The following is a 56,080-nucleotide window of genomic DNA, read 5'->3' on the forward strand; positions in this document are numbered from 1 at the left end:
CGGGACCAGGTCCCGATCGCGGGCCGGTGTTCCAGGAGTTTGCGCTGTTTCCCTGGAAAACCGTGCTGGGCAATGTGATGTACGGGCCGCGTCAGCAGGGCGTGCGGGCCACTGAGGCTGAAGCGCAGAGCCGGGCGCTGATCGAGATGGTCGGCCTCAAAGGCTATGAGAACTTCTATCCCAAGGAGCTGTCGGGCGGCATGAAGCAGCGCGTGGCGCTGGCCCGAACGCTCGCCTATCGTCCCGAAGTCCTGTTGATGGACGAACCGTTCGGCGCGCTCGACGCTCACACCCGGACACGTTTGCAGAACGATCTCCTGAACATCTGGGAGCGCGACCGCAAGACGGTGCTGTTCGTCACCCATTCGGTGGATGAAGCCGTCTTCCTGTCGGACAAGGTCGTGATGATGTCGAAATCGCCCGGCCGCATCCGGCAGGTGATCGATATCGATCTGCCGCGGCCGCGCCGCCGCAACGAGCTGTTGCTCGATCCGCGCTACCAGAAATACGTCGTCGAAATCGAGCGCATGTTCGACGAGGTCGACGAGACCGGATCGCCGTCATGACGTTGCTGGCTACCTCCGCCAGACGTGCTGCCCCGGTGTTCGCCTGCATCGGGCTGCTGTCGATATGGCAGGTCGCGTCGCTCGCGCTGAAGAATGACAGTTTTCCGACGGCGATCGAGGCGATCCGGGCGATTCCGGATATTCTCGGCGACAAGGAGTCGCTGATCAACATCCTGGCCTCGCTCCGCCGCATGGCAATTGGATTCAGCGTCGCGGTGCTTGTTTCGATTCCTCTCGGCCTGCTGATGGGACGCAGCCGCGCGGTTGCGGCCTTCTTCAATCCGCTTCTGATGGTGATCTACCCGGTGCCGAAGGCGGCCTTGATGCCGATCATCATGCTGTGGCTTGGGGTCGGTGACATCACCAAGACGCTGGTGATCTTTCTCGGCGTCAGCCTTCCCGTGATCTATCACAGCTTCGAAGGCGCCAAGGCTGTCGAAGAGAAGATGCTATGGTCGGGTGCTGCAATGGGGCTCTCGCCGTTGCAACGTTTGGTCCGGATCGTGCTGCCGGCCGCGCTCCCGGAGATTCTGACAGGGTGCCGCACGGGGCTCGTGCTGGCGCTGATTACGATGATCACCAGCGAGATGATCGCCCGCCAATCCGGCGCCGGCAACATCCTGTTCAATGCGCTCGATATGGGGCAATATGACACCGTCTTCGCCATGATCATCATCGTGGGAGCTATGGGAATCTGCCTCGACGCGATCTTCGAGCGGGTCCGCGCACGACTTGTGCGCTGGTCTGAGCCTCAGTTCGACATGCCCCTGAGTTTCTCATGACATCGCGCCTGCTCCCAGCAAACGTCATCCTTGGGCTCGTGCCGATCATGCTGGTGATCGCGCTTTGGCAAGGCCTCGTGTCATTCGGTTTTGCGCCTGCGGTTTTGCTGCCGCCGCCGGGCTTTGTCTTCAGCCGGCTGGTCCAGCAGCTTGTGACCTGGACGTATCAGCAGGAGATCGCGGCGACCCTGATCAGGTTGTTCGCCGGCTTCGCGATTGCGGTCGTGCTCGGCGTCAGTATTGGCATCGCGGCCGCCGCCAGTCCCGCGATCAATGCCGTGGTTCGGCCGATCGTGCGGGTACTCGCGCCACTGCCCAAGGTAGCGCTTTATCCGGCACTGTTGCTGTTGCTCGGTTTCGGCCACGGATCGAAGATTACGTTGGTGGCGGCCGACGCGCTGTTTCCCATTCTTCTATCCACTTACTATGGTGCCTCGACCGTCGAGCAGAAGTTGATCTGGTCGGCCATGGCGGCGGGGACGCCGCGCTATGAGATCCTCTTCAAGGTGGTGCTGCCCGCGGCGATGCCGTCGATCCTGACCGGCTGCCGGATCGGCCTTGTCATTTCCTGCATCGTGGTGTTTCTGGCCGAGATGATCACGTCGACAGACGGCCTGGGCCACGTCCTCGTCACGGCGGCCCGGACATTTCAGGCTGTCGACATGTTCGTGCCGCTGATCACGATCTCGCTGCTCGGGTTGATCCTCAACGGCCTGCTGGGAGCCGTGCGATCGTACCTCTTGCGGGGCTATCCCGAAGCGTGATCTGACGGAACAAGAAACTACAGTACCGGGAGTGAACCATGCTGGCTGATCGCATCGAAGCAAAATGGATCGACGCGTTTTGCGAGATTTTTGAGCGATGCGCGGTCAAGGCGGGTGATACCGCGGCGATCCTCTCGGAAACGCAATCGCGTGCGCTGAATGTGCATCTGGCAGAACTCGCGCTGCTGCGGATGGGCGCGCGGCCATTTCACGTGGTGATGCCGACGCCGCGTAACCGGAATATCGTTCCGGTTCGTTCGACAGGGGCGAGCGAGGCGATCCAGCGGCTTGGTCCGGTGATCAGCGCGCTTCAGCAGGCCGGCTTCGTGGTGGATTGCACTGTCGAGGGCTTGATGCATGCGGTCGAGACGCCCGAGATCCTCAAGGCAGGCGCGCGGATTCTGGTGATATCCAACGAGCATCCCGAGGCGCTGGAGCGGATGGTGCCGGGCCCCGCACTCGAGAAGCGCGTTCGTGCGGCGGCGAAGATGCTCCGCGGGACCAAACGGATGCGGGTCACCTCAAAAGCTGGCACGGCGCTCGACGTGGACATGGTCGGTGCCTCAACGGTTGGCGTGTGGGGCTGGACCGATAAGCCCGGCACGCTGGCGCACTGGCCGGGCGGCATCGTCGTCAGCTTTCCCAAGAGCGGAACGATCAACGGCACGCTGGTGATGGCGCCCGGCGACATCAACCTGACCTTCAAGCGTTACCTGACTTCCCCTGTGAAGATGACGTTGAAGGACGACTATGTCGTCGATCTGGAAGGTGAGGGCACTGATGCCGCAATGATGCGCGCCTATCTTGCGGCCTGGGGCGACCGCGAAGCCTATGCGGTCTCGCATGTCGGTTTCGGCATGAACCCGGCCGCGCGCTATGAAGCGCTGTCGATGTACGACCAGCGCGACACCAATGGCACGGAGATACGTGCCGTCTCCGGCAATTTCCTGTTCTCGACCGGAGCCAACGAATTCGCCGGCCGCTACACGGCGGGCCATTTCGACCTGCCGATGATGGGGACCACCATCGAGCTGGACGGCGTCGCGGTTGTGCGGGAGGGCGTTCTCCAGGACGTCTTCGGCTAGCTGCGGTCGAGTACTGGCGGGCGAGCCAGCTCGAAATGGCGGAGCAGGTCGACCATGGCCTGAAGACGCTTTGCCCGGTAGGCGTCGACATCAAGGCCGGAATAATCGAGGAAGCCGGCGCCCGTGCGCAGACCGATCCGGCCTTCATGCATGTTACGCGAGATGACGTCTGGTGCGCGATAGCGGTCGCTGCCGAGCGCGCCTTCGAGATAGCGGCTCGCGTAGTACAGGATATCGCCACCGCCCCAATCGATGAACTCGAGTAGTCCGAGCACGGCGTAACGGAAGCCGAAGCCATAGCGGATCGCCTTGTCGATTTCCTCGGCGCTGGCGACGCCTTCCTCGACCATGCGTGCGGCCTCGTTCATGGCCAGCGCCTGGATGCGCGGGACGATGAAGCCGGGCGTTGCCGCACAGACCACCGGAACCTTGCCGATACCTTCAAGCAGGGCCTTGACCTCGTCGGTGACGGCGGGATCGGTGGCTTTGCCGGGCGAAATCTCGACGAGCGGGATCAAATAGGCCGGGTTGAGCCAGTGCACGTTGAGGAAGCGGCGAGGGTTCACGATCGCGGCGGAGAGATCGTCGACGAGGATGGTCGACGTGGTCGATGCGATGATCGTGTCCGGCTTCGCTTGTCGCGAGGCCGCCCCCAGCACCTCCCGCTTGAGCTCGACGACTTCGGGGACACCCTCAAAAACCATTCCGGAATCGGCAAGCGCCGCGCCGCTCTGGCTCGCCGCCACCACCGAAACACGCGCGACGAGCGGATCGACATCTGCCGCGGTCAGCAGTCCCAGGTTTGAGAGGCTGGCAAATGTCTTCCTGACTTCGCCGAGCGCGTCCGCTTCAAGCTTGGCGAAGTCCTCGTCGGAGCGAGGCTTGACGTCGATCATCGCGACCCTGTGCCCTGCATAGGCGAACGCGACGGCGATGCCGCGCCCCATGCGGCCGGCCCCGAGACAGGCGATGTTGGCACGACTGGTCATCGATCAGAATCCGTTGCGAAGCAGCGTCTGCAGTTCGGCCTTGCTGAGGCCGCCAAGACCCAGCGTATCGAGCGTTCGGCCGCCTTGGGCAAAATCTTCACCGCAGATCGCGCCTCCGATGGCGAGGAAAGCTTTGGCGAGCGGCGTGGCCACGCCCGCGAGGCCGGCGACGGACGCCAGAAGCGACAGCCCAAGCCGCAAATCCTCGCGCATGTAGCGGTGTTCGGTCAGCACGATGCGCTCGCGCCAGTCGCCGGAATCCGTCAGCCGGTCATGCGAGCCGCGACCATACATCCAGATCTCGCCTTCCTTCGCGTAATGGTGAGCGAGCGGGAAATGCGGCGCGCCGTAGCCGAGCGCCTCGCGTACCGCGATCCGCTCGGCGTCGAGTGCGTCGGTCACCCGGCGGATCGCAGCTTGCGTTCCTTCCTTGTGGATGTCCCATCGCTCGAAATGTTCGATCGGGCCGGCGTTCATCACGATCAGTGGCGGATGGATGACGGGACCTGCATTCATCAGCGCACCGGACAACGCATCTCCGCATGGTTCGATTGCGTCGGGGAAAGCACGTCCAATCACGTCGAGAGCGTGTGACGCCCGATCGAGCGGAAACACGCCAACCGGCAGCCGCTTCGCGCGGATCGTGATCGCGACCTCGAACGGCCCATGCTTGCGGGTGAGCCAGGGCAGCGTGCCGGTCTCGGCAAAGCTCGCCTTGGCCTGGTTCCCCGCATCCTGTGCAGCCTTCGCGAAGATCATCGAGCCGAATGTCGCGGGCGGCAGAAACACGACCTGGCCGTCCCGCAGGTGCGGAGCCAGCAAACGCGCGATATCCGGCTGTGCGAAGGCGGGAGCAGGGCACAGGATCAGTTCGGCACCGCTCACGGCCTCGGCGATGTGGGTCGTCACCAGCGCCAGCTTCACATCGTGACGGCCGGCATGGTCCTTCACCAGGATGCGCGAGCCGTCGGCGCGATGTGCGGCGACCTGATCCGCATCGCGGCGCCAGAGCCGGACTTCATGTCCCGCCAGCGCAAAATCGCCCGCGGCCGCGAAAGAGCCGTTTCCCCCACCCAGAACTGCAATCTTCAAGATGCTTCTCCCCGTGCGCGCGACTGCGCATCAAGCTGCTTCAGCAGGAAATGCTGGACCTTGCCCAGCGCCGTGCGCGGCAGGTCGGTGACGAAGACGATGTCACGCGGAACCTTGTAGCGCGCAAGCTGCGCCTGAAGATGCGCCCTCAGTTCGTCCGCATCGAGTCCGCAGTCTGGCCGACGGATGACATAAGCGATCGGGACTTCATCCCAGCGTGGGTCCGGCCGACCGATCACGGCGCATTCGCTGACATCGGGGTGTTCCAGCAGGACCCGCTCGACCTCGGCCGGGTAGACATTTTCCCCGCCGGAAATGATCAGGTTCTTCTTGCGGTCACGGATCCAGAAATAGCCGTCCGTGTCGCACAGGCCGATATCGCCGGTGCGGTACCAGCCGTCGTGCAGCGCATCGCGTGTGGCGTCCGCATTGCCCCAATATTCGAAGAACACGTTGGGGCCACGCACCGCGATCTCGCCCGGCGTGCCCGCCGGCGCCTCGTTGCCGGCCTGGTCGATCACCTTTGCCTCACAGCACAGGCCGGCAAGTCCGGTCGATCCGGCACGCGAGAGATCGCCGCCGAGGCGCGTGTAGATCGCGATGGGGCAGGTTTCCGTCGAGCCGTAGACCTGCAGCACCGGTACACCGCGCGCGACAAAGCGATCGATCAGGTGCGGCGGTACGATGGTCGAGCCGGTGGCGAGGGCCTTGAGCGATGAGAGATCGGCCGTGGCCCAAGCGGGATGCTCGCTCACGGCCTGGATGATCGCCGGAACCATCACGGTCAGGGTCGGCCGCTCCTGTTCGATGGCCGCGAGCGCCGTATCCGGCGTGAAGCGGGCGTGGATCGTGACGGTCGCGCCAAGCTGGAGCGCCGGCGTGGTCTGGATATTGAGGCCGCCGACGTGAAAGAACGGCAGCACCGTCAGCACATGATCGTCCGACGTCATGTTGTGCATGTGCTGGCTCATGACGCCGTTCCAGAACAGCGCTTCCTGACGCAGCACCGCGCCTTTCGGTCGTCCGGTCGTCCCCGATGTGTACACGATGAGCAGCGGAGACGAGAGATCGGTGTGCGGGTTGCGTCCGTTACCTTCGCTAGACGCAAGCAGACTTTCGAAAGTCGTGCCGCGTGGCGGTGCAAAGTCGAGGCCGATGACCGAGGTTCCCGGCGCTGTCCGTACAAGCTCGGACAGGACTCCCTCAAACGCCTGCTCGAGCACCAGCACCTTGGCACCCGCATCGGTGAGAATGAAGAGCTGTTCGGCGACGGCCAGTCGCCAGTTCAGGGGCACCAGCATCGCCCCGAGCCGCGCACAGGCATAAAGCAGAACCAGATAGTCCGGCCGGTTCAGGCTGAGGATCGCGACGCGATCGCCCCGGCCGACGCCGAACTCCTGCTTCAACGCCGTTGCCGTCCGTGCGATGCGCGCGGCAAACGCCGCGTAGCTCAGCCGCTCCCCCTCGAAGGCGATGGCCGTCTTGTCTGGCGCGAACGCCGCGTTGCGGTCGATCAGGCTACATAGGTCCACCGTCAGTCGTCCGTTTCGCCGGCCTCATACAGCGCCTCGCGGCCGATACGGTCGAGGCACAGCTCGGCGGTCCAGGGCAGCATCAGCGAGCCGCAGCGGCTGTCGCGATAGATCCGCTCCAGCGGGAGCGAGCGAAGCATCGCCTGGCCACCGCAGGTGCGGATCGCGAGCGCGGCGAGCTCATTGGCCCCCTCCATCACCGAATATTGCGCGGCATAGGCGCGCAGCACCTGCTCCTTGCTCGGATTGGCGCACGCCTCTGTGACGGCCTGGAACCAGATCGCCTTGATCTGCTCGAGCTTGATTTGCATCTGCGCGAGCGCGATCTGCTTGGTCGGGTACATCCGCCGCTTGACCGGCGGCATGCCCGGTACCTCGCCGCGCAGATATCGCACGGTGAAATCATAGGCCGCTTGGGCGAGGCCCATATAGGTCGGCGACAGTGTCAGGAACATGTGCGGCCAGCGCATCGCCGCCTGGAAATAGACGCCGCGCGGCATCAGCGCGGAATCCTCCGGCACGAACACGTCCTTGAACAACAGCGTCCGCGACACCGTTCCGCGCATGCCGAGCGGATCCCAATCCCCGACGACGGACACGCCCTGCGACGTCGCGGAAATCGCGAGGTAGAGCGTGTTGCGGCGCGAAGCCTTCCCGCCGTCCTCGATTTCGGTGCAGAGCACGCCGTAATAGTCGGCGTGCCCGGACAGCGAAGCAAAGATCTTCTTGCCGTTGACGATCCAGCCGCCCTCCACCGGCTTTGCCTCCGTACCGAAGGCGACGCCACCCGCGGCCGCCGCACCGCCTTCGGAGAAGGGCTGCGAGTAGATCGCGCCGTCCTCGACGATGCGCTTGTAGTGGACCGTGCGCCGCCGCTCGTGCTCGGCGCGGGTCTCCGCGTCCATGTCGAGATCGTCCGCGAGGGGGCCGGACCACAGGGTGGAGCAGACATGCATGTTCCAGGTCAGCGCGGTCGCGCCGCAATAGCGGCCGATCTCGGCTGCGGCCAACGCATAAGTCTGGTAGTTCGCGCCGAGCCCGCCATGCTTCTTCGGGACGGCGATGCCGAGCAGGCCGACGCGATGCAGGTCGCGATAATTCTCGGTCGGAAAGATCGCCTCGCGATCGTAGGTCGCAGCGCGCCCGGCGAACACGCTCTGGCCGATCTCGCGGGCGCGCGCGATGATGCCGGCCTGTTCGTCGCTCAGACGGAATGCGACCGGATCGAAGATCGGTGCATCCAGCACGACCTTGTCGCTCGCGCCGATCGTCTTGCTGACTTGCATGGTCATCGCGCAGTCACCTGTGCTTTGCAACGACGGTGTCGAGGAACCTGCCGAGCGCCTGATCAAAGGCATCGGGACGTTCGAGGTTCGCGAGATGGCCGACGCCGGCCAGCTCTACATATTGAGCCGAGGGAATGTAGGTCGCCGTCTTCGCCATCATCGGCGCTGGTGCGTTGTTGTCCTTGGAGCCGGACAGCAGCAGCGTCGGCACGGAAATATCCTTGAGCGTGCTGCGCTGGTCGAACCCGATCAAGGCCAGCATCATGGCGCGATAGCTCGCTTCGGGCACGCTTCCCATGCACTCGCGCGCAAGTTCCATTCCCTTCGGATCGGGCTCGTCGCCGACCAGCTCTTTGACCAGCGAAGGCGCCAGCGACTTCATCGTTTCGCCGCGGTCGAGCGGCCCGAGCCGCGCCGCGATGAACGATTTCTGCCAGTCGCCATCGGTCTTGCCGAACGCCGGGCTGGTCTGCGCCAGCACGACCGCGCGCGCCGGTTTCGGCGATTGCACCAGCCATTTCTGGACGATCATGCCGCCGATCGAATGTCCGACCAGGATGGGTTTTGTTGCGCCGAGCTGCTCGATGAATTGCTGGAGCGCATCGGCCAGGGCAGCGATGCTGACGCTGGCAAGCGGCGCCGATCCGCCGTAGCCCGGCATGTCCCATGCGATCGCGCGAAAGCGGTTGCCGAACGTGGCAAGCTGGTGCTGCCAGGCGCGCGCCGCGCCGCCAATGCCATGCAGGAAAATCAAGGGTATTGCGCCGGGATCGCCGGCGGCCTCATAGGCGAAGCGTCCGTCCTTTGTTATCATTGGCGCAGGCTGCGACACGCGACATCCTTTTGCTCGGCCCGGCGATGCTAACAGGCCCATCGGCGATGGGAAGAGATAATTTTATACTTAAAGCAATTTTCGGGCCGTTCTTTCCGTGTGCGACTGCGATCGGCGCTCGTTGCAAAAATTTGAAGGTTAAAATATATCGGAGAAGCGATCAGTCGTTCACAAGGAGCCAGCGCATGTCCGGATTGCCGCATTCGCCGCACGCGCTGGTGACCGGGGGCGGCCGTGGCATCGGTCGCGCGATTGCAGCGTCCCTCGTCGGCGCCGGCGCCACCGTGACGGTGCTCGGCCGGAATGCCGCAACTCTGGACGAAGCGGTCGGCGCGGGAGCTGCGCATTTCGCGGCGGTCGCCGATGTCTCGGACGAAGCCGCGCTGAAAGCAGCCGTCGCGGAGGCGCATGCGCGAAAGCCAATCGACATTCTGATCGCCAACGCCGGCAGTGCTGAGTCCGCGCCGTTCTCCAAATCGGACAGTGCCCTGTTTGCACGCATGATGGACGTCAATTTCATGGGTGTCGTCCACGCCGTCCGCGCCGTACTGCCGGGGATGAAGGATCGCCCCTATGGCCGCATCGTTGCGGTCGCATCGACGGCCGGGCTCAAGGGCTACGCGTATGTCAGCGCTTATGTGGCCGCCAAGCACGCCGTGGTCGGCCTTGTACGCTCGCTTGCCCTCGAGATGGCGAGCAGCAACGTGACTGTGAATGCGGTTTGCCCCGGCTTCACGGACACTGATCTGGTCGCCGGCAGCATCGAAAACATCATGAAGAAGACCGGCAGAAGCCGCGAACAAGCGATCGCCGAACTCGCCAAGCACAATCCGCAAGGGCGGCTGATCTCGCCTCAGGAGGTGGCCGACGCCGTGCTGTGGTTGTGCGGCGAGGGGGCTGGCGCGATCACGGGGCAGGCGATCGCCGTGGCCGGCGGTGAGATCTAGCGGCTCGGAACAAGGAAAAGGACATCGCATGAGCAGACCAGCCAACCCCGTGACCCTGCCGCTCGTTGACTATTCGCCGCAGCATTTTCTGCTGGCCGTGGTCGACGGTGTCGCGACGGTGACGCTCAATCGTCCTGAAAGAAAGAACCCGCTTACCTTCGAGAGCTACCGGGAGCTGACCGACTTCTTCCGCGCCTGCGCTTTCGACGACGCGGTCAAGTCGATCGTCGTCACTGGCGCCGGCGGCAATTTCTCGTCTGGCGGCGACGTGTTCGAGATCATCGGCCCGCTCGTGAAGATGGACACCAAAGGGCTGACGGCTTTCACGCGGATGACGGGAGACCTAGTCAAGGCGATGCGCGCATGCCCGCAGCCGATCGTTGCCGCAGTCGATGGCATCTGCGCCGGCGCCGGTGCGATCATCGCGATGGCATCGGACATGCGCCTCGTAGCGAGCGGCGCCAAGGTCGCGTTCCTGTTCAACAAGGTGGGCCTTGCCGGCTGCGACATGGGCGCCTGCGCGATCCTGCCGCGGATCATCGGCCAGTCCCGCGCCTCCGAGCTGCTCTACACCGGCCGGTTCATGACCGCGGAGGAGGGCGAACGCTGGGGCTTCTTCAGCCGCATCGTCACGCCCGAGCAGGTGCTGCCCCAGGCGCAATTGCTGGCAAAGCAGATCGCCGAAGGGCCGACCTTCGCCAACACCATGACCAAGCGGATGCTGGCGATGGAATGGGCGATGTCGGTCGAGGAGGCGATCGAGGCGGAGGCCGTTGCTCAGGCCCTGTGCATGACCACCGCGGATTTCGAGCGTGCCTTCCAGGCCTTTGCCAACAAGGTCAAGCCGGTCTTCAGGGGCGACTGAGGCAGCTGCTTTGACCCATGGTAAAGCCGGCAATGGGGGCTTGCGCGAAATTGGGAGCTGACAATTAAGGCTAAGCCCAAGACCCGGGCCGAGCTCAAGGCGGAGGCGACAAAGCCGCTTGCGGCGGAGTGACCGCCCATGCGACGTTAACCGCATTGCCTGGCGTATTTCGAGTGGAGTTGAAGGCGATGAGGGCGATTATCGTCGGTGGCGGTATCGGTGGTCTCACCACGGCGTTGATGCTGCGCTCGCGCGGCATCGCTTGCGAGATTTTCGAGCAGGCCGATACCATCCGCGAGCTTGGCGTCGGCATCAACACGCTGCCGCACGCCATGCGCGAGCTTGCCGGCCTCGGCCTGTTGCAAAAGCTCGACGACGTCGCGATCCGCACCGACCAGCTCTACTACCTCAACCGCCATGGCCAGGAGGTTTGGCGCGAAGCCCGCGGCATCGACGCGGGGCACGACGTCCCGCAATTCTCGATCCACCGCGGCCGCCTTCAGGGCGTCATCCATCGTGCCGTCGAGGAGCGGCTCGGGGGCGAAGCAATCCACACCGGCTGCCGCCTTGGTGCGTTCACGCAGGACGAAGGCGGCGTTACGGCCTACTTCTTCGATCGGTCAGGGGCGCACGTCCACACCGCGCGCGGCGATATCCTGATCGGTGCCGACGGTATCCATTCGCGGGTGCGCGACACGCTATTCCCGAACGAGGGACCGCCGTGCTGGAACGGCCTGATGCTGTGGCGCGGCGCGCGCGACTGGCCGCTGTTTCTCACCGGCAAGTCCATGATCGTGGCCGGTGGGCTCAACGCCAAGGTCGTGATCTATCCGATCGCGGAGGGCTCAAGCCCGGCAAGCCGTCTGACGAACTGGGCGGTGCTGGTCAAAGTGGGCGAAGGCAATGCGCCGCCGCCGCGCAAAGAGGACTGGTCGCGGCCGGGCCGGCGCGAGGAGCTGATGCCGCACGTTGCGCGCTTCTCGGTGCCTTATATCGATGTGAAGAGCTTGATCGGGGCAACGCCCGAATTCTACGAATATCCGACCTGCGACCGCGATCCCTTGCCCTATTGGTCGTCAGGACGCGTCACGTTGCTCGGCGATGCCGCGCATCCCATGTATCCGGTCGGCTCGAATGGCGCCTCGCAGGCGATTCTCGACGCACGCTGCCTTGCCGATGCGCTGGTTCGCGCCGAGCATCCACGTCAGGCGCTCGTCGAATATGAGAAGAAGCGCCTGCCGATGACGGCTGACATCGTTCGCTCCAACCGGCGCGGCGGCCCCGAAGGGGTCATCGACGCCGTCGAGCAGCTTGCCCCCGACGGCTTCGACAATGTCGACAATGTGCTCAGCTATTCGCAGCGTGAGGCGATCGTGCGCGGCTATGCCACCAAGGCCGGCTTCGCTGCGGTGCCGGGACTGGCGGCAGTGCGCGCTTAAAACCCGCCGCTAGCCGCCGGGCGGCGGCGGCAGGAAGTGGATGTTGAACTCGGCGGCCATCGCCACCACGTCCTCCGGTTTCTGCTCCTTCATGTTGTGAAGGCCCCAGAACAGGTCGAACAGCTTGCGCGTCGGCGACACCCAGAACAGCACTTTTGCAGTCTGCTCCGACTTGTTGAAGATGCCGTGCGGCACGCCCATGCCGAGCCGGATCAGGTCGCCCGGGGTCGCCTGGGCCTCGGAATTGCCGAGCACGAAGTCGAGCTTGCCTTCCAGCATGTAGAGATACTCGTCCTGGTCGGGATGAATGTGCGGCGGCACGAACGTGCCTGGCGGCAGCGTCGCGTGCCAGGAGAAGCTGTGCTCGGTGTTGCTCTTCGGCACATAGGTCTGGCCGAGGATGTTCCAGGAAATACCCTGGATGCCCTCATTGGCCCGCGTGATGCCGGTGATTTCGCTCTTCATTGCAGTCCTCCCTTTACGCGACGCGCGGTCTTAGTTCGCCGCCTTGCAGTCCTTGGCATAACGGTCGCCGTAATTCTCAAACACCTTCTGGACGATCTCGGTCTGGAACTTGCCGTCCGGGCGCTTGGCGACCTTGGTCAGGTAGAAGTCCTGGATCGGATAGCCGTTGGTGTTGAACTTGAAGGCGCCGCGCAGCGAGGTGAAGTCGGCCTTCTTCAGCGCGGCCGCGACGGCGTCTTTGTTCGAGAGATCGCCCTTCACCCCCTTGACCGCGCTGTCGATCAGCATCGCGGCGTCATAGGCCTGGAAGGCGTAGGTACCGGGCACGCCGTTATAAGCGGCCTCGTAGGCGGCAACGAACTTCTTGTTCTGGGGATTGTCGAGATTGGGGGCCCAATTCGCTCCGCCGAACATGCCGACGGCTGCGTCCTGCTGCGCCGGCAAGGTCGATTCATCCACAGTGAAAGCCGAGAGCACCGGAATGCTGTCGGCAAGGCCCGCCTGCCGATACTGCTTGACGAGATTGACGCCGAGGCCGCCCGGCATGAACGTGAACAGCGCGTCGGGCTTCTGCGAGGAGATCTTGGACAGCTCCGGCTGGAAGTCCAGCGTGTTCAGCGGCATGTAGGATTCCTCGACAATCTCGCCCTTGTAGTCGAGCTTGAAGCCGGCGACCGAATCCTTGCCGGCCTGATAGTTCGGCACCATCAGGTACATGCGCTTGTAGCCCCGATCCTGCGCGACCTTGCCGAGGATCTCGTGGACCTGGTCGTTCTGATAGGACGTCACATAGAAGAACGGGTTGCAGTCCTTGCCCGCAAAGGTCGACGGGCCGGCATTGGGGCTGATCAGGAAGGTCTTCGATTCCGTGACGGGCCGGTGAATGGCTTGCAGGATGTTGGAGAAGATCGGGCCGACCACGAAATCGACCTTGTCGCGCTCCAGAAGGCCCTTGGCCTTGGTCACTGCCGCGTCCGGCTTCAACTCGTCGTCGACAACGACCACCTCGACGTCGCGTCCGCCCATCTTGCCGCCGAGATCCTTCACGCCAAGCGCAAAGCCATCGCGCACCTGCTGGCCGAGCGCAGCGGCAGGGCCCGACAAGGTCACGATCACACCCAGCTTGATCTTCTCCTGAGCGAGGGCAGGGTTCGCCGCGGCGCCGAGCAGCAAGGCGGTCGCGGCCAAGGTCAATTGCGTCTTCATGATCTGTCCCTCGTGACATCAGGGCTTGCGTGGCAAGCCGCATACTCCGATCCAAGCTTATGCCGATGATGGCTGCCGCGGCAAGCAAGGCTCAAGGCGCCGCCATCCCGCGGAGCAGGAAGCATGCAAGCAGCGCGCCAATTATTTGAAGCCTAAAGAAATTGCCGTGCGGTCGATTGCTGCAGCTTTGGACTTGCGGCTGGCTTCAATTTATTTGAAGCTCAAAACGTTGGGAATCCGTGCCGGCGCCAATGCCTGCCGTCAGTGACTGCACCAGATGCTTGATTCCGAGACCAAGGCTGCCGAAACGCCGGAGGACCACGCCGAAGAGCTTCGGCTGTGGTTGCGGTTGCTCACCTGCACGACCCTGATCGAGGGCGAAGTCCGCGGCCGCCTGCGGCAGCGGTTCGACGTCACGCTGCCCCGTTTCGATCTGATGGCACAGCTCGACAAAGCTCCTGACGGCATGACGCTGTCCGACGTCTCCAAGCGCATGATGGTGTCGAACGGCAATGTCACCGGCCTCGTCGAGCGTCTGGTGGAATCCGGCCATCTCGACCGCCGCACCTCGGAGACGGACCGCCGCGTCCAGGTGATCCGCCTCACAAAGCTCGGGCGCGCCGAATTTCGCAGGATGGCTACGGAACACGAGACCTGGATCGCCGATCTGTTCGCCGAACTGACGCCGAAGGATGTGCGCGAATTGATGCGCCTCCTCGCCAAGACCAAGGCGTCGGCGCAGAAATCGGCCGCGCGCCGCCGGCCTTAAGTCCGCGGGCGGGGCAGTCCGACAATCCACTTTGCCACCGGAAAATGCATGGGATGCCCAAAATCCGCTATTGCGCCGAATTGTTTTAAGCCTAAAATGTTTCCCCAGTTAGTGCTGCCGGGTGCTTTCCATGCGCAAAGGAGCGTGCGATGGCCAACGCCGCCAAGGTTCAAATGTCGGGCTCGTCTGACGGCAATGCTGCGACGGCCCATGTCGATACGTTCGCACGGCAACATCTGCCGCCGCGCGAGCTCTGGCCCGAATTCATCTTCACGCGGCCGGAGCTACACTACCCACCGCGATTGAACTGCGTCAGCTATTTCCTCGATCGCTGGGTCGAAGAGGGCCGCGGCGACGCGCCGTGCGTCATCAATCCCGTCGTCAGCCATACCTACCGCGAGCTGCAGTCGCTCGTGAATCGCATCGCCAATGTTCTGGTCGGCAAGCTTGGTCTTGTGACCGGCGGGCGCGTGCTGCTGCGCTCTGCCAACAATCCGATGATGGTCGCAACCTATCTTGCGGTGATCAAGGCCGGGGGCATTTGCGTCGCGACCATGCCGCTGTTGCGCGCCAAGGAGCTGTCCTATCCGATCCAGAAGGCGGAGATCACGCTGGCCCTCTGCGACGGAAAGCTCGCCGACGAGATGGAGAAGGCGAAAGCCGCCGCGCCCGGTCTCAAGCAGGTCGTCTATTGGGGCAATGGCGCGGCGGACTCGCTCGAGGCGCTGATCGCCGACGCAAGCCCGGAGTTCAAGGCGGTCGACACCGCCTCCGACGACATCTGCCTGATCGCCTTCACGTCGGGGACAACAGGCGATCCCAAGGGCACCATGCATTTCCACCGCGACATGCTGGCCGTCTGCGACGGCTACGCGCGCAACATCTTGCGCGCCGAGCAGAAGGATCGTTTCGTGGGCTCCGCACCGCTCGCCTTCACGTTCGGCTTCGGCGGCGTGCTGTTCCCGATGCATATCGGCGCCTCCTTCGTCGTGCTGGAGAAGACGACGCCGGACGATATTCTGAACGCGATCGAGCAGTACAAGACCACGGTCTGCTTCACGGCGCCGACGGCGTATCGCGCCATGATCGGCAAGCTTCCGGGCCGCGACATTTCCTCGCTTCGGAAGTGCGTCTCCGCCGGCGAGACATTGCCCAGGCCGACATTCGATGCCTGGCTCAAGGCGACCGGCATCAAGCTGATGGACGGCATCGGCTCGACCGAGATGCTGCACATCTTCATCAGCGCAACCGAGGACGAGATCCGCCCGGGCGCGACCGGCAAGCCGGTGCCGGGCTATGAGGCGAAGATCGTCGATGACGCCGGCGACGACGTGCCGCCGGGTACGATGGGACGTCTCGCCGTGCGAGGACCGACCGGGTGCCGTTATCTCGCGGACGAGCGGCAGCGCAAGTACGTCCAGGATGGCTGGAACATCACCGGCGACACCTATCTGATGGATAGCGACGGCTATTTCTGGTACCAGTCGCGCTCCGACGACATGATCGTGTCGGCCGGCTATAACATCGCCGGCACGGATGTCGAGGCGGCGCTGCTGACGCATCCCTCCGTCGTCGAGTGCGGTGTGGTTGGCGCACCGGACGAGGCGCGTGGAATGATCGTGAAGGCTTATGTCATTGCAGCGCCCGGCGTGACCGCGGATGCTCAACTTGCCGCCGAGTTGCAGGAATATGTCAAGCGCGAGATCGCGCCGTACAAATATCCGCGCGCGATCGAGTTCGTGACGCAGCTGCCGAAGACCGAGACCGGCAAGTTGAAGCGTTTTGCCCTGCGGCAACTGGCGCAGGCTGCGGCGACGTCGTCGGGCGTGGCGGCAGAATGAGAGAAGGACCGGGAATTGTCAGTGACGACGCCGAAAGGCCCGCAGCTCACGATGCTGTCGACCGCCGACGAGAATGACACGCGTTCGGTGGCGCAAATCCTCCAGCCGTCCGGCTGGCCGGTGCCGAAGGGCTATGCCAACGGCATCGCGGCCGAAGGGCGGATCGTCGTCACCGGCGGTGTGATCGGTTGGGACGTTGAAGAGCGGCTCGCGGACGGCTTTGTCGCGCAGGTCCACCAGACCCTGAGCAACATTGCCGCCATCCTGACTGAGGCCGGCGCACGCCCCGAGCACCTCGTGCGACTGACCTGGTACGTCGTCGACATGGACGAGTACCTCGCCAATCTGAAGGAGCTCGGCAAGACCTATCGCGCCATCTTCGGTGCACACTATCCGGCGATGGCGCTGGTTCAGGTGGTGCGGCTCGTCGAGAAGGCGGCGCGCGTCGAGATCGAGGCCACCGCCGTGATTCCTCGCTGAGCCGCCTTTGCTCAGCTCGCCTTGGCGAGCTCGTCGTCCTCGGGTGAGTTCAGATAGACGCCGGACATGGTGTCGACCCAGCACAGATGGTCGTGCACCTTCTTCACGCCTTCGACGTTCTCCGCCGCGACGACCGCGGCCTGCCGCGCGCGCTCTTCGGTGATGACACCGCTGAGGTGAACGATGCCGTCGCGGACGATGACGTTGAGTCCGAACGGGCACCAGTCGTTCTTCTCCATGGTGTCGATGATGCGGCCGCGAATGTGATCGTCGTTTGCCGTGGGATCCGGTACCTCGCGGGCGAGCCCCGCGACGGCCTGCAACAGGTTGGCGCGGGACACGATCCCGACGACCATGTCGCCGCGCACCACCGGCAGGCGCTTCACGTTGTTCCGTTCCATGAGGTCGACGATCTCGGCGAGCGCCGTATCCTCGGTGATGGTCACGGGCGAGGCGGTCATTACCTCCGAAACCTTGCGGCCGTGCTCGTGGACGAAGTCGCTGGCCGATTTGCCCGGACCAAGGATGAACCGCAACCAGCGGCCCCGCTTGCGCCCGGTGCCGATCTCGCTGCGGCGAATGAAGTCTCCTTCAGAGACGACGCCGACCAGCTTGCCGGTGTCGTCAACCACCGTGAGGCCGCTGACGTGCCGCTTCAGCATGATGTTCGCCGCCTCGACGATGCTGGTGTCGGGGGTGACCGAGATGACCGACCGGGTCATGATCTGGTGGGCGCGCATGGAAGACTCCGCTAGCTTGTCAAATTTCGATGCGCAAACCTAGCTCGGCCGTCGGGGTGCGGTTTGACTCAGGTCAAGGCGATCCAGGCCGTTTCACCCCGTTTGAGCATCCCTGTCTTGAGCAATTGTGATCCGTCCCGGGATTTGATGCAGCTCAACGCGTGGCGGAAGCGTCGCCATATCCTGCTGCCGACGTCAAACAGCAGCCCGCAGGACCATCCAGCCATGAGCGTCGTCAAGATCTTTCCACGGGCCGAAGAGCCGCCGGCGCAGGCGCTCGCCGCCAATTCGGCTGTCGAAGCCTCTGTGGCGATCCCCGAAAGGCTTCCAGAGAAGCCGGTCGTCGCCAATTCCCCGACTGCATCGGAGCCATACCCTCTCGATCGCGCGTTTCATGCGATGCTGGCGCGGTTCACGGGCGGGATTTCGCCTGTGGCCTTGTCACTCGCCTGGCTCGATTGGAGTTCGCATCTTGCTGCGGCGCCGGAGCGCCAGATGCAGATGTCCCGCAACATTCTTCGCGATGCCGGCCGGCTCCTGGAAGCCGCCGCGCACGCGACGTCGCAGAAGCCGTGGTCCGTGATCGAGCCGAAGGGACGCGATCGTCGGTTCAAGGATCGGCAATGGGAAGCCGCGCCGTTCAATCTGCTTGCGCAGGCGTTCCTGCTGACCGAGCGCTGGTGGCACGATGCCACGACCGGCGTGCGGGGCGTGTCTCATGCCAATGAAGCCGTCGTCGAGTTCTCGGTGCGCCAGATGCTCGACATGCTTGCGCCGTCGAATTTCGCGGCCACCAATCCCCAGGTTCTGGAAAGGGCGTTCCAGAGCGGGGGAGAGAATTTTGTGTTCGGTTGGCAGAATTGGTGCAGCGATCTGATGCGCCTGCTCTCGGTCTCGAAGCCGGGGGGCGGCGAGCAGTTCGTCGCCGGCAAGACGGTGGCGATTACGCCCGGCAGGGTCGTCTACCGCAACGATCTGATCGAGCTGATCCAGTATCATCCGACGACCGCGCAGGTGCGACCCGAGCCGATCCTGATCGTGCCGGCCTGGATCATGAAGTATTACATCCTCGACCTGTCGCCGCAGAATTCCCTGGTCAGATATCTCACCGGTCAAGGCTTCACCGTCTTCGCGATTTCCTGGCGCAATCCGGATGCGAAGGACAGGGATGTCGCCTTCGACGACTATCGCAAGCTCGGGGTGATGGCCGCGCTGGACACGATCGGCCGGATCATGCCCGATCGGAAGACCCATGCCCTCGGCTACTGTCTGGGCGGCACGTTGCTGTCGATCGCCGCCGCCGCCATGGCGCGTGACGGGGATGGCCGCCTCGGCACCATCACGCTCCTTGCGGCCCAGACCGACTTCACCGAGGCCGGTGAATTGACGCTCTTCATCAACGAGAGCCAGGTCGCCTTCCTCGAAGACATGATGTGGCAGCGCGGCTATCTCGATACGACACAGATGGCCGGTGCGTTCCAGCTGCTGCGCTCGAACGAGCTGATCTGGTCGCGGCTGTCGCATGACTATCTGATGGGCGAGAGCTCGCCGCCGAGCGACCTGATGGCCTGGAACGCCGACGCGACGCGGCTGCCCTATCGCATGCACTCGGAGTATCTGCGCAAGCTGTTCCTCGACAACGATCTGGCCGAAGGCCGCTATCGCGTCGAAGGCAGGAGCGTCTCGCTCTCCGACATTCACGCGCCGATGTTCGTGGTGGGTACGCGCGCCGACCACGTGGCGCCATGGCGATCCGTCTACAAGATCCACTATCAGGCCGATGCCGACGTGACGTTCCTGTTGACCAACGGCGGCCATAATGCCGGCGTCGTCGCGTCTCCCGACGAGTCCTGGCACAACTATCAGGTCATGACCAAGGCGGCGGATGCGCCTTATGTCGGCCCGGACGAATGGCTGAAGCTGGCGCCGCATGTCGAGGGATCGTGGTGGCCGGAATGGGCTCAGTGGCTGGCAGCGCGCTCAGGTGCGCCCTGCGATCCGCCGCCGATCGGTGTCGGGGGCGTTGACGGCCTGCCCGACGCGCCGGGTGACTACGTCCACACCTAGTCTTCCGGCTCCGAATTCGGCGCAAGGTCCGACGAGCGGAATGGCTTGGCCTTGTCCAGTTTCCGGTAGGCGGTCGAAGCGGTTCGCAACAGCCGTTTTTCCCGCTTGCGGTCGAGGAAGCGAATGCCGGCCTCGGGGCCGGCGCCGTTCAATGACGCTGCCAGCGTTTGCCCGCGCGCATCGTCGTTCAATTGTCCGAGTGACTTTTGCGCCTTGCGCAATTGCTTGAGGATGGACTTCTGCTTCGTCAGCGAATCGTCCTCGAACAGGTCTGCGAGCGACTCGATCGAATAGGTCATTCGCTTGTTGAGAAGCCGCAACCTGTGTCGTTTCTCGACGTCGAGCTTGCGCAGCTTCCGGGCCTTCCTGAGCAGCGTCTCTTCCCACTCGGCCAGCCGTGCCGTCGCGTGGTCGGCGAGCGGGCAGCGGCGCAACCTGACGGCTTCCTTGCTGCGCCGGGTCGACCAGGGCCCGCTCTCGATCCAGGCCGAGGTCTGCTCGACCAGGCGCCGATAGCGCGCGGATTGCAGCGCGCGCGCGAGCAGGCGGTGGCTCTCGGCGCGTTTCTCGTCCCAGTGCTGGAGCTCGGCGACCACGGCGAGCTCTTCGCCGCTCTCGGCGACGACCCGTTCGATCGCCACGTCGAGGTCACGCACCAGGCCGAGCTGGCTGTTCAGCCATTTCAGTTCGGCCCAGACGTTCGGCCGCAGAGTGTCGTCCACCATCGGCGAGAAGAAGCGGATGGCGGTGCGCAGATGCGTCAGCGCGATGCGGATGTGGTGCAGCGCGTCCGGGTCGCCGCGGCACGTGCCGTCGTGCTGTGCAAGGACGGCGTCGAAGTGGCGGCGGGCGATGATCCGGAACGCCGTATCGCAGGCCATGCCGGGGCTGAGGCGGGCGGGCAGGGCATTGCGCCGCGTCGCCGGCTTGGCGCGCGCGGCGGCGGTCGAATTCGTGGTGGGTCGCGACATCCTTGCCCGCGTCAATCGGATTGCCTTTGCTTTGTGATCGCGTCGCGGCAGCGCTGGAGCGTCTGCTCTTGTGTCCCGGATGCATCGATGATCGTCCAACCGATGTGACCGATATTATAGTGCTCTTGCTGCGCAGCAACCTCCTGCGTGGCGTCGGAGGCATCGCCATGGCGGCCGCCGATGCGCGCCTGACGGGTTGCGAGGTCGGCGGCGAGGAACAGGCCGGTCAACGACACGCTGCATGCGCGGGCCATGGCGGTCAGCTGGTCCCGTTCGGACTCGCTTGCAAAGACCGCGTCGACGATTGCGGAATGGCCTTGCGCCAGCACCTGCCGGGCCCGTTGCACCAGCACCTCGTAGACGCGTGCCGTGACCTCAGGCCGGTACGTGGACGGCGGCAGGCGGTGGACGTGTTCCACCCGAAACAGCTGCTTGCGAATGACGTCGCTGCGCAGCACGACAGCTCCCGGTTGCGGCGCGACGTCGGGTGCCAGCGCGCGGGCGAGGGCGGACTTGCCGGTGCCCGATAGTCCGCCGACCGCAATCAGGCGGGGCGCGGGGGGATGGATCAGAGTTCGGGCAAGGTCGAAATAACGGCGCGCCTCGTGAAGAATTCCGGTCTGGTCGGCATCGGGCCGGGCCAGTCGCGCCAGCGTCACCTGGGCGCGGATCGCCGCGCGAATGGACATGAACAGCGGCAAGGCGGAGAGCGCGTCGAGATTTTCCGGCGGCGTTGCGGCGAGGTACCGGTTCAGGACGAGATTGGCTGCGAATGGTTGATCGTGGTGCAGCAGGTCCATCAGCGTGAAAGCGAGGTCGTAGAGCACGTCGACAGTTGCCATTTGCGCATCGAACTCGATGGCGTCGAACAGCACCGGCTGGTCGTCGATCGCCACGATGTTCGCAAGATGCAGGTCGCCGTGGCAGCGGCGCACCAATCCCTGACGGCCGCGCTCTTCGAGCAGCGGCCGCAGGCGCACGAACATCGCGTGCGAGGCCTGGCTGAGCTGCTCGATCTCTTCAGCTTCGAGATGGTTGCCCTTCCGCAGGCCGTTGCTGTTTCCATCGATGAGGCCGGGGATGGAGGAAGCCCATGCCGTGCCGTCGGCGCGGGATGCTAGCGCATGCGACGCCGCGATGGCGTCGGCCGCAGCCGAGGCCAGGTTCGCGTCCAGCGGGCCCGCCTTCGCCAGATGATCCAGCGTCCGGCTTTCGTCGAAGCGGGACATGTCGACCGCGTACTCGACCGGCCGGCCGCTTCCGTCGACCTTCAACGATCCGTCCGGTTGTTCGGTGATCGCCACGACCCGGTGATAGATCCGCGGCGCCAGCGGCCGGTTGATCCTGATCTCCTCCTCGCAGGCCGCCTTGCGTTTGGCGAGCGTCGAATAGTCGAGGAACGGAAACCGGACTGCCCGCTTGATCTTCAGCGCGCGGCTTCCGTCGAGAAAGACCGACGCGGCATGCGTGTCGATCCGCGTCACGCCGGGATGCGCGCAAAGCGCTGTGAAGATCCGTTCCTGGGCAACCGTTTCGCCTGTCATCGAAGCTGGTATCCCGGGATACGGTCAGGGCCTGAGCACGGCGGCGCCGAGAATCTGTCCATTGCGCAGCATGTCCAGGACTTCGTTGGCCTGATCGAGCGGGAATGCAGTCGTCTCGGTGCGCACGCCCGCCTGCGGAGCGATCCTGAGAAAATCGAGACCGTCCTGTCGGGTGAGATTGGCAACGGAGATCAGCTGCCGTTCCTGCCAGAGCAGGTCGTACGGAAAGCTCGGGATGTCGCTCATATGGATGCCGGCGCACACCACGCGGCCACCCTTGCGAACGGCGCGCAGCGCGGTTGGTACGAGCTCGCCGGCGGGAGCATAGATGATGGCGGCGTCGAGCGGCGTGTCCGGCATGTCGTCCGAGGCGCCCGCCCAGACGGCGCCGAGCCGGCGGGCGAGATCCTGGGCGGCCGTATCGCCGCGCCGCGTAAACGCGTGGACCGATCGCCCCTGCCAGACCGCGATCTGCGCGACGATGTGTCCTGCGGCGCCGAAGCCGTAGATGCCGAGCCTCTCGGCCTGGCCGGCGAGGACCAGGGAACGCCAGCCGATCAGGCCCGCACACAGCAGAGGGGCGGTAGTCACGTCGTCGCCCGCTTCGCCGAGCGGAAAGGCGTAGCGCGCATCGGCGATCGCGTGCGTCGCATAGCCACCGTCGCGCGTATAGCCGGTGAAGAGCGGGCGGTCGCAGAGATTCTCCATACCCTCCCGGCAGAACCGGCAGCTTCCGCAGGTGAACCCGAGCCAGGGAATGCCGACCCGGTCACCCCGCGCATGCGTTGCGACATTGGGGCCGATGAGATCGATGCGGCCGACGATTTCGTGGCCGGGTACGATGGGATAGCGGATGTCGGGCAGTTCGGCGTCGACGACATGAAGATCGGTCCGGCAGACGCCGCAAGCGTTGACTCTCACCCGGATCTGACCTTCGCCGGGGATTGGATCGGGGCGTTCCTCCATCCGCAGCCGCGCTCGCGGGGCAGCCAACACCATCGCACGCATCAGTCTCTCCGGGGCGAACCGCTCCGATCGAACTATCCATAGAATGGCAGTGCAGGGCCAGTCCTTGACTTCCGTCAAGGCCCGCCTTTGCCCGTCTGGGCGGTTCCCTGGCTTGACGAGGATCAAGCGTCCCGAACGAAAGCCGGGCTATTCTGGCGGCCAAGGAGATTCCCGATGCCCATCAAGGACGTCTTTCTGCCGCTTGTCGGCCAGCCGCGCGGGCCGGCCCTCGCCGCGATCGAGAAATGCGTGGCCGTCGCCGCCGACCTCGGCGCCAGGATCACCGCACTTGCGCTGGAGGAAGATGTCTTCGTGCGCCCGAAGGTGATGCTCCCGGATGATGCGGATTCCGTCGCGTCCGATGGCGCGGTGAGCGATACGCAGCTCCTCCTGAATGCATTCACTGGTGCGGCCTCCCGCGTCAACATTCGCAGTCAAAGCCGTTCGGCCAAAGTGCCGGAGGACCAGATCGCGTCGATCCTGGCCGAACATGCGCGTTTCAGCGATCTCACGCTGATCCCTGTGAAGCCGCATGACAGCCGAACGGAGCACATCATCGAGACATTCCTGTTCGAATCCGGGCGGCCGCTGCTGCTGTGCCCGGAACAGCACGTGGACGTGCTGCGTCCGGAATTCGAGAACGTCATGATCGCCTGGGATCATTCCGCGCGCGCGGCGCGGGCGGTCGGCGACGCGCTGCCGATCCTTCAGGCGGCCGCCTCGGTCCGCGTGGTGACCGTAGCCGACGACAAGACCGATGCGATCGAGCAATCCGGAACTGCCCTCATCAGCCATCTGAGGGAACACGGTGTCTACGCCTCGTTCGAAACGGCGAAGGGCAGCGGCAGCTCGATCGGCAAGGTGCTCGGAAGCTTGGCAAATTCCCATGCCATCGATGCGATCGTGATGGGCGCCTATCATCATTCGCGGCTGAACGAGATCGTCTGGGGCGGTGTGACCAAGACCGTCATAGGCCAGCCACCGTGCTGGGTTATGATCTCGCACTAGGCTCGCTGCCAGCTTTTCCGGCCTGACCTTTCATCCATCGGAACCGCGACCGACGGGGCGCATTTGCTTTCATGTCAACCTATCGCCTGAAGAATCTGCTGTCGCCGCGTTCAGTTGCGCTTGTCGGGGCGAGCGCCCGTCCGGTCTCCGTGGGGCGGGCCGTTCTGGAGAACATTCACAAGGCTGAGTTCACGGGACAGTTCGGCCTCGTCAATCCGCGTCATGCCGAGATCGGCGGCGTCGCCGCGGTGAGCACCCTCGATAAACTTTCATTCGTGCCCGAGCTCGTGGTCATCACCGCGCCGGCACGAGAGGTTCCCGGCATCATCGACCAGGCCGGGCGGCTGGGCTCGGCGGGCGCGCTGATCGTCTCGGCCGGGCTTGGTCATGGCCCGGGATCGCTGCATGAGGCCGCGGTCACCGCGGCCCGCAAATACGGCATGCGGCTGATCGGGCCGAACTGTCTCGGCATCATGATGCCCGGGGTGAGCCTCAATGCCAGCTTTGCCGCGCACATGCCGGGCGCGGGCAATCTCGCGCTGATTTCGCAATCCGGCGCGATCGCCGCCGGCATGGTGGACTGGGCCGCGCAGCGCGGCGTCGGCTTCTCCGGCATCGTCTCGATCGGCGATCAGATCGACGTCGATATTGCCGATTTGCTCGATTATTTCGCGATGGATCACAAGACCCGCGCGATCCTGCTCTATATCGAGGCCATCAAGGACGCGCGTAAATTCATGTCGGCGGCGCGCGCCGCGGCGCGCGTCAAGCCGGTCGTCGTGGTGAAGTCCGGCCGCATGGCGCAGGGCGCGAAGGCGGCCGCGACCCATACGGGCGCGCTCGCGGGCGCCGATGCCGTCTACGACGCGGCGTTCCGCCGTGCGGGCGTCCTGCGGGTCTCCGATCTACGCGAGCTGTTCGACTGCGCCGAAACGCTCGGCCGGGTCGAATCGCCGACCGGAAAGCGCCTCGCCATCCTGACCAATGGCGGCGGCATCGGCGTTCTTGCCGTCGATCGCTTGGTCGACCTGGGCGGAATTCCCGCGTCCATCTCGGTGGATGCCCGCAAGAAACTCGATGCCGTGCTGCCGCCGACCTGGTCCGGCGCAAATCCCGTCGACATCGTGGGCGATGCCGATGCATCGCGCTACGCGGCGGCGCTCGAGGTGCTGCTCGCCGACCCCGATAATGACGCAGTTCTCGTCCTCAATGTGCAGACGGCGATCGCCTCGGCTTCCGACATCGCGACGACCGTGACGGAACTCGTCGGCAAATATCGCGCGCAGCACCGAAGTTGGGCAAAGCCGGTGCTTGCCGCCTGGATCGGGGCCACTCAGCCGATCATCCAGACGCTCTCCGGCGCGGGCATTCCGAACTACCCGACCGAGGACGATGCGGTGCGCGGCTTCATGCATCTGGTCCGGCACCGCGAAGTGGTCGAGGAACTGAGCCAGGTTCCCCCCGCGATGCCCGACACGTTCGTGCCTGACGCCCGGGCTGCGAAGCAGATCGTCGCCGCAGCCATCGCCGATGGCCGCAAATGGCTCGAGCCTGTCGAGATCAAGCACCTGCTCGAAGCCTACGACATCGCGATGGTGCCGACCTACGCAGCTGAGGACGTCGAGCAGGCCGTGGCCTACGCGAACGAGATATTTGCGCAAGGCGGGACTGTCGTGCTGAAGATCATGTCGCGCGACATCGTCCACAAATCCGATGTCGGCGGCGTCGTGCTCAACCTGACAAATCCGGAAGCCGTGCGTGCGGCTACCGCCGATATTCTCGCCCGTGCGAAGAAGCTGCGTCCGGAGGCCCGCATCGGCGGCGTCATCGTGCAGGCGATGGTCGTGAAGGCGAAGGCGCGCGAGCTGATCCTCGGTCTTGCCGACGATCCCACCTTCGGCACCGTCGTGGTCTTCGGCCGGGGCGGAACGGCGGTCGAGATCATCAATGACAGGGCGCTGGCGCTGCCACCGCTGGATCTGCAATTGGCACGTGACCTGATCGAGCGCACGCGCGTGTCACGGTTGCTGAAGGCCTATCGGGACGTACCTGCCGTCAAGCAGGACGCCGTCGCCATGGTGCTGGTCAAGCTGGCGCAAATGGCCGCTGACATCCCCGAAATCCGCGAATTCGACATCAACCCGCTGCTCGCGGATGAGACCGGGGTGACGGCAGTCGACGCCCGTGTCGCGGTGGGACCTTCGCAGCGGAAATTTGCCGGCTCAGGCCCCGCCAATTTCGCCGTTCGCGCCTATCCCTCGCAGTGGGAGCGCCGCCTCAAGCTCAAGGACGATTGGCGCATTTTCGCGCGGCCGTTGCGCCCCGACGACGAGCCGACCATCCATGAGTTCCTGCGTCATGTGACGCCTCACGACCTTCGCCTGCGCTTCTTTGCGCCGATGAAGGAGTTCACCCACGAATTCATCGCGCGCCTGACCCAGCTCGATTACGCGCGCGCGATGGCTTTCATCGCGTTCGACGAGGCGACCGGCGAGATGGTCGGTGTGGTCCGGCTCCATTCGGACTCGATCTACGAGAGCGGCGAATACGCGATCCTGCTGCGGTCCGATCTCAAGGGCAGGGGGCTCGGATGGGCCCTGATGCAGCTGATCATCGACTATGCGAGGTCCGAAGGGCTGAAGGCCATATCGGGCGACGTGCTCCAGGAGAACACCGTGATGCTCGAAATGTGCCGGCAGCTCGGTTTCGAGGTCAAGCCGGATCCGACCGAGCCGGATATCTGCGACGTTCGGCTGAAGCTCTGAGCGTGCTGGTCAGGAGCGCGCTTCGGCCGAGGTTGCGGCACTCTCCTTGGTCGTCTTCCGCAGGCTCTTGACGATGATCGCGATCAGCGGCACCAGAACCGGCACAATCGTGCTGAGCGGGTGATGCACCGCGCCCGACACTTGGGCCTGGAGCGCGCGCGCCTCGAGCTGAAGGGCCTCGATGGATGCGCCGTGGATTTCGTTGGCGAGCTCGATGTCGCGGCCGGACGGAGCACGGCTGGCGATGACGAAGAGAATCGCCGCGATGGCGAAATTGACCGCGCCGAGAATGGCCGCCGCCGCGATGGCGCTCCAGATCTGCACCAGCGCGAAATAGGCCGACAGCTCCAGCATCAGGAGCCCGAACGCCGCGATCAATGCCGCGAAGGCGCGCAGGCCGAGACCCACCAGCAGATGGCGCAGCCTGATGTCCGCGATGATCCTGTCGGTGCGCCACAGCACGCGCAGGTGTTTGACGACATTCTCGGTATTCACCTAGTGTCTCCTCAGCATGAATCCGACGACGACGCCGAGCGCGAAAGCGGAGGCGAGTGACGTCATCGGGCGCTCCGCAATGAGGCCCTCAAGCTGCTCCTGCTCGTCGCTGACGGTCTCGCCGAGCTCGGCAAGCGCGGCCTTGATCTGGTCGGCCAGTGCCTCGGCACGGTCCTTCGAGCTCTCGAACATCTCTTCACCGGCCGTGCTCAGCAGGCGCGTGACGTCCACCTTCAACGTCCGCAGTTCTTCGCTCATCCTGTCGCTGTCGAACATGGATTTGATCTCTCCATTGAATGGAGCGAACCTAAGGTCCGCCGGCACGACCGCGCTTGATTTGCGTCAAGGGGCGGGCGCGGTCATGCTCTTGAGACAGGTCAATCCCGCCGCCACATGCTGGCCTAGAACTGGCGGCTGAATGGGGACCAATTGTCCCGATGAGGTGGAAGCGTGAACTCCCAACCGCTGTTGCTGGCAACGCCGTCCGGCGAAGTGCTGAAATTGCGCCCGGAAGGGCCCTGGACCGCAGCGAATGTGACGGCGCTCGAAACGCTGTCCCGTTCGGTCGGGGCGGATCTCGATCGATCCAGGGCCGTCACGCTGGATATGTCGGGCGTCAGCGCGCTCGACACGCTCGGCGCCTGGGTCCTGGAGAAGCTGTCGCGCAGGGCCGCCTCGTCAGGCAGATCGGCTGAATTCGTCGGTGTCGCCGACCATTTCAGCGGTCTGATGGACGAGGTGCGCCAGGTCAATCGCCACACGCCGGCGCCGGCGGCCGCGCCAAATCCGGTCCTGCTCAGGTTCGGGGATCTCGGCAAGTCCACGGTCGGTGCGCGCGAAGACATCGCGATCTTCCTGCAGATGCTGGGTGCCTTGTTCATGGCCGCGATCGGCGTGCTGCGCCGGCCGCGATCGCTGCGGCTGACCTCGCTGGTCTATCAGCTCTATCGCATCGGGTGGCAGGCGATTCCCATCGTCGTGCTGATCACCTTCCTGATCGGCGCCATCATCGCCCAGCAGGGATTCTTCCATTTCCGCAGGTTCGGCGCGGAGTCCTACACGGTCGACATGGTCGGCATCCTGGTGCTGCGCGAGCTCGGCGTTCTGATCGTCGCCATCATGGTCGCGGGACGCTCGGGGAGCGCCTACACCGCCGAGCTCGGCTCGATGAAGATGCGCGAGGAGATCGATGCGCTCTCGACCATGGGGCTCGATCCCGTCGACGTCCTGATCCTGCCGCGCGTCGCGGCGCTGGTCATCGCGTTGCCGATCCTCGCCTTCATCGGATCGATCGCGGCGCTCTATGGCGGCGGCCTGGTCGCGCAGTTCTACGGCGACATGGGACCGTCGATCTACATCGCGCGGCTGCACGAGGCCATTTCCGTCACCCATTTCGAGGTGGGCATCCTCAAGGCGCCGTTCATGGCGCTGGTGATCGGGATCGTCGCCTGCAGTGAGGGGTTGCGTGTCAAGGGCAGCGCCGAGTCGCTGGGACGGCAGACCACGACGTCAGTGGTGAAGTCGATCTTCCTGGTGATCGTGCTCGACGGCCTGTTCGCGATCTTCTTCGCCTCGATCGGAATGTGACGATGGGCGAATCGCAGGAGGAATTCGCGATCTGCGTCCGCGATCTCGTGGTCGGCTTCGGTCGCCAGACCGTGCTCGACCAGCTGTCGCTCGACGTCCGTCGGGGCGAGATCCTCGGGCTGGTAGGAGCATCCGGCGGCGGCAAGTCGGTTCTGATGCGAACCATCATCGGCCTCATTCCACGCCGAAGCGGGACGATCGAGGTCATGGGCCAGTCAACCGGCGGCCTCACGAAAGGCGCGGCCACGACATGGGGCATCCTGTTCCAGCAGGGCGCGCTGTTCTCCTCGCTGACGGTCCGGCAGAACGTCCAGTTTCCGCTGCGCGAAAATCTCGTCCTGTCGCAGGAACTGATGGACGAGATCGCGATCGCCAAGCTCGAAATGGTCGGATTGCGGGCGCAGGACGCCGACAAATATCCGGCGGAGCTGTCGGGCGGCATGACCAAGCGCGTGGCGCTGGCGCGCGCGCTTGCACTTGATCCGCCGATTCTGTTCCTGGACGAGCCGACCTCTGGCCTCGATCCGATCGCTGCCGGCGATTTCGACGCGCTGATCAGGACCCTGCAAAGAACCCTGGGACTGACCGTGTTCATGGTCACCCATGATCTTGCGAGCCTGACCACGGTCTGCGACCGCGTCGCCGCGCTCGCCGACGGCAAGATCGTCGCGATCGGCCCGATGCGCGAACTGCTGCAATCCGAGCATCCCTGGGTGCGCGCTTATTTCCACGGCAAGCGCTCGCAGATGCTGCAACACGAGATGAGATGAGACATGGAAACCCGCGCTCCCTACGTGCTGATCGGCACCTTCGTGCTGGCTGCGATCCTCGCGGTGTTCGGCTTCGTCTATTGGCTGAACAACACCGGCGGCATCGGGCCGCGCGCGAGCTATCGCGTGCAATTCCAGGGACCGGTGCCGGGGTTGCTGGTCGGCGCCGGCGTGCTGTTCAACGGCATCCGTGTCGGCGAGGTGACCCAGCTCGGGCTGGCGCCGGACAATCCGCGTTTCGTCAATGCGACGATCTCGGTCGCATCGGCCACGCCGGTGCGCACCGACACCAAGGTCGGGCTCGAGTTCCAGGGGCTGACCGGCGTGCCGGTGGTGACGTTGGAGGGCGGCATGATCGTCGCCAAGTCCAGCGAGCCTCTCACCTTGATTGCCGAGGCCGGCGCAGGCCAGAGCATGACGCAGGCGGCGCGTGATGCGCTGCGGCGGGTGGATTCGGTGCTGGAGGACAATTCCGGCCCGCTGAAGGACACCATCGCGAATTTCAAGACGTTCTCCGACGGGCTCGCGCGCAACACCGGCAAGCTCGACGGCATCCTGGCGGGCCTCGAGAAGATGACCGGCGGCGGGACGCCCGCGCAAAAGGTCACCTATGACCTGCGTACCCCCCAAAATCTCGGACCGGCCGGCAAGACGCTCTCGGCGTCGCTGGCCATTCCCGAGCCGACGGCGGTCGCGATGCTCCAGACCCAGCGCATGCTGTTTGCGCCGAGCGGGGATAATCCCGGCTTTGCCGATTTCCTCTGGGCCGACAGCATTCCGAAGCTGGTGCAGGCGCGGCTGATCGACAGTTTCGAGAACTACGACATCGCCCATGCGCCGTTGCGCACGAGCGATCTCGGGCAGGCGGATTACCAGCTCCTGATCGATATCAGGCGCTTCCGGATTGCGACCGACGGCGAGAGAAGGGTCGAGATCGGGCTGTCGGCGCGGATCGTCGACAAGAACGGCAAGGTGGTTGCGTCCCGCCTCGTCGAGACCAGCGAGAAGCTCGACAAGGTCGAGCCGGCCGCTGCGGTCGCAGCGTTCGATGTGGCCTTTGCCCGCATTGCCAAGGAACTGATCGGCTGGACGGTGCAGGCGGTGTGAAGCCGGCTATTCCAGCGTCTTCAGGAAGGACAGCAGGTCGTGGATCTGGTCCGGATTGAGCTCGAAGGCGGGCATGTCGGCATGCCCCGTATAGATGCCTTCGGCCAGCGCCTCGCCCAGGCTCTCGATCGGATAACGCCGGTGCAGGGTGCGCAGCGGAGGCGCGATCTTGAGCGGACTCTGCGAGACGCGGTCGATCGCGTGGCAGCGCGCGCAATTGGCCCGCGCAAAGGTCTTGCCGCGTTGTTCGGCGGTCGGGGCCGCCAGCGCAGGCGTGATCAGGAAGAGGCCAATCAGGCCCTGGCGGAGGGCGTGCTGAAACATGGAAGGCGGGGTCCCGTCGAACTCTCGGCGCAGAGCTTCTGGCGCAGAATAGAGGGGGCAGGTCGGTCAGGATTGATCTGGGTCAATCGCATTTGTGACAGTGCAGTAAAATGCAAGCGTGCGTGGCGGACTCGGCCGGGGGGCGGAGCTGGACCGACGCTGGGAGCGGTGCATGAAGCCTTCCGTGGTCACGATTGAGCCGAACGGGCATTTTTGCAACGATTGTGCCGTACGCACATCGGCGGTTTGTTCGTCGCTGGATGCGGCCGAGCTCAGGGAATTCGAGCATCTCGGACGCCGTGTCCATTTTGCCTCGGGCGAGACGGTGTTCTCCGAGGAGGACATCACGACCTCGTTCTACAACGTCCTCGCAGGCGTCATGCGGCTGTACAAGCTGCTGCCCGACGGCCGACGGCAGATCGTGGGCTTTGCCTTGCCCGGCGATTTCCTCGGGATGAATCTGTCCGGCCGTCACAATTTTTCGGCGGATGCAATCGGTGTGGTGACCGTGTGCCAGTTCGCGAAGGTGCCGTTCGGGCGCTTCATCGAGGAGCGGCCGCAGCTGCTCAGGCGGATCAACGAGCTGGCCATTCGCGAGTTGAGCCAGGCGCGCGACCACATGGTCCTTCTCGGCCGCCGCTCGGCGGACGAGAAGGTCGCGGCCTTTCTGCTCGGCTGGCGCGAGCGGCTGCTCGCGCTCAGGGGGCCGTCCGACACGGTTCCACTTCCGATGAGCCGCCAGGACATCGCCGATTATCTCGGCCTGACCATCGAAACCGTCAGTCGCACCTTCACCAAGCTGGAGCGTCACGGCGCGATCGCGATCATTCCCGGCGGGATCAGCCTGCTCGACCCGGCACGAGTCGAGGCCCTGGCCGCGGCCTGACCGGCTTCCCACAGCGCTCTCGGATGTTTGATCCGGATCAATGACGCCGGCTGGCCGCGGCAAATAATGCCCCTCAAACGATCCCGGGAGGAGCATGATGCCCGCTGACGCGTTGCTGATGACCATTGTCGTCGTGGCGATCTTCGTCACTTTCGCCGCAGCTCTGGCGTGGGCGGACCGACAAACCAGCTCAGGCCGGCTCGACTCCGATTCGAGGCGCTGAAGCTCCTGATCGGAAGTCTCATCTGACGTGCAACCGCCGGCGCTCGCCCGGCCGGTTCTTGGCTGTCCGGCAGCGCCTGAACGCAATCGCGACGTGCGGTGCCTGCAACTCTGCATCGACCGGGCGCACTGGCGCATCCTTTGGATGCCGGCTTGGCGCCGGGCGGGGCCATGTCCGCCGCATTTGCCTAAAAGCACGCATGCATGCTTTCCGGTTGAAAAGCCCGCTAACACTGACTACGCAGGAACTCCAGTGCCTCGCAGTCTTAGGAGCCCAGCGGCGTGCCTCAGGACAAGACCGGCGATCCCCGACAAGCAGCGGGCAACAAATTATCGGTCCTGCGCAAGCACCCGATCTTCGCGGATCTGGAGCCGGAGGCGCTCGATCAGCTCTGCCGCTACGCCAAGCACACCACCGTGAAGCGCGGTGCGACGATCGCCGCCAAGGGCGATCCCGGCAACAATCTGTTCGCGGTGATCACGGGGACGGTGAAGATATCCTCTTCGTCGCCCGATGGACGGAATGCCATTCTCAATCTCATCGGCCCTGGAGAAATCTTTGGCGAGATCGCGGTTCTCGACGGCGCGCCGCGTTCGGCGGATGCGACCGCCAACACCAATTGCGAGCTCTACATCATCGACCGCCGGGACTTTCTCCCCTTCGTGAAGAGTCAGCCGGCGCTGGCGATGAAATTCATCGAGCTGCTCTGCGCGCGCCTGCGCTGGACCAGCCAGCAGGTCGAGCAGGTCATCCTGCAAAATCTGCCGGGCCGGCTTGCGAGCGCGCTGCTCGGTCTCACCGAAGAGCGCAAGTTCGATTCCGGCAGCGGCACGCTCGCCATCACCCAGCAGGAGATCAGCGAGATGGTGGGGATGACGCGCGAGAGCATCAACAAGCAATTGCGCGCCTGGGCCGGACGCAACTGGGTTCGTCTCGAGCACGGGGCCATCGTCGTGCTCGACACCGACGCGCTGCGCGATCTCGCCGAGAGCGGCCTCGACGGCGAATGACGGCGCGCAGCTAATCGTCGATGATGGCGACCGCGCGGGTCCAGCCCGCCGAGGCGCGTTCGATCTTCACCGGAAAGCATGAGACCGTGAATCCGGTCGAAGGCAATTGATTCAGATTGTGCAGCTTCTCGAGATGGCAATAGCCGATGTGCCGTCCCGCCTTGTGGCCTTCCCAGATCAGGCCGGCATCCCTTGTCTCGGCATATCTCTTCGCGGTGTAGACGAATGGGGCGTCCCAGCTCCAGCCGTCGGTGCCGGTGAGCCGCACGCCGCGCTCGAGCAGATACATGGTGGCCCCGTAACCCATGCCGCAGCCGGAATTGACGTAGTCGGCCTGGCCGAATTTGGCGCCGGCGCTGGTGTTGACCACGACGATCTCCAGCGGCGACAGCATATGGCCGATGCGCCTGAGCTCCGTCTCGACGTCCTCGGCGGTCACGACATAACCATCGGGCAGATGACGGAAGTCGAGTTTCACGCCGGGCTGAAGGCACCATTCCAGCGGCACCTCGTCGATCGTCCATGACCGCTCGCCGCGATTCATGGTCGGGTGGAAGTGCCAGGGCGCATCGAGATGCGTGCCGTTGTGAGTCGACAATGAGACCTGTTCGACGGCCCAGCCCTGACCGTCCGGCAGGTCCTGCGCCTTGAGGCCGTCGAAGAACTGGAGCATGCGCGGCAGCCCCTGCTGGTGATCGATGTACTGGATCGTCGGGTGATTGCCCGGCGGATCGGCCGTGACGTCGTTTCTGAGCGGCACGGAAATATCGATCAGCGTCCGCGGCATGGGCATTCCCTCGGCATGTTCCGGTCTGTTTAGGGGCATTTTGTGGGAGCTGCACCGGTGGCGTCAAGTAACGCGCCGGTGCGCTTCTTCGGAAATATCGTAGCCATTCGCCGATGGCCCTCTCGGAGCGATCGTGATCGATCGATGCAACTCCAGCATTGATCGATGCCGGATTTGGCTTGGACTCAGAATGCCGCCGGCCCTAGGGACGAGATTGGCGACATCGCGCTGATGCAGCGCGCATCGCACAAAGCACAAAGGATGGGGCGACCGTCTCGTCCGCACCTCCAAGCCGCAACCAATAGCGGCCGAACGCAAAACGAGAGGAACGTCCATGGATACGACGAGCATCGTCACCTGGGATCCGGCATTGGCCGACGGCGAGGGGCGATTACAGGGCCGGCATCTGTCGTGCAGGTGCCTGCCGGAGAGGGCGCGATGAACGCCGCGCTTTCCGGGACAGCGATCATCAACCGGTCATATCCGCTCGACTCCGCCGCGCAATCCTACCAAGGTGGTGCGTTTGTAACGCTTGACTTTACACCTGAAGTGGAGCGACCCAAGGCGGCGCGCAGCATCTGCCCGACAACGACATAATCAAATCAGGAGGAAAGCCCAGATGAAGACACTCACCGGTATCATCGCAGCCGCTGTGCTGGCAGTCTCAGCGCCGCTGGCGACCGCACGCGATTTCCGCTCCGCCGACATCCACCCTGCCGATTATCCGACCGTCGAGGCCGTCAAGTTCATGGGCAAGCAGCTCGCGACGGCGAGCGGCGGCAAGCTCGGCGTGAAGGTGTTTCCCAACGGGGCCCTGGGCTCGGAAAAGGACACCATCGAGCAACTCAAGATCGGCGCGCTCGACATGATGCGGATCAACGCATCGCCGCTCAACAATTTCGTGCCCGAGACCATCGCGCTGTGCCTGCCCTTCGTCTTCCGCGACACGCAGCACATGCGCACCGTGCTCGACGGGCCGATCGGCGACGATATCCTGGCGGCCATGGAGCCGGCGGGACTGGTCGGTCTTGCCTATTACGACAGCGGCGCCCGCTCCATCTACACCGTCAAGGCCCCGGTCAAGTCGCTCGCGGATCTCAAGGGCCTGAAGATCCGCGTCCAGCAATCGGACCTGTGGGTCGGCATGATCCAGAGCCTCGGAGCCAACCCGACGCCGATGCCGTATGGCGAGGTCTATACCGCGCTCAAGACCGGTCTGGTGGACGCTGCCGAGAACAACTGGCCCTCCTACGAGTCCTCGCGCCATTTCGAGGCCGCCAAGTTCTACAACATCACCGAGCACTCCCTGGCGCCCGAAGTCCTCGTGATGTCCAAGAAGGTCTGGGACACGCTGAGCAAGGAGGATCAGGCGATGATCCGCAAGGCGGCCAAGGAATCGGTGCCCGTCATGCGCAAGCTCTGGGACGAGCGTGAGCAGGCGTCCCGCAAGACCGTCGAGGCGGCCGGCGTTCAGGTCGTGACCATCGCCAACAAGGCGGAATTCGTCGACGCGATGAAGCCGGTGTACCAGAAGTTTGCCGGCGACGAGAAGCTGCAGAGCCTCGTCAAGCGCATCCAGGACACGAAGTAAGACCATAGCGTCGGGTCCGGCGTCGCCGCGAGGTGACACCGGACCTTTGCCAAGGAGACGCGGGATGACAGACCCACACGTCGCAAGCCACGAGCAGGACGTCGCCGGACGCCCGTCCACCGGCTTGCTGTCGCGGATCAACGCGCCCGTCGCACGCGCGGGCATGTACCTGTCCGTGACCGGCCTGCTGGTCATCGTCACCATCGTCTTCTACCAGGTGTTCGGACGTTACGTGCTCAATTCCAGCCCGACCTGGACCGAGAACCTTGCGCTGGTCCTGATCCTGTACGTCACGCTGATCGGCGCCGCCGTCGGCGTGCGCGATGCCGGGCACATCGGCATGGACAGCCTGCTGGTGATGCTTCCGGATCATGTGCGGGAGAAGATCGAGCTCGTGATCCATGTTCTGGTCGCAATGTTCGGCATTGCGATGGCCTATAACGGCTGGATCCTCGGGGCATCGGTCGGCACCGTGAAGATTCCCAATCTCGGCCTTCCCGAGGTCATCCGCTACGTCCCGCTGATCGCCTCCGGCGTCCTGATCGTCTCCTTTTCAATCGAGCACATCATTGCTCTCCTGCGCGGCGAAGAGGTCGTCCCCTCATGGAACTGATCATCCTCGGCGCCTCCTTCTTCGGCTTCCTGATCCTCGGCGTGCCGGTCGCCTTCGCGATCGGGCTCTCGGCGATCTGCACCATTCTCTATGAAGGCCTGCCGGTGGCCGTCATCTTCCAGCAGATGATGTCGGGGATGAACATCTTCTCGTTCCTCGCCATTCCGTTCTTCGTGTTCAGCGGTGAGCTGATGCTGCATGGCGGCGTCGCCGACAAGATCGTGCAGCTCGCCAAGAATCTGGTCGGACACATCCGCGGCGGGCTCGGCATGTCGAACGTGGTGGCCTGCACGCTGTTCGGCGGCGTCTCCGGCTCGCCGGTGGCCGACGTGTCGGCGATGGGCGCGGTGATGATCCCGATGATGAAAAAGGAAGGGTTCGACACCGACTACGCCGTCAACGTCACCACTCACGCCTCGCTGGTCGGAGCCTTGATGCCGACCAGCCACAACATGATCATCTATGCGCTCGCCGCCGGCGGCAAGGTGTCGATCGGCGCGCTGATCGCCGCCGGCCTCCTGCCGGCGCTCGTGCTGATGGTGTGCATGCTGGTTGCCGCTTACGCGGTCGCGGTGAAGCGCGGCTATCCCTCAGGCAAGTTCCCGGGTTGGCCCGAGGTCTTCCGCTCGTTCGCGGCCGCGCTGCCTGGCCTGCTGATCGTCGGCATCATCCTGGCGGGCATCCTGTCCGGCGTCTTCACCGCAACCGAATCCGCGGCCGTCGCGGTCACCTACACGATCCTGCTGACGTTCTTCATCTACCGCACCATGACCTTGCCGAACTTCCTGCGCGCCGCCGCCAAGGCGGTGAAGACGACGGGCGTGGTGCTGCTGCTGATCGGCGTCTCCACCATGTTCCAGTATCTGATGGGGCTCTACGAGGTCGCCGATTTCGCCGGCGACCTGATGAGCAAGGTGTCCTCGCAACCCTGGGTCATCTTCCTTCTCATCAATGTCATCCTGTTCGTGCTCGGCACGTTCATGGACATGGCGGCGACGATCCTGATCTGCACCCCGATCTTCCTGCCGATCGCGATGAAGGCGGGCATGGATCCGGTGCAGTTCGGCATGCTGATGCTGATCAACTGCGCCCTGGGTCTGAACACACCGCCGGTCGGAACGACGCAGTTCGTCGGCTGCGCCATCGGCGGCATCTCGGTGGGCGCGGTGATGCGCACCATCCTGCCGTTCTATGCCGCGCTGATCGCGGCGCTGATGTTCGTCACTTACGTTCCCGCGTTCTCGCTGTGGCTGCCGCGTTTGCTGATGGGATACAAGGGATAGCTGCCGTGCGTGCGCCGGCACTTGGCCGGCGAAGCGAGCTTGCGTAGTTTGCGTCACAGCAACAGGGAGAATCCGTCCGTGACCGACTATCGCAAGCTCTTCGATCTCACCGGCAAGACCGCCGTGGTGCTGGGTGCCGCCTCGGGCATCGGCAAATCGTCGGCCGAGGCGCTGGCCGGGCTCGGCGCCCGTGTCGTCTGCGCCGATCGTGCGCTTGACGCAGCGGAAGCGACCGCCGCCGGCATTCGCGACAAGGGCGGCTGGGCCGAGGCGGCCGCATGTGACGCCGCGAATGCTGCCGACGTCAATGCGCTCGCCAAAACCGTGATGCAGAAATTTCCGCGGCTCGACATCGCCGTGACGACGCCCGGGCTGAACATCCGCAAGACCATCCTCGACTACACCGAGGAGGATCTCGACCGCGTCCTCAACCTCAACGTCAAGGGCACGGTCTGGTTCTTCCAGGCCTTCGGTCGCATCATGGTCGCGCAGAAGGGCGGTAGCATCATCGCCTGCTCCTCGGTGCGCGCTGTGACCATCGAACCCGGCCTTGGCGTCTACGGCTCGACCAAGGCCGCGATCGGCCTGCTGGTGAAGGGCTTTGCCTCCGAGGTCGGCCATGCCGGCGTCCGCGTCAACGCGATCGCGCCGAGCATCGCCGAGACCGCGTTGACCGGCCCGTTCAAGCAGCGCCCCGACATCTACAATCTCTACGCCGGCCACACCGTGTTCAATCGCTGGAGCAGCGCCGACGAGGTCGCCACCGCCGTCGCCTATCTCGCCTCGGACGCCGCGAGCTATGTCAGCGGCAGCACGCTGTTCGTCGATGGCGGCTGGACCGCGATTGACGGCCCCCCGACCGGTCTTACCCAATTGCACAAATAGGACGACTACCGGCGCCTAAAGCGAAATGGCTTTAGGTTGGGTCGATTGGCCGCGGGCTTGCTCGGCCTCTCCCGCTTGCGGGAGAGGCCGACGCGCCCCGGGCGATGCGCAGCATCATCCCGAGCGTGGCGGGTGAGGGCTCTCACCATTTGGGGATTCCCTCCGCAATTCTCGACATTCCCATTGTGGAGACAGCCCTCACCCCAACCCTCCCCCGCACGCGGGGGAGGGAGCTCACCGCCGGTGCCGCCACATCGTGCACGCCATATGCGATTCCCTGCCCGCTAGCGGGAGAGGGAGCGCACCTCCGTTGTTACGGTCATCAGCCGCTAAATCCCGCGCGCTGGCGCAACTCCTTTCGGTCTGCGCCGGTCAGCAGCGCGATCAGCGCCGCCGCCTCCTTTGGATGCGCGGCGCGCGCGGGCACGCCGGCCGTGTACATCGTTACCAGCTCGCAGCCCGGCGGTAGCGATCCTGATAGCGCGATGCCATCGGTCGCGATGATCTCGGTGGCCTGGGTGCAGCCGATCGGCCTCTGCGCGGTGGACGACGCAAGCTCTCGCATCGCGATCGCGCCGTTCGGAAAGATCTTGAGACGCGATGCGACCTCATAGGCGATGCCGAGCCGGTCGAGGACGTTTGCGACATGCTGTCCCGCCGTCGACGCCCTGGTGTCGGGAACGTAGATGGCGTCGGCGGAGCGCAACACGTCTCGGAAATCAGCCTCGGTCTTCACCGTCACCTTGGGATCGCGGCTCCGGACCGCCAGGGCGGTCTCGACTCGGCCGACATCCGTGATCGAGGAGGGGACGACGAGCTTTTCCTCGGCGAGCTTTGCAAGGAGAGCCTGCGTCAGGATGACGAGGTCGGCCGGCGTGCCCGCGCGCAGCTTGTCGGCCATGATACCGACCGCGCCGAATTCACCGTCGATCCCGAAGCCGGTTTGCGCCTTGAAGGCCTCGCTGAGGCCGCGTACCAGGCCTTGTGCCGCGCCGCCGCTCAAAATATTCACTGTCGTCACGATGCAAGCTCCATGGCTGCGATAATCCTGTCGCGCGTGATCGGCAGGTCGCGCACGCGCACGCCGAGGCAGTCGAACACCGCATTCGCGATTGCCGCCGTCACCGGGCCGTGGGCGGCCTCGCCGGCGCCAACCGGCTCGATCTCCGGCCGCTGGATGATCTCGACATCCACCGCTGGCACCTCGCTGAAGGTCAGGATCGGATAGTCGGTCCAGGACGTCGATGTGATGCGCGACCGGTCGAAGCGGACGCGTTCCTTCAGCACCCAACTCGTCGCCTGGATCGCGCCGCCCTCGATCTGATTGATCACGCCGTCGGGATTGATGGCCTCGCCGACATCGACCGCGAGCGTCAGCCGCTTGACGCGGATGTCGTCGGTGCCTTCGATCTCGGCAATCGCGGCGCAATAGGCCCCCGTGTTCTTGTAGCGCGCGAAGCCGACGCCATGGCCGACACCGGTTCGCTTCTCGGGCTTCCACGCCGCGCGTCGCGCCGCAGCGCGGATGACCTCCTTCGCTCGCTGGTCCCGCAGATGACGCAGGCGGAACGCGATCGGGTCCTCGCCGCGCAAGACGGCGATCTCATCGAGCAGCGATTCGATCGCGAACACATTGCCCTGCGCGCCCAGGGTCCGCAGCGCCGAGGTGCGCACCGGCATCGTCAGCAACCGGTGGCTCGTAATCGTCCACGCCGGCAGGTCATAGAGCGGAACGGAGTTGCGGTCACCGCCGCCGCCATTGGCCGCCGGTGGATTGGACGAGATCATGCGCGGGTAGGGGGTCGCGATCTCGGTTGCCGCAAGCAGCGCCGGCTGCGCCGCACGCCCCGGCCGCGCCGCGTGGCCGTTGCTCCAGATCGCGTGGCGCCAGCCGATGATCTCGTTGCCGGCGTCGAGATCGGCTTCGATCTCGATCGCCATCGCCGCGCCGAACGGTGCGTGGGACATCTCGTCGTGGCGCGACCATTGCGCCCGGACCGGACGGCCACCGGCTGCTTTCGCCAGCAGCACGGCATCGAGCGCGACGTCGTCGGCCGCATTGTGCCCGTAGCACCCGGCGCCCTCCATATGCTCGACGACGATGTTTTCGGCCGGCAGCTTGAGCACGATCGCGAGATCGGCGCGCAGCAGATAGACGCCCTGGCTATGCGTCCAGACGTGCACGCAATCGCCGTCCCATTGTGCCATGGCGCAGGACGGCGCGATCGAGGCGTGTGCGATATAGGGACGGATGTATTGCCGGCGGAGCGTGCGCGCGGCTTTCTGTGTCGATACCGCCGTTCTGGTGTCGATGACGGTCGTCTCGACCGGTTGGCTCTTCAGGAGGCCCGCCAGATCGTTTTCGTCGGGCAGCGGCTCGCCGGCCGTCCATGTCGCGCCCTTGCGCAGGGCATTCAGCGCGGCTTCCGCCGCCAACTCGCTGTCGGCGACCACGCCGGCGAAACCGCCGTCGCGAGTGATCGCGACGAGGCCCGGAACGGTGCGCGCGGCCGCCTCATCCAACGCGGTCAATTTGGCGCCCGAGAGGTCCGGCCGCAGCACGCGGCCGTGCAACAGGTCCGGCAGCGCATGGTCGTGGATGAAACGCGGCCGCGCGAACACCTTGTCGGGAATGTCGACGCGCTGGACGGAATGCCCGGCGACGGCACGCCTGGCAACGGTCTTCGCCGCCACGCCGGCGCTGGCGTCGTGGTCGAGCGAGACGTCGCCCGCCAGCTCCCAGTAGCTGGTCCTGACATTACCGGGCCCCGAGATCGTGCCGTCATCGATATCGAGCAGCGATGCATCGACGCCGAGGCGTTCTGACGCCGCGACGAGGAAGCGCTGGCGTACCTCGGCGCAAACGTGTCGCAGCGCGCGGCCGGATTGCTGGATCGACAAGCTGCCGGAGGTAACGCCTTCGTTCGGGCTGGTCGCGGTCGAGGCGCGGATCATCTCGACCCTGGAGATATCGACGTCGAGCTCGTCCGCCGCGATCTGGGCCAGCGCCGTGACGATGCCCTGGCCGATCTCGACCTTGCCGGGCGAGATCGCGACATGGCCGTCGCCGGTGAACCGCACCCAGGACGACAGTCTCGGATTGGCCGCGAGGCTGACCGGCAGTTTCGGCGCAGGGGGCGTCATAAGGCGGCTATCTCCGAGGCCGCGCGCAGCACAGCGCGAACCATGCGGTTATGCGATCCGCAGCGGCACAGGTTGCGGTCGAGCGCTGCTCTGACCTCAGTCTCGGTCGGCGACGGATTGCGCTTCAGCAGCGCCGCCGCGCTGATCAGGATTCCCGAGACGCAATAGCCGCACTGCATCGCCTGTTCGGAGATGAAGGCGCGTTGCAGCGGATGTGGGTGCTCTGCCGTGCCGAGGCCTTCGATCGTGACGACGTCCTTGCCGGCGACCGACCACATCGGCATGTCGCAGGAGGCCATCGCCCGGTCGCCGACCATGACATGACAGGCCCCGCACTCACCGGCGCCGCAACCGAAATGCGGTCCGGTGACGCCGAGCCGGCCGCGCAGCACATCGAGCAGCGTGTGATCTGCATCCGCATCCACGGCCGCGCCGTTGAGCTGGAATTGAATGGTCGGCATTCGCGATCTACGGCCTCAGGATTTGTCGAACTTCTTGACGACGTCGGCCCATTTCTCGATGTCGCCGCGCAGGAACTTGTCGAATTCCTCCGGCGTCATCGACATGGGCACGGCACCCTGCGCGGTCCAGAGTTTTATGATGTCGGGTCGCTTCACCATTGCGTTTACGGCGGCATTGAGCTTGTCGATGACGGGCTTTGGCGTGCCGGCTGGTGCCATCAGGCCGAGCCAGATCGTCGCTTCATAGCCTGCCACGCCGGCTTCGCCGGCGGTCGGCACGTTCGGCAGCACCGTTGAGCGCTGCTTGCCGGTGGTGGCGAGCGCGCGGACCTGGTTCTCGGCGACGTTCGGCGCCATCGCCGTCACCGCGTCGATCATCATCTGCACCTGTCCGCCGATCACGCCGCTGCGCGCTTCGCCGCTGTTGCGGTAGGGCACGTGGACGACGTTGATGCCGGCCATCGCTTTGAACAGCTCGCCGGCCATGTGATAGGGCGTGCCCTGGCCGGAGGAGGCGTAATTCAGCTTGCCCGGTTGCGATTTGGCGAGTGCGATGAACTCCTGCAGCGTCTTGGCCGGGACTTGCGGGTTCACCACGATGACCAGATCGGAATAGTTCACCGGCGCGATCGGCGCGAGGTCGCGCATCAGCTCGTATTTGCGTTGGTCCGGCGTCAGCAACGATTCATTCGCGGTCTGGGTGTTGGACATCATCAACAGCGTATAGCCGTCGGCCGGCGACTTCGCCGCTTCGACCGTGCCGATGACGCCGCCCGCGCCGGTGCGGTTCTCGATCACGAAGGGCTGGCCGAAGCTCTCCTGGAGCGCGCTGCCGATCAGCCGGGCCGCGACGTCGGCCGGCCCGCCGGCGCCGAACGGGACGACGATCCGGACGGCGTGGTTGGGATAATCTTGCGCGGAGGAGGGGGCTGCGGCGAATGCGGCGGGCAGGCTGGCCATCAGCGCCAGCACAAATCTTCGGGCTGTCATGCCCACCTCCCTGATGTCGTTTTTGTTGGCAGGTACTCTAGCGGCAGGGGACGCGGGCTGTCGACGCCTCACAAAGTCGATCGTATCGGGAATATCAGCCTGTTTTCGGTGTGGCCGCGCCGCCTTTCGCGGTTCTGGCCGGAACCGGCGGCGCGTTCGATTTGAGCAAATCGCATGGGCATTGTCGGATAAATGCGCTCGGCGGGCTGGTATTTTGGTGTTACGAATTTGGTCATGAACCAGCACGCCAAGATCGAAATCCGCCATTCGACCTGTCCGCATGATTGCCCCTCGGCCTGCGCCCTCGATGTCGAGGTGATCGAGGGCCGCAGCATTGGCCGTGTCCGCGGTTCGAAAAAGCAGACCTATACGGCCGGCGTTGTCTGCGCCAAGGTCGCCCGCTATGCCGAGCGCATCCATCATCCCGAGAGGCTGATGTATCCGATGCGCCGAACGGGCGCGAAGGGCTCCGGCCAGTTCGCGCGCATCTCCTGGGACGAGGCGCTGGACGAGATCGGGCATCGCTTCAACGAGGCCGAGCGCGAGTTCGGCGCAGAATCGATCTGGCCCTATTACTACGCCGGCACGATGGGGCTGGTGATGCGCGACGGCCTCAACCGCCTCACGCATGTGAAGAAATATTCGCGCTTCTATCAGACGATCTGCGCCAATGTCGGCCGGATCGGCTTTGCGATCGGCACCGGCAAGATCGCCGGCGTCGATCCGCGCGAGATGGCGCTGTCCGACCTCGTCGTGATCTGGGGCACCAACCCCGTCAACACCCAGGTCAACGTGATGACGCACGCCGCGCGGGCGCGCAAGGAGCGCGGCGCCAGGATTGCGGCCGTCGATATCTACGACAACGAGACCATGAAGCAGGCTGATATCAAGATCCTGCTGCGGCCCGGCACCGACGGCGCCTTTGCCTGCGGCGTCATGCATGTCCTGTTTCGCGACGGCTATGCCGACCGCGCCTATATGGACAAATACACCGACTGCCCCGCCGAGCTCGAGGCGCATCTGACGACGCGCACGCCCGAATGGGCCTCCGCGATCTGCGGCGTGCCCGTGGCGGAGATCGAGGCCTTTGCGAAAGCGGTCGGCGAGACCCAGCGGACCTTCTTCCGGCTCGGCTACGGCTTCACCCGCTCGCGCAACGGCGCGACGCAGATGCATGCGGCGCTGTGCATTCCCGCGGTGACCGGCGCCTGGCAGTATGAAGGCGGCGGCGCCTTCTTCAACAATTATGCGCTGTGGCACTTCAACGAAGCCATCATCGAGGGCCACGACGCGATCGACCAGACCACGCGCGCCCTCGATCAGTCGAAGATCGGCCGCATCCTCACCGGCGATGCCGAGGCCCTGCTCGGCAAGGGGCCGGTCAAGGCGATGCTGATCCAGAACACCAATCCGATGACGGTGGCGCCGGAGCAGGCGCTGGTCCGGCAGGGCTTTGCGCGCGAGGATCTGTTCGTGGCGGTACACGAGCAGTTCATGACCGAGACGGCGCAGATGGCCGACATCGTGCTGCCGGCGACCATGTTCATGGAGCACGACGACCTCTATTACGGCGGCGGCCACCAGCACATCTCGGTCGGACCCAAGCTGATCGATCCGCCCGGCGAATGCCGGTCCAACCACCAGGTGTTGCAGGCGCTGGCGTCGCGGCTTGGCGCCAGCCATCAGGGTTTCGAGATGACGCCGCGCGAACTGATCGACGCGACGCTGAAGCTCAGTAACCACGGCGACATCGCCGGCCTCGAAGCCGACCTCTGGCGCGACCTGCAACCGGATTTCCGCACCTCGCATTATCTCGACGGCTTTGGCCATGCCGACAAGAAGTTTCACTTCAAGGCGGACTGGGCTCATCCGCCGTTCGGCCAGACGATGGGCGACGTCGACCGGATGCCGTCGTTGCCGGACCACTGGGCGGTGATCGAGCACGCCGACCAGACCCATCCGTTCCGGCTTGCCACCAGCCCCTCGCGCAGCTTCCTCAACACCACCTTCAACGAGACGCCGTCTTCGCAGGCGCGTGAAGGCAAGGCGAGCGTGATGATCCATCCGCTGGACGCAGCCGCGCTCGGCATCGCCGACGGCGAGGCCGTGACGCTCGGCAACACCCGCGGCGAGACCACGCTGATTGCGACCTTGTTCGAGGGCGTGCGGCGCGGCGTCCTGATCGCGGAGTCCGTTCATCCGAACAAGAATCATGTCGGCGGCCGCGGCATCAACATGCTGACGGGTGCCGAAGCGGTGGCGCCGATCGGCGGCGCTGCATTCCACGACAATAAGGTCTGGATCAGGAAAGCGGCTGCTGCCTAAGGCGTGCACTCCGTGACGCCGTAGCCCGCAAACTCCTTCGCGATGTTGGGATCCATGGATTTCGCCAGCGCGATGTCGTTCGCGCCGTCGCCGCCGCTCTTGCGGGTGGCGATGCCGCGGCCGAACAGCGAGGACGAGGAGCGCGGATTGCGCTGGATCGCGTCGGTGTAGTCCTTGATCGCGTCCGCGGTTCGGCCGAGCTTGAGGTTGACGAGCCCGCGGCTGTCGAAGGCATCGCTCAAGCCGGGATCGAGCTGAAGCGCCAGATTGCAGTCGGCGAGCGCGCCTTGCAGGTCGCCGGTCGCAGCGCGTGTCCAGCAGCGGTTGTTCAGTGCTTGTGCATCCCTGGGGGAGCGGCTGATCACCGCGTCAAAATCCTGCATGGCGAGCGTGTGGGCGTGCTTGATCGCGTAGACCTGGCCGCGCTTGTAGCGCGAGGTGGTATCGTTGGCGTTGGCCGCGATCTTGCGGCTGAGATCGGCGATGACAGGGTCTCTCGCGAGGTCGTCCGCACTCGGGGTAGGCTCTGCTTGCGGCACTTCGCAGACAGGCTTCTGCGGCGCCGTTTTCTGCGGTTCGGACTTGCTCGGTGCCTGGTCGGACGGCTTGTCGTCGGGCGGTCGCGACACCAGTCCGGCAAACGAGAATTCCGTCGTCAGCGAGGACGACAGCCACGGCACCTGCTCCCGGTTGGTGGCGGCGACCACGCCGTTCTTGGTGTTGGTCAACGCCTGTTCGGCGCTGATGTTCGGCGCGCGCATCTCGCGCAGCAGCTCGGCCACGAACAGGCTGCGATCGGTCTTGCCGGTCGGCGCGACCGCGCCGAGCGCGGTCGAATAGAGCACCAGCGAATTGCTCGGCACGATCGCCGGCGCAAGGCCGGCCGAATAGCGGCGGAAGCGCCGCTCGAACGGGTTGCGGCGGGAGGCGTCGATCAGGGCAATCTTGATCGCGGCACCGCGTGTGTTCATTTCGGCGAGAATGGTGTCGAGGCTGAAGCCGTCGCGCGACACGTCGGGTTCGGCCCAGATCTGCGCGTCGACGGGCAGCAGGTAGGTTTGCCGGTTGGACTGGATGCCGAAGCCGTCGAAGAAGATCAGCGCGACCGCGCCGCGTTCGATGCGGGCATAGAAGCGATCCAGCGCCTGCCGCATCGCGTCGCTCGTGAGGTTCGCCTGCCGGTCGACGATGAAGCCGGCGCGCTTCAACTCGTCGGCGACGGCCTGCGCGTCGTTGGCGGCGTCGTTGAGCACGAATTCGTTGTCGGGGTATTTCGCGTTGCCGATCACCAGCGCGAGTTTTTCCGCATCCGCCGCACGGCCCGCGGTGCCGCCGCACACCGCGATCAGGCCTGCCAGCAGCAATGCAATGGTGGTGCGCATGAAATGGCTCATCGGTGATCAAAATCTCTGGTCAGGATAGAGATCGTGGCCGGTAATTCAATCGGCAAGCGAAGTTGCGCCCACACGCTATGGTGACATCGCGCTGCAGAATGCCCTTGCGCCTGCCGCCCGACCTGCCGCAAATGGCGGCAAAACGGGAGCAAGGAAGCGAGCGTACCATGACCGACACCACAGCCGTCATCTCCGAGAAGCGCGGGCAGGCATTCTGGATCACCATCAACCGGCCGGAGAAACGCAACGCGCTGAACGGCGACGTCATCGCCGGCATCACCAAAGGCTATCGCGACGCACATGACGACAAGGACGTCCGCGTCATCGTGCTGACGGGCGCGGGCGACAAGGCGTTCTGCGCCGGCGCCGATCTGCAGAATTCCGGCGCGGCTTTCGCGATGGATCATTCCAGACCAAATGTCGACTATGCCGATCTGTTACGTTTGTCACAGAACGCCACCAAACCGGCGATTGCGCGGGTCGGCGGCGTCTGCATGGCCGGTGGCATGGGGCTGCTCTGCATGACCGATATGGCGGTTGCCGCCGATCACGTCATCTTCGGCCTGCCGGAGGTGAAGGTCGGCGTATTCCCGATGCAGGTCCTGAGCCTGTTGCAGAGCATCGCCCCGCCGCGCCTCGTCAACGAATGGGCGCTGACCGGCGAGCCGTTCGATGCGAAAGCGGCGCTGGGTGCGGGCCTGCTCAACCATGTCGTGCCTGCGGCCGAGCTCGATGCCAAGGTCGACTGGCTGATCGGCCGCATCGTCGACAAATCCCCGACCGCGATCCGCCGCGGCAAATACGCCATGCGCGCGATCGCCTCGATGTCGTTCGACGAGAGCATCGCCTACACCGAAAGCCAGATCGCGCTGCTGGCGATGACCGAGGACGCGAAAGAGGGCCTGAAGGCGTTCAGCGAGAAGAGGAAGCCGGTCTGGACGGGGCGGTGAGAGAAGGGCTGCTGTTTGATCCGTCATCTTGAGGTGCGAGTGGCGCGGTGCGTCTGGCATCGCGCCGGGAGCCTCGAAGGATGCACGGCCGAGATGGAGCCGGGCCGTCGCCCTTCGAGGGCCGCTGAAGAAGCGGCCACCTCAGGGTGACGGTGATGGTTCAATGTGATGCGCTCTGGGACGACTACCCCGCATTTGCCTTCAACCCCGCCGCCTGGATGCCCGCCACCGCGCAGGCCTCGTCATTGTCGGAGGTGTCGCCGGACACGCCGACGGCGCCGAGCAAGGTCGTGCCATCCATGATCAGCACGCCGCCGGGGACCGGCACCAGCGCGCCCTTGGCGATCGTGTTCACCGCATCGATGAAATAGGCCTGCTCCTGGGCGCGCTGATACAGCGCGCGCGAGCCCATGCCCATGGCGAGAGCGCCATAGGCCTTGCCGTGGGCGATCTCGGCGCGCATCAGGCTGGTGCCGTCCTGCGCGGCGGCGATTTTGAGCACGCCGCGCGTGTCGAGAATGGTGACGACCAGCGGCTTGAGCTTCAGCTCGGTGGACTTGGCGAAGGCGGCGTCGAGGATCTTGCGGGCAGTGTCGAGCGTGAGGTCAGCCATGGCTGGGTTCCTTTTCAGTGAGAGACGTGGAATTCGTTTCGGCGCGATCGAGGCTCATCGCCAGCACGCGCGCGACGTGAAGCGCCTCGCGCTTGGTGCCGTCGTGGATCTGGTGCCGACAGGAGGTGCCGTCGGCGACGACCAGCGTCGCCTGGTCGGCGCGTCGCACGGCGGGCAGCAGTGACAGCTCGGCCATCTCGATCGAGGCATCGTAGGTCTCGGCGCCGTAGCCGAAGGCGCCGGCCATGCCGCAGCAGCTGGACTCGATGGTCTCGACCTCAAGGCCGGGCACGAGCCGCAGCACCTGCTCGACCGGCTTGAAGGCGCCGAACGATTTTTGATGGCAATGGCCGTGCACCACGGCCTTCTCGGCGACGGTGCCGAGCGGCAATTGCAGCCGGCCGGCCGCAGCCTCGCGCACCAGGAATTCCTCGAAGGTCAGCGCATGGGCACCGATGGCCTTGGCGTCATCATCCTTGCGCAGCGATGAAAGCTCGTCGCGCAGCGTCAGCAGGCAGCTTGGCTCGAGGCCGACGATCGGCACGCCGCGTGCGGCAAACGGCGCGAAGGCGGCCACCAGCCGGTCGAGCTCGGTCTTGGCTTCATCGACGAGACCGGCCGAGAGGAAGGTGCGCCCGCAGCACAGCGGCCGGCTGCCGCTCACAGGTTTCGGCAAATGCACGCGATAGCCGCCGGCCGCGAGCACGCGCAGCGCGGCGTCGAGGTTTTCGCGCTCATAGATGCGGTTGAACGTGTCGGCGAACAGCACGACCTCGCGGCCGCTTTCCGGACCGACCGCTTCCGCAGGCGGCGCAAACACGTCGCTGCGGAAGGCGGGCAGCGCCCGGCGCGCGCTGATGCCGGCGAGGCGCTCGAACAGCTTTCGCAGCAGCGGGCTATGGTTGCGCAAATTCGCCAGCGGCGCGACGCGCGCGGCGAGGCCGGCGTAGCGCGGCAGGTACCCGACCAGACGGTCGCGCAGCGTCAGGCCGTGGCTGGCGGCGCGCGCGGCCAGCACCTCGATCTTCATCTTGGCCATGTCGACGCCGGTCGGGCACTCGTGGCGGCAGGCTTTGCAGGAGACGCAGAGCTTGAGCGTTTCCATCATCTCGTCGGAGGCGAGCGCATCGGGGCCGAGCTGGCCGGAGATCGCAAGCCGCAGCGTGTTGGCGCGCCCCCGCGTCACGTCCTTCTCGTTGCGCGTCGCGCGGTAGGACGGGCACATCACGCCGCCCTCGAGCTTGCGGCAGGCGCCGTTGTTGTTGCACATCTCGACGGCGCCCTGGAAACCGCCGCCGGCGCCAGGATAGGCCGACCAGTCGAGTTTCGTCTTCAGCTCGCCCACGCGATAGTCGGGCTTGAAGCGGAACAGCGAGCGATCGTCCATCTTCGGCGCATCGACGATCTTGCCGGGATTGAGCACGCCGTCGGGATCGAAGCGGTGCTTCACCTCCCTGAAGTCGGCGACGAGACGCTCGCCGAACATCGCTTCGTGAAATTCCGAGCGCACCAGGCCGTCGCCATGCTCGCCGGAATGCGAGCCCTTGTATTCGCGCACCATGGCGAAGGCCTCTTCGGCGATGGCGCGCATCGCCTTGACGTCCTTCTCCAGCTTCAGGTTCAGCACCGGGCGCACGTGCAGGCAGCCCTCCGACGCGTGGGCGTACATCGTGCCGCTGGTGCCGTGTTTGGCAAACACCTCGTTCAGCCGCGCGGTGTAGTCGGCCAGATGCGGCAGCGGCACGGCGCAGTCCTCGACGAAGGAGACCGGCTTGCCCTCCTGCTTCATCGACATCATGACGTTGAGACCGGCCGCGCGGAAATCGGCAATGCCGCCTTGCAGCGCCGGCTCGGTGATCTCCACCACGCCGCCCCATTTGCGCGTGTCGTTGTTCCAGCCGAAGCCGAGATCGCCCATCAGCTCGCCAAGCTGCTTGAGGCGCGCCAGATTGTCGGCCTGATCTTCTTCAGCGAATTCGACCACGAGGACGGCGTCCGGATCGCCCTTGATGGCAGCCGAGATGATTGGCCTGAACATCGCGATGTCGCGGCCGAGCGCGATCATGGTGCGGTCGACCAGCTCGACCGCGATCGGCTTGAGTTTGACGAGATGCTGGGCCGCATCCATCGCCTCGTAGAAGCTGCCGAAATGGCAGACCCCCAGCGCCTTGTTGCGGATGACAGGCCAGAGCTTCAGCTCGACCTTGGTGGTGAAGGCCAGCGTGCCCTCGGAGCCGACCAGCAGATGCGCCATGTTGTTGGGCGCGTTGCGCGGCACCAGCGCATCGAGATTGTAGCCGCCGACGCGGCGCTGCACCTTTGGGAAGCGTGCCGCGATCTCCTCGGCCTCGCGGGTGCCGAGATCGAGCATGTCGCGGAATAGCGCCCGAGCCTTGTCGCCCGCGTCAACATCGGACAGATCGCGCGAGACCTCGCCGAAGCGGCCGAGCGTGCCGTCGGCGAGGGATGCCTCCATCGACAGCGTGTTGTCGCGCATGGTGCCGTAGCGAAGCGAGCGGCCGCCGCAGGAATTGTTGCCGGCCATGCCGCCGATGGTGGCGCGCGACGCGGTGGAAACGTCGACCGGAAACCACAGGCCGTGCTTTTTGAGCTGGCGGTTGAGGTCGTCGAGCACGATGCCGGGCTCGACCACGCAGGTGCGGTTCGCGACGTCGAGCGACAGGATGCGGTTCAGGTGCTTGGAGAGATCGACCACGAGGCCGTCATTGACGGTCTGGCCGCATTGCGAGGTGCCGCCGCCGCGCGGGGTGACCTTCAGCCCCTCGTCGCGAGCGATCGCCAGGGCCTTCAGGGCCTCGTCCATGCTCCTGGGCACGACCACGCCTGAGGGCACGATCTGGTAGAACGAGGCGTCGGTGGCGTAGCGGCCGCGGCTGAAGGGGTCGAACAGCACGTCGCCGGTCAATTCCGACCGCAGGCGCCGTTCGAGCGAGGAGGCGTTTGTCATCCCTGATCCCGGACTGACCCAGCGAGGCCTATGCCTTGCTGGGTTATTCATTATTGTTTACGACCGATTATATTATGAATTCAAAAGGAGCAAGCCGACCGCCTCAAGGCGAGGTCGGCGCGTCCTCGTGGGGCTCGGTCAGGTGCTCGATGGCGGCCGCCCGCTTGTTGCGCAGGTGCTGGAACAGGATGTCGCTGAGCTCGCTGCCGGCGCGGCGGCGCAGGGCATCGAGAATGGCCTCGTGCTCCCGCATGGCTTCCGCCCAGCGCTGCCGCTTGCGGGCGAAATTGGCGGAGTAGCGGACGCGGCGGATTCGCCCCGCGAAGTTGGCGTAGGAGGTCTTCAGCGTCTCGTTGCGCGCGGCCGCGACGATGCTCTCGTGGATGCGCTGGTTGGTCTGGAAATAGCCGTGCATGTCGCGGTGCAGGTAGTGGCCGTACATCTCGTAATGCAGTTGCTCGATCGCGGTGATTTCCGCATCGGTAATGGCCTCGCAGGCAAGGCGCCCGGCGAGGCTTTCCAGGCCCGCCATGACGTCGAACAGTTCCTCGAGATCGCGCTGGCTGAGTTGGCGCACCCGCGCGCCGCGGTTCGGCAGCAGCTCGATCAGGCCCTCGGCGGCGAGCACCTTCAAGGCTTCGCGCAGCGGCGTGCGGGAGATGCCGAACATCTCGCAGAGCTGCCGCTCGGGAACGCGCGCGCCGTCGGGGATGTTGCCTTCGACCACGTAGTCGCGCAGCCGCAGCAGGATCTCGCCGTGAAGCGAGGCCTCCTGGCGGTCGCCGCCGTTTGCGGCGGGCGGGGTGATCGGAACCCCGGTGTCGGGAATCGTGGATTTCATTTGCAGCACAGTAGTTTGCCCGTTTGGTCGCGTCGACGTCCACAATCGAATACCAAATTTCGATTGAAAGGACAAAAAATGAATGCAAAATAGTCGGCAGAGCCGGCCAGAATCCGCCGACAGGGAGGTTTTTATGCACCAGGGACGCCATTTCCTTCAGATTCCGGGTCCAAGCCCGGTCCCCGAGCGCGTCCTGCGCGCCATGGACATGCCGGTCATCGATCACCGGAGCGCCGAATTCGGCGAGCTCGGCCGCACCGTGTTGGAGGGCAGCCAGACAATTTTCCAGACCAAGGGGCCGGTCGTGATCTTCCCATCCTCGGGGACCGGCGCCTGGGAGGCCGCAATCGTCAACACGCTGTCGCCGGGCGACCGGGTGCTGATGGTCGAGACCGGCCATTTCGCCACCCTGTGGCGGCAGATGGCGGGCCGCTTCGGCATCGAGGTCGACTTCGTGCCCGGCGACTGGCGCCGTGGCGCCGACCCCGCATTGATCGAGGCGAAGCTCACCGAGGACAAGGCGCGCACGATCAAGGCAGTGATGGTCGTGCACAACGAGACGTCGACCGGCGCGACCAGCCGCATCGCCGAGATCCGCGCCGCGATCGACCGCACGGGCCATCCGGCGCTGCTGATGGTCGACACCATCTCCTCGCTCGGCTCGGTCGACTACCGCCACGACGAGTGGAAGGTCGACGTCAGCGTCAGCTGCTCGCAGAAGGGTTTCATGCTGCCGCCCGGCCTCGGCTTCAACGCGATCTCTCAGAAGGCGCTGGCCGCGTCCAAGACCAACAAGATGCCGCGCTCCTATTTCGACTGGGAGGAGATGCTCAAGCCGAACGCCAAGGGTTTCTTCCCCTACACGCCGGCGACCAATCTGCTCTACGGCCTGCGCGAGGCGATCGCGATGCTGCTCGAAGAGGGGCTCGACAACGTTTTTGCGAGGCACCAGCGGCTCGCGGCAGCCACACGCGCCGCGGTCAATCATTGGGGCCTCGAAGTGCTCTGCCAGGAGCCTTCAGAATTCTCACCGGTACTGACGGCGGTGTTGATGCCGCCGGGCCATGATGCCGATCAGTTCCGCAAGATCGTGCTCGACAATTACAACATGTCGCTCGGCTCGGGCCTCTCCAAGGTCGCCGGAAAGGTCTTCCGCATCGGCCATCTCGGCGAATGCAATGCGCTCACGCTGCTCGGCGCGCTCACCGGCGTGGAGATGGGCCTGTCGGTTGCGGGCGTGCCGCATCGCTCCGGCGGCGTCGATGTCGCGATGAAGCTGCTGGAGCAGCGCCCGCAGGGCAACGCCTCGCCGCACCTGAAGGTGGTCGGCACCTAGATCGCGCGGGACACGCGGACGGCAATCATAAAAAGACAATCAGGGAGGGTGGAGATGGGTATCAGGTTCAAGGCGACGCACGTCGTGCTGGCGATGCTCTGCGCGATGTATTTCATCACCTATGTCGACCGGGTGAATATCGGCACCGCGGCGGGCGAGATCCAGAAGGAGCTGGGCCTGTCGAACACCCAGCTCGGTCTCGTCTTCTCGGCCTTCGCCTATCCTTATCTCCTGTTCCAGGTGATCGGCGGCTGGGTCGGCGATCGTTTCGGGCCGCGCAAGACGCTGTTCTGGTGCGGCATGATCTGGGCGGCGGCGACCATCATGACCGGCTTCGTCAACGGTCTCTTCGCGCTGTTCATCGCGCGCTTCGCACTTGGCTTCGGCGAGGGCGCGACATTCCCGACCGCGACGCGCGCGATGCAGTACTGGACGCCGGCGAACCGCCGCGGCTTCGCGCAAGGGCTGACCCATTCCTTCGCCCGGCTCGGCAATGCCGTGACGCCGCCCTTGGTGGCTCTCCTGATCCTCTGGCTGACCTGGCGCGGCGCCTTCGTCGTGCTCGGCTTCGTCAGCCTCGTCTGGGGCGTGATCTGGGTCTGGTACTTCCGCAACGAGCCGAAGGAACACGCCTCCATCACTGAAGCCGAGCTTGCGGCGTTGCCGCCGCGCCCGACCGGCGAGCGGCCACGCGTGCCGTGGGGCCCGCTGCTCGGCCGGATGTGGCCGGTGACGCTGACCTATTTCTGCTACGGCTGGTGCCTGTGGCTGTACCTCAACTGGCTGCCGCTGTTCTTCAAGAACAACTACAGCCTCGACATCAAGAACTCGGCCTTGTTCGCCTCCGGCGTGTTTTTCGCCGGCGTGGTCGGCGACAGCGTCGGCGGCGTGCTGTCGGACAAGATTCTCGACCGCACCGGCAATGTCCGCCTGGCGCGGCTCAGCGTCACCGTTGCGGGATTTGCGGGGGCGCTGCTCTCGCTGTTTCCGATCCTGTTCGTCCACGACATCACCGTCGTCGCGCTGTGCCTGTCGGCGGGCTTCTTCTGCGCCGAGCTCGTGATCGGCCCGATGTGGTCGATCCCGATGGACATCGCGCCGAAATATTCCGGCACCGCCTCGGGACTCATGAACACCGGCTCGGCCTTCGCCGCCATCGTCTCCCCGCTGGTCGCGGGCTTTGTGATCGACGCGACCGGCAACTGGTACCTGCCGTTCCTGATGTCGATGGGGCTGTTGCTGCTCGGCGGCGTCTCGGCCTTCCTGATGCACCCGGAGCGGCCGTTCGCGGAGGCCGAGGGGAGGGTGCCGTCCGGAAACGTGGTGGCGGCGGAATAGGGGGCGGCTTCCGGGCCGAGAGCGTTCTTACTGGATAACTGGGGAGACAGCCATGTCGGCTATTGGAGCCTCCCGATCTCGCGCGTAAATTGTAATTGAGCGCAGGGGACGATATCGGGGCCGGCCTTTAGGGATCGAGATCAGTCCTTTGGTTAAGCATCGAATTTATCGCGTCGCAATGCGTGTTGCGCTCGTGGTCCGGTAGGCATTTTGGACAGGCAAAGAGTGGTGAAATATCCTCTCGGCTCACGCAAATCCGGAAGAGGCCGTTTTCAAGAGAGTACTAAGCTCCCGATCGCGACGTATCCCTCATTGTATATGAGACCATTTTGACGGAAGCAGAAAAGAGAGCGGATGATTTCCCCCTGTCGGCCCGCTTACAACCGGATCAGCCGCACCTGATTGCAAGGGTTAGAGCGCTCCGATTGGAAGCAACAGAATTGAGGAGAGTGATCTCAATCGGTTCGTACGGGGATGAAGAGTGTCGCCGGCTCTATAAGCTAGCCAACAATGCGAGCATGACCCTTTATGTCTCGAATCCCGAATTGGCTCAGCGTGCCGGTCTGGGCGATAGCTTTTTTTCAACACTAGTCAGAGACAGGAGGCGGCCGAAGCTTGCGAATTTCCTGCGCGCGTTGACTGCTATCATTGATGTCGCCGATGAGCGGCTCCATGACGTGGATCGTGCTCCAGCTTCTCACACTGAGATGTCCGCTGATGTCAAAATTGGCCAGCGTATCCAGCAGGACCAAGCTGAAATCTTGCGTCTTGCTCAGTCACTTGCTCGCGTGGCGTTAGAAGAAATTGAGAAATTGGACTCCGAACGTCCTAACGAGCCCGATAGGCTTAGCAACTACATGAAGCAGCGTGAGCTTCTGCAAATATTTGCAGATGGGTTCACAAAGATTGCAGCCTCGCTGATTGAACTCGGGACATCTCGTCAACCGAAAAAGCTAACGAAGGCGGCCAAGGTCGTCGAGAGCGTTGGCGAAGGGGTTACTAGATGGTGGCTTAAGAATCAGGACGAGGCCATCGACTGGTCGGTAAGAATACCGTTCCTAACCGGCGGCGTGGCGGCGCTAGGATGGGCCGGTGCGAATATGACCGTCGGTACCA

Annotated in this window: 53 protein-coding genes (2 of these 53 cut by a window edge); 29 read left to right on the forward strand and 24 right to left on the reverse strand. The window is 64.7% G+C overall.

Annotated elements, in window-relative coordinates; all coding sequences use genetic code 11:
- The 4 genes in view from AC1RUR_RS12125 to AC1RUR_RS12140 are tightly spaced (at most 38 nt apart) and all read left to right on the forward strand, a layout consistent with a single transcriptional unit that may run on beyond the window.
- Positions 1-566, forward strand: partial view of an ABC transporter ATP-binding protein gene (locus tag AC1RUR_RS12125; RefSeq protein ID WP_492844140.1) — the 3' portion only. 280 nt of this gene lie to the left of the window's left edge; only the last 566 of its 846 coding nucleotides appear in the window; the start codon falls outside the window, past its left edge; it ends in the stop codon at positions 564-566.
- Positions 563-1,348, forward strand: a complete 786-nt coding sequence (locus tag AC1RUR_RS12130; RefSeq protein WP_492844142.1) for an ABC transporter permease — start codon at positions 563-565, stop codon at positions 1,346-1,348. The genes AC1RUR_RS12125 and AC1RUR_RS12130 overlap by 4 nt, the downstream gene beginning before the upstream one ends.
- Positions 1,345-2,112, forward strand: a complete 768-nt coding sequence (locus tag AC1RUR_RS12135) for an ABC transporter permease (protein WP_492844144.1) — start codon at positions 1,345-1,347, stop codon at positions 2,110-2,112. Before AC1RUR_RS12130 ends, AC1RUR_RS12135 begins: the two co-directional genes overlap by 4 nt.
- 38 nt (positions 2,113-2,150) lie before the next feature.
- Positions 2,151-3,197, forward strand: a complete 1,047-nt coding sequence (locus tag AC1RUR_RS12140) for a 2,5-dihydroxypyridine 5,6-dioxygenase NicX family protein (protein WP_492844146.1) — start codon at positions 2,151-2,153, stop codon at positions 3,195-3,197.
- Here AC1RUR_RS12140 and AC1RUR_RS12145 read toward each other — a convergent pair.
- The 5 genes from AC1RUR_RS12145 to AC1RUR_RS12165 are packed head-to-tail and all read right to left on the reverse strand — an operon-like array spanning position 3,194 to position 8,928.
- A complete protein-coding gene (locus AC1RUR_RS12145) occupies positions 3,194-4,186 on the reverse strand; it encodes a 3-hydroxybutyryl-CoA dehydrogenase (protein WP_492844148.1) in 993 nt (330 codons plus the stop codon). The two genes, AC1RUR_RS12140 and AC1RUR_RS12145, sit on opposite strands and share 4 nt — an antisense overlap.
- Before the next feature lie 3 nt (positions 4,187-4,189).
- Complete coding sequence (locus AC1RUR_RS12150; protein WP_492844150.1) at positions 4,190-5,278, reverse strand: NAD/NADP octopine/nopaline dehydrogenase family protein; 1,089 nt, start codon at positions 5,276-5,278, stop codon at positions 4,190-4,192.
- Positions 5,275-6,810 carry a class I adenylate-forming enzyme family protein gene (locus AC1RUR_RS12155; RefSeq protein ID WP_492844152.1) on the reverse strand — a complete coding sequence of 512 codons (1,536 nt, stop codon included), beginning with the start codon at positions 6,808-6,810 and terminating at the stop codon, positions 5,275-5,277. The genes AC1RUR_RS12150 and AC1RUR_RS12155 overlap by 4 nt, the downstream gene beginning before the upstream one ends.
- Positions 6,811-6,812: 2 nt before the next feature.
- On the reverse strand, positions 6,813-8,102 hold the full coding sequence (locus tag AC1RUR_RS12160; RefSeq protein WP_492844154.1) for an acyl-CoA dehydrogenase family protein: 1,290 nt from the start codon (positions 8,100-8,102) through the stop codon (positions 6,813-6,815).
- Positions 8,103-8,109: 7 nt separating this feature from the next.
- Entirely contained in the window at positions 8,110-8,928 is an 819-nt protein-coding gene (locus AC1RUR_RS12165) for an alpha/beta fold hydrolase (RefSeq protein WP_492844156.1), read from the reverse strand.
- A 185-nt stretch (positions 8,929-9,113) separates the two neighbouring features.
- Here AC1RUR_RS12165 and AC1RUR_RS12170 point away from each other — a divergent pair, with 185 nt between their 5' ends.
- The 3 genes from AC1RUR_RS12170 to AC1RUR_RS12180 all read left to right on the forward strand — a co-directional run bounded on the left by AC1RUR_RS12170 (position 9,114) and on the right by AC1RUR_RS12180 (position 12,179).
- Positions 9,114-9,875, forward strand: coding sequence for an SDR family NAD(P)-dependent oxidoreductase (locus tag AC1RUR_RS12170; RefSeq protein WP_492844158.1), 762 nt, complete (start codon positions 9,114-9,116; stop codon positions 9,873-9,875).
- Positions 9,876-9,903: 28 nt separating this feature from the next.
- Positions 9,904-10,740, forward strand: coding sequence for an enoyl-CoA hydratase family protein (locus AC1RUR_RS12175; protein WP_492844161.1), 837 nt, complete (start codon positions 9,904-9,906; stop codon positions 10,738-10,740).
- A gap of 188 nt (positions 10,741-10,928) precedes the next feature.
- Positions 10,929-12,179, forward strand: a complete 1,251-nt coding sequence (locus tag AC1RUR_RS12180; RefSeq protein ID WP_492844162.1) for a flavin-dependent oxidoreductase — start codon at positions 10,929-10,931, stop codon at positions 12,177-12,179.
- Between the two features lie 9 nt (positions 12,180-12,188).
- Here the strand turns inward: AC1RUR_RS12180 and AC1RUR_RS12185 are convergent, their stop codons facing one another.
- Positions 12,189-12,644 carry a cupin domain-containing protein gene (locus AC1RUR_RS12185; protein ID WP_492844164.1) on the reverse strand — a complete coding sequence of 152 codons (456 nt, stop codon included), beginning with the start codon at positions 12,642-12,644 and terminating at the stop codon, positions 12,189-12,191.
- A gap of 30 nt (positions 12,645-12,674) precedes the next feature.
- A complete protein-coding gene (locus AC1RUR_RS12190; protein WP_492844166.1) occupies positions 12,675-13,850 on the reverse strand; it encodes an ABC transporter substrate-binding protein in 1,176 nt (391 codons plus the stop codon).
- A gap of 25 nt (positions 13,851-13,875) precedes the next feature.
- On the opposite strand from AC1RUR_RS12190, the gene AC1RUR_RS12195 reads away from it, so the two are divergent.
- The 4 genes from AC1RUR_RS12195 (at position 13,876) to AC1RUR_RS12210 (ending at position 16,940) form a co-directional block, all read left to right on the forward strand.
- Positions 13,876-14,118, forward strand: a complete 243-nt coding sequence (locus tag AC1RUR_RS12195; RefSeq protein ID WP_492844168.1) for a hypothetical protein — start codon at positions 13,876-13,878, stop codon at positions 14,116-14,118.
- Between the two features lie 9 nt (positions 14,119-14,127).
- Positions 14,128-14,619, forward strand: coding sequence for a MarR family winged helix-turn-helix transcriptional regulator (locus tag AC1RUR_RS12200; RefSeq protein ID WP_492844170.1), 492 nt, complete (start codon positions 14,128-14,130; stop codon positions 14,617-14,619).
- Between the two features lie 149 nt (positions 14,620-14,768).
- Entirely contained in the window at positions 14,769-16,460 is a 1,692-nt protein-coding gene (locus tag AC1RUR_RS12205) for a benzoate-CoA ligase family protein (RefSeq protein WP_492844172.1), read from the forward strand.
- A gap of 21 nt (positions 16,461-16,481) precedes the next feature.
- Entirely contained in the window at positions 16,482-16,940 is a 459-nt protein-coding gene (locus tag AC1RUR_RS12210; RefSeq protein ID WP_492844174.1) for a RidA family protein, read from the forward strand.
- A gap of 11 nt (positions 16,941-16,951) precedes the next feature.
- On the opposite strand, the gene AC1RUR_RS12215 is transcribed toward AC1RUR_RS12210, so the two are convergent.
- Positions 16,952-17,680, reverse strand: a complete 729-nt coding sequence (locus tag AC1RUR_RS12215) for a CBS domain-containing protein (RefSeq protein ID WP_492844176.1) — start codon at positions 17,678-17,680, stop codon at positions 16,952-16,954.
- Between the two features lie 225 nt (positions 17,681-17,905).
- Here AC1RUR_RS12215 and AC1RUR_RS12220 point away from each other — a divergent pair, with 225 nt between their 5' ends.
- On the forward strand, positions 17,906-19,747 hold the full coding sequence (locus AC1RUR_RS12220; protein ID WP_492844178.1) for a PHA/PHB synthase family protein: 1,842 nt from the start codon (positions 17,906-17,908) through the stop codon (positions 19,745-19,747).
- Here AC1RUR_RS12220 and AC1RUR_RS12225 read toward each other — a convergent pair.
- Genes AC1RUR_RS12225 through AC1RUR_RS12235 form a run of 3 tightly spaced genes read right to left on the reverse strand, consistent with a single transcriptional unit; the run spans position 19,744 to position 23,270 of the window.
- A complete protein-coding gene (locus AC1RUR_RS12225) occupies positions 19,744-20,718 on the reverse strand; it encodes a CHAD domain-containing protein (RefSeq protein ID WP_492844180.1) in 975 nt (324 codons plus the stop codon). The two genes, AC1RUR_RS12220 and AC1RUR_RS12225, sit on opposite strands and share 4 nt — an antisense overlap.
- 11 nt (positions 20,719-20,729) lie before the next feature.
- Positions 20,730-22,262, reverse strand: a complete 1,533-nt coding sequence (locus AC1RUR_RS12230) for a bifunctional aminoglycoside phosphotransferase/ATP-binding protein (protein WP_492844182.1) — start codon at positions 22,260-22,262, stop codon at positions 20,730-20,732.
- 24 nt (positions 22,263-22,286) lie between these two features.
- Positions 22,287-23,270, reverse strand: coding sequence for a zinc-dependent alcohol dehydrogenase family protein (locus AC1RUR_RS12235; protein WP_492844184.1), 984 nt, complete (start codon positions 23,268-23,270; stop codon positions 22,287-22,289).
- Positions 23,271-23,444: 174 nt separating this feature from the next.
- Here AC1RUR_RS12235 and AC1RUR_RS12240 point away from each other — a divergent pair, with 174 nt between their 5' ends.
- Together AC1RUR_RS12240 and AC1RUR_RS12245 are read left to right on the forward strand one after the other, a co-directional pair.
- A complete protein-coding gene (locus AC1RUR_RS12240) occupies positions 23,445-24,278 on the forward strand; it encodes a universal stress protein (protein ID WP_492844186.1) in 834 nt (277 codons plus the stop codon).
- Positions 24,279-24,349: 71 nt separating this feature from the next.
- Positions 24,350-27,043: a bifunctional acetate--CoA ligase family protein/GNAT family N-acetyltransferase gene (locus AC1RUR_RS12245; protein ID WP_492844188.1), complete on the forward strand. Its 2,694-nt coding sequence runs from the start codon at positions 24,350-24,352 to the stop codon at positions 27,041-27,043.
- 9 nt (positions 27,044-27,052) lie between these two features.
- Here the strand turns inward: AC1RUR_RS12245 and AC1RUR_RS12250 are convergent, their stop codons facing one another.
- The gene (locus AC1RUR_RS12250) at positions 27,053-27,538 is read right to left on the reverse strand and encodes a phage holin family protein (protein ID WP_492844190.1); all 486 of its coding nucleotides are present in this window, start codon (positions 27,536-27,538) and stop codon (positions 27,053-27,055) included.
- Positions 27,539-27,814 (reverse strand): hypothetical protein, encoded by a 276-nt coding sequence (locus AC1RUR_RS12255; protein WP_492844192.1) that lies wholly within the window; start codon positions 27,812-27,814, stop codon positions 27,539-27,541. It lies immediately after the preceding gene.
- A gap of 174 nt (positions 27,815-27,988) precedes the next feature.
- On the opposite strand from AC1RUR_RS12255, the gene AC1RUR_RS12260 reads away from it, so the two are divergent.
- Genes AC1RUR_RS12260 through AC1RUR_RS12270 form a run of 3 tightly spaced genes read left to right on the forward strand, consistent with a single transcriptional unit; the run spans position 27,989 to position 31,002 of the window.
- Positions 27,989-29,125: an ABC transporter permease gene (locus tag AC1RUR_RS12260; protein ID WP_492844194.1), complete on the forward strand. Its 1,137-nt coding sequence runs from the start codon at positions 27,989-27,991 to the stop codon at positions 29,123-29,125.
- Positions 29,126-29,127: 2 nt separating this feature from the next.
- Positions 29,128-29,895: an ABC transporter ATP-binding protein gene (locus tag AC1RUR_RS12265; RefSeq protein ID WP_492844196.1), complete on the forward strand. Its 768-nt coding sequence runs from the start codon at positions 29,128-29,130 to the stop codon at positions 29,893-29,895.
- Between the two features lie 3 nt (positions 29,896-29,898).
- On the forward strand, positions 29,899-31,002 hold the full coding sequence (locus tag AC1RUR_RS12270; RefSeq protein ID WP_492844198.1) for an ABC-type transport auxiliary lipoprotein family protein: 1,104 nt from the start codon (positions 29,899-29,901) through the stop codon (positions 31,000-31,002).
- 6 nt (positions 31,003-31,008) lie between these two features.
- Here the strand turns inward: AC1RUR_RS12270 and AC1RUR_RS12275 are convergent, their stop codons facing one another.
- Entirely contained in the window at positions 31,009-31,326 is a 318-nt protein-coding gene (locus AC1RUR_RS12275) for a c-type cytochrome (RefSeq protein WP_492844200.1), read from the reverse strand.
- A gap of 172 nt (positions 31,327-31,498) precedes the next feature.
- On the opposite strand from AC1RUR_RS12275, the gene AC1RUR_RS12280 reads away from it, so the two are divergent.
- Both AC1RUR_RS12280 and AC1RUR_RS12285 read left to right on the forward strand, forming a co-directional pair.
- On the forward strand, positions 31,499-32,212 hold the full coding sequence (locus tag AC1RUR_RS12280) for a helix-turn-helix domain-containing protein (RefSeq protein ID WP_492844202.1): 714 nt from the start codon (positions 31,499-31,501) through the stop codon (positions 32,210-32,212).
- A gap of 504 nt (positions 32,213-32,716) precedes the next feature.
- Positions 32,717-33,445, forward strand: a complete 729-nt coding sequence (locus AC1RUR_RS12285) for a Crp/Fnr family transcriptional regulator (RefSeq protein WP_492844204.1) — start codon at positions 32,717-32,719, stop codon at positions 33,443-33,445.
- A gap of 10 nt (positions 33,446-33,455) precedes the next feature.
- Here AC1RUR_RS12285 and AC1RUR_RS12290 read toward each other — a convergent pair whose 3' ends face one another.
- Positions 33,456-34,232, reverse strand: coding sequence for a cyclase family protein (locus AC1RUR_RS12290; RefSeq protein WP_492844206.1), 777 nt, complete (start codon positions 34,230-34,232; stop codon positions 33,456-33,458).
- A 438-nt stretch (positions 34,233-34,670) separates the two neighbouring features.
- Between AC1RUR_RS12290 and AC1RUR_RS12295 the strand changes: the two genes are divergently transcribed.
- The 5 genes from AC1RUR_RS12295 to AC1RUR_RS12315 all read left to right on the forward strand — a co-directional run bounded on the left by AC1RUR_RS12295 (position 34,671) and on the right by AC1RUR_RS12315 (position 38,604).
- On the forward strand, positions 34,671-34,829 hold the full coding sequence (locus AC1RUR_RS12295) for a hypothetical protein (RefSeq protein WP_492844208.1): 159 nt from the start codon (positions 34,671-34,673) through the stop codon (positions 34,827-34,829).
- Between the two features lie 22 nt (positions 34,830-34,851).
- Positions 34,852-35,823, forward strand: a complete 972-nt coding sequence (locus AC1RUR_RS12300; RefSeq protein ID WP_492844210.1) for a TRAP transporter substrate-binding protein — start codon at positions 34,852-34,854, stop codon at positions 35,821-35,823.
- A 64-nt stretch (positions 35,824-35,887) separates the two neighbouring features.
- The gene (locus tag AC1RUR_RS12305; RefSeq protein WP_492844212.1) at positions 35,888-36,436 is read left to right on the forward strand and encodes a TRAP transporter small permease; all 549 of its coding nucleotides are present in this window, start codon (positions 35,888-35,890) and stop codon (positions 36,434-36,436) included.
- Positions 36,427-37,719, forward strand: coding sequence for a TRAP transporter large permease (locus AC1RUR_RS12310; RefSeq protein WP_492844214.1), 1,293 nt, complete (start codon positions 36,427-36,429; stop codon positions 37,717-37,719). The genes AC1RUR_RS12305 and AC1RUR_RS12310 overlap by 10 nt, the downstream gene beginning before the upstream one ends.
- 78 nt (positions 37,720-37,797) lie before the next feature.
- The gene (locus tag AC1RUR_RS12315; protein WP_492844216.1) at positions 37,798-38,604 is read left to right on the forward strand and encodes an SDR family NAD(P)-dependent oxidoreductase; all 807 of its coding nucleotides are present in this window, start codon (positions 37,798-37,800) and stop codon (positions 38,602-38,604) included.
- A 322-nt stretch (positions 38,605-38,926) separates the two neighbouring features.
- Here the strand turns inward: AC1RUR_RS12315 and AC1RUR_RS12320 are convergent, their stop codons facing one another.
- The 5 genes from AC1RUR_RS12320 to AC1RUR_RS12340 form a co-directional block, all read right to left on the reverse strand.
- Positions 38,927-39,625: a molybdate ABC transporter substrate-binding protein gene (locus AC1RUR_RS12320; protein ID WP_492844218.1), complete on the reverse strand. Its 699-nt coding sequence runs from the start codon at positions 39,623-39,625 to the stop codon at positions 38,927-38,929.
- Positions 39,622-41,748, reverse strand: coding sequence for a xanthine dehydrogenase family protein molybdopterin-binding subunit (locus AC1RUR_RS12325; protein ID WP_492844219.1), 2,127 nt, complete (start codon positions 41,746-41,748; stop codon positions 39,622-39,624). Before AC1RUR_RS12325 ends, AC1RUR_RS12320 begins: the two co-directional genes overlap by 4 nt.
- Positions 41,745-42,209 (reverse strand): (2Fe-2S)-binding protein, encoded by a 465-nt coding sequence (locus AC1RUR_RS12330; protein ID WP_492844221.1) that lies wholly within the window; start codon positions 42,207-42,209, stop codon positions 41,745-41,747. The genes AC1RUR_RS12325 and AC1RUR_RS12330 overlap by 4 nt, the downstream gene beginning before the upstream one ends.
- A 15-nt stretch (positions 42,210-42,224) precedes the next feature.
- Positions 42,225-43,199, reverse strand: a complete 975-nt coding sequence (locus AC1RUR_RS12335; protein WP_492844223.1) for a tripartite tricarboxylate transporter substrate binding protein — start codon at positions 43,197-43,199, stop codon at positions 42,225-42,227.
- A gap of 68 nt (positions 43,200-43,267) precedes the next feature.
- On the reverse strand, positions 43,268-43,435 hold the full coding sequence (locus AC1RUR_RS12340; RefSeq protein ID WP_162137412.1) for a hypothetical protein: 168 nt from the start codon (positions 43,433-43,435) through the stop codon (positions 43,268-43,270).
- On the opposite strand from AC1RUR_RS12340, the gene AC1RUR_RS12345 reads away from it, so the two are divergent.
- A complete protein-coding gene (locus AC1RUR_RS12345) occupies positions 43,434-45,524 on the forward strand; it encodes a molybdopterin oxidoreductase family protein (RefSeq protein WP_492844225.1) in 2,091 nt (696 codons plus the stop codon). The two genes, AC1RUR_RS12340 and AC1RUR_RS12345, sit on opposite strands and share 2 nt — an antisense overlap.
- On the opposite strand, the gene AC1RUR_RS12350 is transcribed toward AC1RUR_RS12345, so the two are convergent.
- Positions 45,521-46,906, reverse strand: a complete 1,386-nt coding sequence (locus AC1RUR_RS12350; RefSeq protein WP_492844227.1) for a caspase family protein — start codon at positions 46,904-46,906, stop codon at positions 45,521-45,523. The genes AC1RUR_RS12345 and AC1RUR_RS12350 overlap by 4 nt on opposite strands.
- A 179-nt stretch (positions 46,907-47,085) precedes the next feature.
- On the opposite strand from AC1RUR_RS12350, the gene AC1RUR_RS12355 reads away from it, so the two are divergent.
- Positions 47,086-47,868 carry an enoyl-CoA hydratase/isomerase family protein gene (locus tag AC1RUR_RS12355; RefSeq protein ID WP_492844229.1) on the forward strand — a complete coding sequence of 261 codons (783 nt, stop codon included), beginning with the start codon at positions 47,086-47,088 and terminating at the stop codon, positions 47,866-47,868.
- 184 nt (positions 47,869-48,052) lie between these two features.
- On the opposite strand, the gene AC1RUR_RS12360 is transcribed toward AC1RUR_RS12355, so the two are convergent.
- The 3 genes from AC1RUR_RS12360 to AC1RUR_RS12370 form a co-directional block, all read right to left on the reverse strand.
- The gene (locus AC1RUR_RS12360) at positions 48,053-48,481 is read right to left on the reverse strand and encodes a GlcG/HbpS family heme-binding protein (protein ID WP_492844231.1); all 429 of its coding nucleotides are present in this window, start codon (positions 48,479-48,481) and stop codon (positions 48,053-48,055) included.
- On the reverse strand, positions 48,474-51,449 hold the full coding sequence (locus AC1RUR_RS12365) for an FAD-binding and (Fe-S)-binding domain-containing protein (protein WP_492844233.1): 2,976 nt from the start codon (positions 51,447-51,449) through the stop codon (positions 48,474-48,476). Before AC1RUR_RS12365 ends, AC1RUR_RS12360 begins: the two co-directional genes overlap by 8 nt.
- 103 nt (positions 51,450-51,552) lie before the next feature.
- Positions 51,553-52,290 (reverse strand): GntR family transcriptional regulator, encoded by a 738-nt coding sequence (locus tag AC1RUR_RS12370; RefSeq protein ID WP_492844234.1) that lies wholly within the window; start codon positions 52,288-52,290, stop codon positions 51,553-51,555.
- 133 nt (positions 52,291-52,423) lie between these two features.
- Here AC1RUR_RS12370 and AC1RUR_RS12375 point away from each other — a divergent pair, with 133 nt between their 5' ends.
- The 3 genes from AC1RUR_RS12375 to AC1RUR_RS12385 form a co-directional block, all read left to right on the forward strand.
- On the forward strand, positions 52,424-53,626 hold the full coding sequence (locus tag AC1RUR_RS12375) for a pyridoxal-phosphate-dependent aminotransferase family protein (protein WP_492844235.1): 1,203 nt from the start codon (positions 52,424-52,426) through the stop codon (positions 53,624-53,626).
- A 54-nt stretch (positions 53,627-53,680) separates the two neighbouring features.
- Positions 53,681-54,964, forward strand: coding sequence for an MFS transporter (locus tag AC1RUR_RS12380; RefSeq protein WP_492844237.1), 1,284 nt, complete (start codon positions 53,681-53,683; stop codon positions 54,962-54,964).
- Positions 54,965-55,293: 329 nt separating this feature from the next.
- A protein-coding gene (locus tag AC1RUR_RS12385; protein ID WP_492844239.1) for a hypothetical protein crosses the window boundary here: on the forward strand, positions 55,294-56,080 show its 5' portion. Its footprint extends 80 nt past the window's final position; 787 of the gene's 867 nt are visible here — the first part of the coding sequence; its start codon is at positions 55,294-55,296; its stop codon lies off the right edge, out of view.

The organism is Bradyrhizobium sp. GW821-FHT12B03 (genome assembly GCF_058807535.1).

Bases quoted from the DNA above. Each gene is read 5' to 3' on its own strand.
- AC1RUR_RS12145 (WP_492844148.1), bottom strand. From the start codon at position 4,186: ATGACCAGTCGTGCCAACATCGCCTGTCTCGGGGCCGGCCGCATGGGG.
- AC1RUR_RS12370 (WP_492844234.1), bottom strand. From the start codon at position 52,290: ATGAAATCCACGATTCCCGACACCGGGGTTCCGATCACCCCGCCCGCC.
- AC1RUR_RS12215 (WP_492844176.1), bottom strand. From the start codon at position 17,680: ATGCGCGCCCACCAGATCATGACCCGGTCGGTCATCTCGGTCACCCCC.
- AC1RUR_RS12240 (WP_492844186.1), top strand. From the start codon at position 23,445: ATGCCCATCAAGGACGTCTTTCTGCCGCTTGTCGGCCAGCCGCGCGGG.
- AC1RUR_RS12305 (WP_492844212.1), top strand. From the start codon at position 35,888: ATGACAGACCCACACGTCGCAAGCCACGAGCAGGACGTCGCCGGACGC.
- AC1RUR_RS12330 (WP_492844221.1), bottom strand. From the start codon at position 42,209: ATGCCGACCATTCAATTCCAGCTCAACGGCGCGGCCGTGGATGCGGAT.
- AC1RUR_RS12275 (WP_492844200.1), bottom strand. From the start codon at position 31,326: ATGTTTCAGCACGCCCTCCGCCAGGGCCTGATTGGCCTCTTCCTGATC.
- AC1RUR_RS12185 (WP_492844164.1), bottom strand. From the start codon at position 12,644: ATGAAGAGCGAAATCACCGGCATCACGCGGGCCAATGAGGGCATCCAG.
- AC1RUR_RS12225 (WP_492844180.1), bottom strand. From the start codon at position 20,718: ATGTCGCGACCCACCACGAATTCGACCGCCGCCGCGCGCGCCAAGCCG.
- AC1RUR_RS12375 (WP_492844235.1), top strand. From the start codon at position 52,424: ATGCACCAGGGACGCCATTTCCTTCAGATTCCGGGTCCAAGCCCGGTC.
- AC1RUR_RS12190 (WP_492844166.1), bottom strand. From the start codon at position 13,850: ATGAAGACGCAATTGACCTTGGCCGCGACCGCCTTGCTGCTCGGCGCC.
- AC1RUR_RS12170 (WP_492844158.1), top strand. From the start codon at position 9,114: ATGTCCGGATTGCCGCATTCGCCGCACGCGCTGGTGACCGGGGGCGGC.
- AC1RUR_RS12335 (WP_492844223.1), bottom strand. From the start codon at position 43,199: ATGACAGCCCGAAGATTTGTGCTGGCGCTGATGGCCAGCCTGCCCGCC.
- AC1RUR_RS12140 (WP_492844146.1), top strand. From the start codon at position 2,151: ATGCTGGCTGATCGCATCGAAGCAAAATGGATCGACGCGTTTTGCGAG.
- AC1RUR_RS12360 (WP_492844231.1), bottom strand. From the start codon at position 48,481: ATGGCTGACCTCACGCTCGACACTGCCCGCAAGATCCTCGACGCCGCC.
- AC1RUR_RS12255 (WP_492844192.1), bottom strand. From the start codon at position 27,814: ATGTTCGACAGCGACAGGATGAGCGAAGAACTGCGGACGTTGAAGGTG.
- AC1RUR_RS12205 (WP_492844172.1), top strand. From the start codon at position 14,769: ATGGCCAACGCCGCCAAGGTTCAAATGTCGGGCTCGTCTGACGGCAAT.
- AC1RUR_RS12245 (WP_492844188.1), top strand. From the start codon at position 24,350: ATGTCAACCTATCGCCTGAAGAATCTGCTGTCGCCGCGTTCAGTTGCG.
- AC1RUR_RS12310 (WP_492844214.1), top strand. From the start codon at position 36,427: ATGGAACTGATCATCCTCGGCGCCTCCTTCTTCGGCTTCCTGATCCTC.
- AC1RUR_RS12130 (WP_492844142.1), top strand. From the start codon at position 563: ATGACGTTGCTGGCTACCTCCGCCAGACGTGCTGCCCCGGTGTTCGCC.
- AC1RUR_RS12355 (WP_492844229.1), top strand. From the start codon at position 47,086: ATGACCGACACCACAGCCGTCATCTCCGAGAAGCGCGGGCAGGCATTC.
- AC1RUR_RS12365 (WP_492844233.1), bottom strand. From the start codon at position 51,449: ATGACAAACGCCTCCTCGCTCGAACGGCGCCTGCGGTCGGAATTGACC.
- AC1RUR_RS12230 (WP_492844182.1), bottom strand. From the start codon at position 22,262: ATGACAGGCGAAACGGTTGCCCAGGAACGGATCTTCACAGCGCTTTGC.
- AC1RUR_RS12265 (WP_492844196.1), top strand. From the start codon at position 29,128: ATGGGCGAATCGCAGGAGGAATTCGCGATCTGCGTCCGCGATCTCGTG.
- AC1RUR_RS12380 (WP_492844237.1), top strand. From the start codon at position 53,681: ATGGGTATCAGGTTCAAGGCGACGCACGTCGTGCTGGCGATGCTCTGC.
- AC1RUR_RS12220 (WP_492844178.1), top strand. From the start codon at position 17,906: ATGAGCGTCGTCAAGATCTTTCCACGGGCCGAAGAGCCGCCGGCGCAG.
- AC1RUR_RS12300 (WP_492844210.1), top strand. From the start codon at position 34,852: ATGAAGACACTCACCGGTATCATCGCAGCCGCTGTGCTGGCAGTCTCA.
- AC1RUR_RS12325 (WP_492844219.1), bottom strand. From the start codon at position 41,748: ATGACGCCCCCTGCGCCGAAACTGCCGGTCAGCCTCGCGGCCAATCCG.
- AC1RUR_RS12235 (WP_492844184.1), bottom strand. From the start codon at position 23,270: ATGCGTGCGATGGTGTTGGCTGCCCCGCGAGCGCGGCTGCGGATGGAG.
- AC1RUR_RS12160 (WP_492844154.1), bottom strand. From the start codon at position 8,102: ATGACCATGCAAGTCAGCAAGACGATCGGCGCGAGCGACAAGGTCGTG.
- AC1RUR_RS12290 (WP_492844206.1), bottom strand. From the start codon at position 34,232: ATGCCGCGGACGCTGATCGATATTTCCGTGCCGCTCAGAAACGACGTC.
- AC1RUR_RS12270 (WP_492844198.1), top strand. From the start codon at position 29,899: ATGGAAACCCGCGCTCCCTACGTGCTGATCGGCACCTTCGTGCTGGCT.
- AC1RUR_RS12175 (WP_492844161.1), top strand. From the start codon at position 9,904: ATGAGCAGACCAGCCAACCCCGTGACCCTGCCGCTCGTTGACTATTCG.
- AC1RUR_RS12345 (WP_492844225.1), top strand. From the start codon at position 43,434: ATGAACCAGCACGCCAAGATCGAAATCCGCCATTCGACCTGTCCGCAT.
- AC1RUR_RS12295 (WP_492844208.1), top strand. From the start codon at position 34,671: ATGAACGCCGCGCTTTCCGGGACAGCGATCATCAACCGGTCATATCCG.
- AC1RUR_RS12200 (WP_492844170.1), top strand. From the start codon at position 14,128: ATGCTTGATTCCGAGACCAAGGCTGCCGAAACGCCGGAGGACCACGCC.
- AC1RUR_RS12340 (WP_162137412.1), bottom strand. From the start codon at position 43,435: ATGACCAAATTCGTAACACCAAAATACCAGCCCGCCGAGCGCATTTAT.
- AC1RUR_RS12180 (WP_492844162.1), top strand. From the start codon at position 10,929: ATGAGGGCGATTATCGTCGGTGGCGGTATCGGTGGTCTCACCACGGCG.
- AC1RUR_RS12350 (WP_492844227.1), bottom strand. From the start codon at position 46,906: ATGCGCACCACCATTGCATTGCTGCTGGCAGGCCTGATCGCGGTGTGC.
- AC1RUR_RS12135 (WP_492844144.1), top strand. From the start codon at position 1,345: ATGACATCGCGCCTGCTCCCAGCAAACGTCATCCTTGGGCTCGTGCCG.
- AC1RUR_RS12280 (WP_492844202.1), top strand. From the start codon at position 31,499: ATGAAGCCTTCCGTGGTCACGATTGAGCCGAACGGGCATTTTTGCAAC.